The organism is Streptomyces sp. NPDC002793, from assembly GCF_040295485.1.
Taxonomy (GTDB): domain Bacteria; phylum Actinomycetota; class Actinomycetes; order Streptomycetales; family Streptomycetaceae; genus Streptomyces.
The window spans coordinates 55105-112775 of the sequence record NZ_JBEOVL010000015.1 but is presented as its reverse complement, the minus strand read 5'-3'; the positions used below and the strand labels follow the sequence as shown (position 1 = coordinate 112775).

At 71.0% G+C, this 57671-nt stretch carries 52 protein-coding genes (2 of these 52 only partly in view); 10 read left to right on the top strand and 42 right to left on the bottom strand.

What is annotated here, in order from left to right; translation table 11 throughout:
• Nucleotides 1-162, bottom strand: the 5' end (the start) of a protein-coding gene (locus ABT001_RS17355) for a sugar-binding transcriptional regulator (protein ID WP_351277999.1). It extends 825 nt beyond the left edge of the window; the window shows 162 of its 987 coding nt (coding positions 1-162); it begins with the start codon at nt 160-162; the stop codon falls past the left edge of the window.
• Nucleotides 163-301: 139 nt separating this feature from the next.
• Nucleotides 302-985: a ribulose-phosphate 3-epimerase gene (gene rpe / locus ABT001_RS17350; protein WP_351277838.1), complete on the bottom strand. Its 684-nt coding sequence runs from the start codon at nt 983-985 to the stop codon at nt 302-304.
• A gap of 588 nt (nt 986-1573) precedes the next feature.
• Here rpe and ABT001_RS17345 point away from each other — a divergent pair.
• The 4 genes from ABT001_RS17345 to ABT001_RS17330 all read left to right on the top strand — a co-directional run bounded on the left by ABT001_RS17345 (nt 1574) and on the right by ABT001_RS17330 (nt 5427).
• Nucleotides 1574-2461 (top strand): ABC transporter permease, encoded by an 888-nt coding sequence (locus tag ABT001_RS17345; protein WP_351277835.1) that lies wholly within the window; start codon nt 1574-1576, stop codon nt 2459-2461.
• Between the two features lie 91 nt (nt 2462-2552).
• Complete coding sequence (locus ABT001_RS17340) at nt 2553-3608, top strand: taurine ABC transporter substrate-binding protein (protein WP_351277832.1); 1056 nt, start codon at nt 2553-2555, stop codon at nt 3606-3608.
• Entirely contained in the window at nt 3592-4428 is an 837-nt protein-coding gene (locus ABT001_RS17335) for an ABC transporter ATP-binding protein (protein ID WP_351277830.1), read from the top strand. The genes ABT001_RS17340 and ABT001_RS17335 overlap by 17 nt, the downstream gene beginning before the upstream one ends.
• Before the next feature lie 63 nt (nt 4429-4491).
• The gene (locus ABT001_RS17330; RefSeq protein WP_351277827.1) at nt 4492-5427 is read left to right on the top strand and encodes a TauD/TfdA dioxygenase family protein; all 936 of its coding nucleotides are present in this window, start codon (nt 4492-4494) and stop codon (nt 5425-5427) included.
• 36 nt (nt 5428-5463) lie between these two features.
• On the opposite strand, the gene ABT001_RS17325 is transcribed toward ABT001_RS17330, so the two are convergent.
• Nucleotides 5464-6897, bottom strand: a complete 1434-nt coding sequence (locus ABT001_RS17325) for an RsmB/NOP family class I SAM-dependent RNA methyltransferase (RefSeq protein ID WP_351277824.1) — start codon at nt 6895-6897, stop codon at nt 5464-5466.
• 79 nt (nt 6898-6976) lie between these two features.
• Complete coding sequence (fmt, locus tag ABT001_RS17320) at nt 6977-7909, bottom strand: methionyl-tRNA formyltransferase (protein WP_351277822.1); 933 nt, start codon at nt 7907-7909, stop codon at nt 6977-6979.
• Between the two features lie 249 nt (nt 7910-8158).
• Between fmt and ABT001_RS17315 the strand changes: the two genes are divergently transcribed.
• Entirely contained in the window at nt 8159-8671 is a 513-nt protein-coding gene (locus tag ABT001_RS17315) for a hypothetical protein (RefSeq protein ID WP_351277820.1), read from the top strand.
• Nucleotides 8672-8722: 51 nt separating this feature from the next.
• Here ABT001_RS17315 and ABT001_RS17310 read toward each other — a convergent pair whose 3' ends face one another.
• From ABT001_RS17310 to pyrR, 14 genes are all read right to left on the bottom strand, one after another.
• Complete coding sequence (locus tag ABT001_RS17310; RefSeq protein WP_351277817.1) at nt 8723-10867, bottom strand: primosomal protein N'; 2145 nt, start codon at nt 10865-10867, stop codon at nt 8723-8725.
• A 112-nt stretch (nt 10868-10979) separates the two neighbouring features.
• Nucleotides 10980-12188 carry a methionine adenosyltransferase gene (metK, locus tag ABT001_RS17305; RefSeq protein ID WP_351277814.1) on the bottom strand — a complete coding sequence of 403 codons (1209 nt, stop codon included), beginning with the start codon at nt 12186-12188 and terminating at the stop codon, nt 10980-10982.
• A 229-nt stretch (nt 12189-12417) separates the two neighbouring features.
• Complete coding sequence (gene coaBC, locus ABT001_RS17300) at nt 12418-13629, bottom strand: bifunctional phosphopantothenoylcysteine decarboxylase/phosphopantothenate--cysteine ligase CoaBC (RefSeq protein ID WP_351277811.1); 1212 nt, start codon at nt 13627-13629, stop codon at nt 12418-12420.
• A 181-nt stretch (nt 13630-13810) separates the two neighbouring features.
• Complete coding sequence (rpoZ, locus tag ABT001_RS17295) at nt 13811-14083, bottom strand: DNA-directed RNA polymerase subunit omega (protein ID WP_003970369.1); 273 nt, start codon at nt 14081-14083, stop codon at nt 13811-13813.
• Between the two features lie 102 nt (nt 14084-14185).
• On the bottom strand, nt 14186-14803 hold the full coding sequence (gmk, locus tag ABT001_RS17290; RefSeq protein ID WP_351277809.1) for a guanylate kinase: 618 nt from the start codon (nt 14801-14803) through the stop codon (nt 14186-14188).
• 38 nt (nt 14804-14841) lie between these two features.
• Nucleotides 14842-15165 carry an integration host factor gene (locus ABT001_RS17285; protein WP_266702292.1) on the bottom strand — a complete coding sequence of 108 codons (324 nt, stop codon included), beginning with the start codon at nt 15163-15165 and terminating at the stop codon, nt 14842-14844.
• Between the two features lie 244 nt (nt 15166-15409).
• Nucleotides 15410-16249 carry an orotidine-5'-phosphate decarboxylase gene (pyrF, locus tag ABT001_RS17280; RefSeq protein WP_351277807.1) on the bottom strand — a complete coding sequence of 280 codons (840 nt, stop codon included), beginning with the start codon at nt 16247-16249 and terminating at the stop codon, nt 15410-15412.
• Nucleotides 16246-17355 (bottom strand): quinone-dependent dihydroorotate dehydrogenase, encoded by a 1110-nt coding sequence (locus tag ABT001_RS17275; RefSeq protein WP_351277804.1) that lies wholly within the window; start codon nt 17353-17355, stop codon nt 16246-16248. The genes pyrF and ABT001_RS17275 overlap by 4 nt, the downstream gene beginning before the upstream one ends.
• 54 nt (nt 17356-17409) lie before the next feature.
• Nucleotides 17410-20718, bottom strand: coding sequence for a carbamoyl-phosphate synthase large subunit (gene carB / locus ABT001_RS17270; RefSeq protein ID WP_351277802.1), 3309 nt, complete (start codon nt 20716-20718; stop codon nt 17410-17412).
• Complete coding sequence (gene carA / locus ABT001_RS17265) at nt 20711-21868, bottom strand: glutamine-hydrolyzing carbamoyl-phosphate synthase small subunit (protein WP_351277799.1); 1158 nt, start codon at nt 21866-21868, stop codon at nt 20711-20713. Before carA ends, carB begins: the two co-directional genes overlap by 8 nt.
• Nucleotides 21865-22443, bottom strand: a complete 579-nt coding sequence (locus ABT001_RS17260) for a PH-like domain-containing protein (RefSeq protein ID WP_351277796.1) — start codon at nt 22441-22443, stop codon at nt 21865-21867. Before ABT001_RS17260 ends, carA begins: the two co-directional genes overlap by 4 nt.
• Nucleotides 22440-23726, bottom strand: a complete 1287-nt coding sequence (locus tag ABT001_RS17255) for a dihydroorotase (protein ID WP_351277794.1) — start codon at nt 23724-23726, stop codon at nt 22440-22442. The genes ABT001_RS17260 and ABT001_RS17255 overlap by 4 nt, the downstream gene beginning before the upstream one ends.
• Nucleotides 23727-23728: 2 nt before the next feature.
• Entirely contained in the window at nt 23729-24745 is a 1017-nt protein-coding gene (locus ABT001_RS17250) for an aspartate carbamoyltransferase catalytic subunit (RefSeq protein ID WP_351277791.1), read from the bottom strand.
• A gap of 89 nt (nt 24746-24834) precedes the next feature.
• The gene (gene pyrR / locus ABT001_RS17245) at nt 24835-25419 is read right to left on the bottom strand and encodes a bifunctional pyr operon transcriptional regulator/uracil phosphoribosyltransferase PyrR (RefSeq protein WP_351277789.1); all 585 of its coding nucleotides are present in this window, start codon (nt 25417-25419) and stop codon (nt 24835-24837) included.
• A gap of 221 nt (nt 25420-25640) precedes the next feature.
• On the opposite strand from pyrR, the gene bldD reads away from it, so the two are divergent.
• Nucleotides 25641-26141 carry a transcriptional regulator BldD gene (gene bldD, locus ABT001_RS17240; RefSeq protein WP_014157378.1) on the top strand — a complete coding sequence of 167 codons (501 nt, stop codon included), beginning with the start codon at nt 25641-25643 and terminating at the stop codon, nt 26139-26141.
• A 152-nt stretch (nt 26142-26293) separates the two neighbouring features.
• Here bldD and nusB read toward each other — a convergent pair whose 3' ends face one another.
• The 13 genes from nusB to ABT001_RS17175 form a co-directional block, all read right to left on the bottom strand.
• The gene (nusB, locus tag ABT001_RS17235; RefSeq protein WP_031097763.1) at nt 26294-26725 is read right to left on the bottom strand and encodes a transcription antitermination factor NusB; all 432 of its coding nucleotides are present in this window, start codon (nt 26723-26725) and stop codon (nt 26294-26296) included.
• Between the two features lie 2 nt (nt 26726-26727).
• A complete protein-coding gene (efp, locus tag ABT001_RS17230) occupies nt 26728-27294 on the bottom strand; it encodes an elongation factor P (protein ID WP_014044814.1) in 567 nt (188 codons plus the stop codon).
• A gap of 72 nt (nt 27295-27366) precedes the next feature.
• Nucleotides 27367-28473, bottom strand: coding sequence for a M24 family metallopeptidase (locus tag ABT001_RS17225; RefSeq protein ID WP_351277785.1), 1107 nt, complete (start codon nt 28471-28473; stop codon nt 27367-27369).
• A gap of 70 nt (nt 28474-28543) precedes the next feature.
• Entirely contained in the window at nt 28544-29371 is an 828-nt protein-coding gene (locus ABT001_RS17220) for a Pro-rich N-terminal domain-containing protein (RefSeq protein ID WP_351277782.1), read from the bottom strand.
• 105 nt (nt 29372-29476) lie between these two features.
• Nucleotides 29477-29920, bottom strand: coding sequence for a type II 3-dehydroquinate dehydratase (aroQ, locus tag ABT001_RS17215; RefSeq protein WP_351277780.1), 444 nt, complete (start codon nt 29918-29920; stop codon nt 29477-29479).
• Nucleotides 29917-31563: a 3-dehydroquinate synthase gene (aroB, locus tag ABT001_RS17210; RefSeq protein WP_351277778.1), complete on the bottom strand. Its 1647-nt coding sequence runs from the start codon at nt 31561-31563 to the stop codon at nt 29917-29919. Before aroB ends, aroQ begins: the two co-directional genes overlap by 4 nt.
• Complete coding sequence (aroC, locus tag ABT001_RS17205) at nt 31560-32744, bottom strand: chorismate synthase (RefSeq protein WP_351277775.1); 1185 nt, start codon at nt 32742-32744, stop codon at nt 31560-31562. The genes aroB and aroC overlap by 4 nt, the downstream gene beginning before the upstream one ends.
• 149 nt (nt 32745-32893) lie before the next feature.
• Nucleotides 32894-33730, bottom strand: coding sequence for a shikimate dehydrogenase (locus ABT001_RS17200; protein WP_351277773.1), 837 nt, complete (start codon nt 33728-33730; stop codon nt 32894-32896).
• Nucleotides 33727-35469 (bottom strand): endolytic transglycosylase MltG, encoded by a 1743-nt coding sequence (gene mltG / locus ABT001_RS17195; protein WP_351277770.1) that lies wholly within the window; start codon nt 35467-35469, stop codon nt 33727-33729. Before mltG ends, ABT001_RS17200 begins: the two co-directional genes overlap by 4 nt.
• Nucleotides 35470-35569: 100 nt before the next feature.
• Entirely contained in the window at nt 35570-36043 is a 474-nt protein-coding gene (ruvX, locus tag ABT001_RS17190; RefSeq protein WP_351277768.1) for a Holliday junction resolvase RuvX, read from the bottom strand.
• A gap of 8 nt (nt 36044-36051) precedes the next feature.
• Nucleotides 36052-38721, bottom strand: coding sequence for an alanine--tRNA ligase (gene alaS, locus ABT001_RS17185; RefSeq protein ID WP_351277764.1), 2670 nt, complete (start codon nt 38719-38721; stop codon nt 36052-36054).
• The gene (locus ABT001_RS17180) at nt 38721-39017 is read right to left on the bottom strand and encodes a DUF6167 family protein (RefSeq protein ID WP_351277762.1); all 297 of its coding nucleotides are present in this window, start codon (nt 39015-39017) and stop codon (nt 38721-38723) included. The genes alaS and ABT001_RS17180 overlap by 1 nt, the downstream gene beginning before the upstream one ends.
• A 7-nt stretch (nt 39018-39024) precedes the next feature.
• Nucleotides 39025-39474: a DUF948 domain-containing protein gene (locus ABT001_RS17175; RefSeq protein WP_351277996.1), complete on the bottom strand. Its 450-nt coding sequence runs from the start codon at nt 39472-39474 to the stop codon at nt 39025-39027.
• A gap of 238 nt (nt 39475-39712) precedes the next feature.
• Here ABT001_RS17175 and ABT001_RS17170 point away from each other — a divergent pair, with 238 nt between their 5' ends.
• Nucleotides 39713-41896, top strand: a complete 2184-nt coding sequence (locus ABT001_RS17170) for an ATP-binding protein (RefSeq protein ID WP_351277760.1) — start codon at nt 39713-39715, stop codon at nt 41894-41896.
• Between the two features lie 14 nt (nt 41897-41910).
• Here ABT001_RS17170 and rpsD read toward each other — a convergent pair whose 3' ends face one another.
• Nucleotides 41911-42525, bottom strand: a complete 615-nt coding sequence (rpsD, locus tag ABT001_RS17165; protein WP_185301908.1) for a 30S ribosomal protein S4 — start codon at nt 42523-42525, stop codon at nt 41911-41913.
• Between the two features lie 188 nt (nt 42526-42713).
• Between rpsD and ABT001_RS17160 the strand changes: the two genes are divergently transcribed.
• Complete coding sequence (locus ABT001_RS17160; RefSeq protein ID WP_351277758.1) at nt 42714-43415, top strand: DUF2470 domain-containing protein; 702 nt, start codon at nt 42714-42716, stop codon at nt 43413-43415.
• A 9-nt stretch (nt 43416-43424) separates the two neighbouring features.
• On the opposite strand, the gene ABT001_RS17155 is transcribed toward ABT001_RS17160, so the two are convergent.
• The 4 genes from ABT001_RS17155 to ABT001_RS17140 all read right to left on the bottom strand — a co-directional run bounded on the left by ABT001_RS17155 (nt 43425) and on the right by ABT001_RS17140 (nt 47804).
• Nucleotides 43425-44798 carry a replication-associated recombination protein A gene (locus ABT001_RS17155; protein WP_351277756.1) on the bottom strand — a complete coding sequence of 458 codons (1374 nt, stop codon included), beginning with the start codon at nt 44796-44798 and terminating at the stop codon, nt 43425-43427.
• A 44-nt stretch (nt 44799-44842) separates the two neighbouring features.
• Nucleotides 44843-45478, bottom strand: coding sequence for a vitamin K epoxide reductase family protein (locus ABT001_RS17150; RefSeq protein ID WP_351277754.1), 636 nt, complete (start codon nt 45476-45478; stop codon nt 44843-44845).
• 361 nt (nt 45479-45839) lie between these two features.
• A complete protein-coding gene (gene hisS, locus ABT001_RS17145) occupies nt 45840-47102 on the bottom strand; it encodes a histidine--tRNA ligase (RefSeq protein ID WP_351277752.1) in 1263 nt (420 codons plus the stop codon).
• Between the two features lie 15 nt (nt 47103-47117).
• Nucleotides 47118-47804 carry an MBL fold metallo-hydrolase gene (locus tag ABT001_RS17140; protein ID WP_351277750.1) on the bottom strand — a complete coding sequence of 229 codons (687 nt, stop codon included), beginning with the start codon at nt 47802-47804 and terminating at the stop codon, nt 47118-47120.
• Nucleotides 47805-47951: 147 nt separating this feature from the next.
• Here ABT001_RS17140 and ABT001_RS17135 point away from each other — a divergent pair, with 147 nt between their 5' ends.
• A complete protein-coding gene (locus ABT001_RS17135) occupies nt 47952-48746 on the top strand; it encodes a peptidylprolyl isomerase (protein WP_351277748.1) in 795 nt (264 codons plus the stop codon).
• A 188-nt stretch (nt 48747-48934) separates the two neighbouring features.
• Nucleotides 48935-50164, top strand: coding sequence for a DUF349 domain-containing protein (locus tag ABT001_RS17130; protein ID WP_351277746.1), 1230 nt, complete (start codon nt 48935-48937; stop codon nt 50162-50164).
• A 109-nt stretch (nt 50165-50273) separates the two neighbouring features.
• Here the strand turns inward: ABT001_RS17130 and ABT001_RS17125 are convergent, their stop codons facing one another.
• The 6 genes from ABT001_RS17125 to ruvB all read right to left on the bottom strand — a co-directional run.
• Nucleotides 50274-52922 (bottom strand): RelA/SpoT family protein, encoded by a 2649-nt coding sequence (locus ABT001_RS17125; protein WP_351277744.1) that lies wholly within the window; start codon nt 52920-52922, stop codon nt 50274-50276.
• 170 nt (nt 52923-53092) lie between these two features.
• Entirely contained in the window at nt 53093-53650 is a 558-nt protein-coding gene (locus ABT001_RS17120) for an adenine phosphoribosyltransferase (RefSeq protein WP_351277741.1), read from the bottom strand.
• Complete coding sequence (gene secF, locus ABT001_RS17115; RefSeq protein ID WP_351277739.1) at nt 53647-54768, bottom strand: protein translocase subunit SecF; 1122 nt, start codon at nt 54766-54768, stop codon at nt 53647-53649. The genes ABT001_RS17120 and secF overlap by 4 nt, the downstream gene beginning before the upstream one ends.
• 1 nt (nt 54769) lies before the next feature.
• Nucleotides 54770-56524 carry a protein translocase subunit SecD gene (secD, locus tag ABT001_RS17110; protein WP_351277736.1) on the bottom strand — a complete coding sequence of 585 codons (1755 nt, stop codon included), beginning with the start codon at nt 56522-56524 and terminating at the stop codon, nt 54770-54772.
• A gap of 147 nt (nt 56525-56671) precedes the next feature.
• On the bottom strand, nt 56672-57151 hold the full coding sequence (yajC, locus tag ABT001_RS17105) for a preprotein translocase subunit YajC (RefSeq protein ID WP_351277733.1): 480 nt from the start codon (nt 57149-57151) through the stop codon (nt 56672-56674).
• Nucleotides 57152-57319: 168 nt separating this feature from the next.
• Nucleotides 57320-57671: the end of a Holliday junction branch migration DNA helicase RuvB gene (gene ruvB, locus ABT001_RS17100; RefSeq protein WP_351277730.1), read on the bottom strand. 734 nt of this gene lie beyond the right edge of the window; only the last 352 of its 1086 coding nucleotides appear in the window; its start codon lies off the right edge, out of view; its stop codon occupies nt 57320-57322.

The following is a 57671-nucleotide window of genomic DNA, read 5'->3' as shown; positions in this document are numbered from 1 at the left end:
GATCTCGATCCGTACGAGATCACGCTCGAGGGCCGTCTCCAGGACCCGGGCCACCTTGAAGCGGCTGACGCCGAACTCCTCGGCGATCTGGATCTTGGATTTCCCCTCGAGGTAGAACCGGCGGGCCATGGCCGCCGCCTGCACCAGCTCCGCGGGTCCCATCCGCATGGCTGACCGACCCGCCGAGATGCCAGACACCGCGATCTCCTCACTGCTGTTCACACGCTCGATACGCCGCTCATCCTGTCAGATCCGGCGATCCTTGATCAGACCCGTCGGGCCTCGTTCATCTGAGGTTGGTTCAGTGGCCGCATGCCCAGGGCGCGGAAGCCGTGGCCGTGTCCGCCCGGGCGCGCAGCGCCCGTACCGCCTCGGCCGGGTCGTCGGCCCCGTAGACCGCCGAGCCCGCCACGAACACGTCCGCGCCCGCCTCGGCACACCGCTCGATGGTGGCGGCGGAGACCCCTCCGTCGACCTGCAGCCACAGTTCGAGGCCGTGCTTCGAGATCAGCTCACGGGTGCGGCGGATCTTCGGCAGCATGATGTCCAGGAAGGCCTGGCCACCGAACCCCGGCTCCACCGTCATGATCAGCAGCATGTCGAGCTCGGGGAGCAGGTCCTCGTACGGCTCGACGGGCGTCGCGGGCTTGAGCGCCATCGAGGCGCGCGCGCCCTTGGCCCTGATCTCCCGGGCCAGCCGGACGGGCGCCGCCGCGGCCTCCGCGTGGAAGGTGACCGAGCCCGCACCGGCCTCGACGTACTGCGGCGCCCAGCGGTCCGCGTCCTCGATCATGAGGTGGCAGTCCAGCGGAGTGTCCGTGGCCTTGCTCAGCGCCTCCACGATGGGCACGCCGAGCGTCAGGTTGGGCACGAAATGGTTGTCCATGACATCGACATGGAGCCAGTCGGCGCCTTCCACCGCCTTCGCCTCCTCGGCGAGACGTGCGAAGTCGGCGGACAGGATGCTGGGGTTGATCTGGGCCATGCACCCAGCCTGCCATGCTCGGCGCCGCTTCCCCGCCTCGGTGCGCCTCAAAGCCTCACGGGATCATTACGGTTCGTACAATCCCGCTCTTTTCACCCGCGATTCCAGCGCGCGGTGACGGCCGGCCGGCAGGTGCCCGGTCGACGGCGCGGACCTGTCCGGCCGTTCCGGTCCGTACCAGGGCGCGGACAGCCCCTGGTGCCCGCCATGCGGCTGTGTTAGAAAATCCCCCGTGATCAGCGACCAGTTCCTGACGGCGCGCCTCAGCATCGATCTCTGCCGTGTGACCAGCTGCTCCTGTTGAGCCTGGACCGGCAGCGCTGAGCGCTTCCAGAACTGTGCGGCATCGTCCGCCCGCTGTCCGGCCGCCCCTCGGGTGAGCCGGCGGCCCCTCCCCGCAGAGCCCGGCCCGCGCGACGGACCGGACACTTCCCGTCCGAGTGCGGCGCACGGCCGCACTCGTTCCGCGGGGGCCCCTCCCCCTTGTTCCCCGCGGGCGCCGTCGTCCGCCGGGTGACGCCCCTCTGCCCGGCCCTGTCCGCCCACCCGGCGGACCGGTGTCCTCGGCACGTCTCGACGGAGTCCGTCATGACCACGTCCACCACCACGGAGAAGCAGCCGCCCCGCCCGGCGTCCTCCGGTGCGCCGGCTCCCCCCTTCCCCTCTCCCCGCCGCCGCTCACCGGAGAGGACCGCGCGACTGCGCCGGGTGGGGCTGCGGCTGCTCGCGCTGGTCGTGCTGCTCGCCCTCTGGCAGCTCGTCACGGCCCTGCGGCTGTGGCCGCCGTTGCTGGTCCCCCCGCCGTCTGCCGTCTGGGATGCGCTCGTCGAGACGTCCGGCACCCATGGCGGGGTGCGCGGCTACCAGGGCCACACCCTGATCGAGCATCTGGGCATCAGCCTGCGCCGGATCGTGATCGGTGCGGGTGCCGGTGTCCTGGCCGGGCTGGTGGCCGGGGTGCTGATGGGCACGCTGCCGTGGGTGCGGGTGGTGTTCGAACCGGCGGTGGCCTTCCTCCGCACCCTGCCGCCGCTCGCCTACTTCAGTCTGCTGATCATCTGGTTCGGCATCGACGAGGCGCCCAAGCTGTGGCTGCTGGCGATCGCCGCCATGCCGCCCGTGGCCGTGGCCACCGCGTCCGCCGTCGCCTCCGCGCCCGCCTCGCTGGTGGAAGCCGCCCAGGCCATCGGGGCACGTCGCTCGCAGGTGGTGACCTCCGTCGTCCTGCCGTCCGCACTGCCGGAGATCCTGGTCGGCGTACGGCTGGCCTTCGGGATCGCCTACTCCTCGGTGGTGGCCGCCGAAACCGTCAACGGGCTGCCCGGTATCGGCGGCATGATCCGCGACGCCCAGCGCTACAACCAGTCCGACGTGGTCGTCCTCGGCCTCCTCGCGATCGGCGTCTCCGGCCTGCTGATCGACGCCCTGCTGCGAGGCGCCGAGAACCGGCTCGCGCCCTGGCGCCGGCTGTCGTGACCCTCCCGGGGTCCCGTACACACCGTCCGGCCTCCTTCCCGCACCGCTCCCTCCCCTCTGATTCGACGAACGACGAACGAAGGACCAACTCATGCCCGGAACACGCGGTCTGCGCCGCACCTCCCTGCTCGTCGCGGCTCTGGGGGCACTCGTCGTCGTCACCGCCTGCGGTGCCGGCGGTGGCGGGGCCGGTGACGACCACGGCGGTGGCAGGACGATCCGCATCGGCTACCAGGCCTTCCCCAGCGGCGACTTGATCGTGAAGGAGAAGGGTCTGCTGGAGAAGGCGCTGCCCGACCACACGATCAAGTGGATCAAATTCGACTCCGGCGCGACCATCAACACCGCCTTCGTCGCGGGTTCGGTCGATCTGGCCGCGATCGGCTCCAGCCCGGTGGCGCGCGGCCTGTCGGACCCCCTGAACATCCCCTACAAGGTCACCTGGGTGCTGGACGTCGCCGGTGACAACGAGGCGCTGGTGGCCCGTGACGGCTCCGGGGTCAAGGACGTCAAGGACCTCGTGGGCCGCAAGGTCGCCACACCCTTCAGTTCCACCTCGCACTACAGCCTGCTCGCAGCGCTCGACCGGGCCGGCGTGGACGCGTCGGAGGTCGATCTGCTCGACCTCGAACCGCAGGACATCGTCGCGGCCTGGTCGCGCGGGGACATCGACGCGGCCTACGTCTGGCTGCCCACGCTCGACGAACTCGGGAAGACCGGCACGACCCTGGTCTCCAGCCGCGAACTGGCCGCGTCCGGGAATCCCACACTCGACCTGGGGGTGGCGTCCACGGCCTTCATCGAGGAGCAGCCCGAGGTCATCACCGCCTGGCGCAAGGCCCAGGCACAGGCCCTGGACCTGATCCATGACGACCCCTCGGCCGCCGCCGAGGCCGTCGGCAAGCAGCTCGGGACCAGCCCCCAGGACGCCGCCGCCCAGCTGAAGCAGGGCATCTTCCTCACGCCGGCCGAACAGGCCGACGACACATGGCTCGGCCGCCCCGGCCGGGTCGGCGGCCTGGCGAAGAACCTGCGGAGCGCCGCTGAGTTCCTGGCCGGACAGAAGCAGATCCCGGCCGCTCCGGAACTCTCGGAGCTGGAGAAGGCCGTGTACGTGGAAGGACTGAGCGATGCCGTCTCCGGATGACCTCCGAACCACTGCCGGGGACGGCGCCCGGGGAGCCGCCACGGCGGCGGACACGCCCGCCGTGTCCGTACGCGAGGTGACGCACCGCTACGGTCGCGGAGCGGACGCCGTGACGGCCCTCGGTCCGTTGTCGCTCGACATCCCCGCCGGCGAGTTCCTGGTGCTCGTGGGCCCGTCCGGGAGCGGGAAGAGCACCCTGCTGCGGCTGATCGCCGGCTTCGAGCACGCCACCTCCGGCGAGGTCGCCGTGCACGGCGGGACGCCGGTACCGGGGCGCCAGGCGGGGGTCGTCTTCCAGCAGCCACGGCTCTTCCCCTGGCACACGGTCGGGGAGAACATCGCTCTGGCACTGCGCTACGCGGGAGTCCCCCGGACCGAACGCCCCGCGCGCGTCGAGGAATTGCTGGAGCGGGTCGGGCTGGCCGGAACCGCACGGCGCAGGACCTGGCAGATCTCGGGGGGCCAGCAGCAGCGCGTGGCCATCGCCCGGGCCTTGGCCGGCGGCAAGGATCTGCTGCTGCTCGACGAGCCGTTCGCCGCCCTGGACGCTCTCACCCGTGAACGGCTCCAGGAGGATCTGCGCACGGTCAGCTCCCTGACGGGGATCACCTCGGTCTTCGTCACACACAGCGTGGACGAGGCCGTCTTCCTCGGCACCCGCGCGGTCGTTCTCGGCGCGGGGCCGGGCACGGTCGCTCTGGATGTCCCGATCCCCCTGCCCCGTAACGGACATGACGACCCGGACGGGCTCAGGGGGCTGCCCGAGTACGCCGCGCTGCGCGCCGAGATCGGCTCGGCCGTACGCGACGCGGCCCGCTGAACCGACGGAGGCCGCCCCACCCCTACGAGCGGCCTCCGCACGCCCCACGCAGACAGGAGTCCCATGTCCCTCACCGCGTCCATCGGTTCCGGCCCCGCGCTGCGAGCCTTCCGGCTGCCCCCGGACGGGCTGTACGAAGGCCCCCGCGAGCTGCGCAGGCTGGCACCGGGGCAGCCCGACCGCCCTTACGCACTGTTCGACGTCATGCCGCTCGGTGCGGTCATCGGGGCCGAGATCAGCGGCGTCGACCTGACCCGTCCGATCACACCCGCCGTGCGCGCGGAGCTCGACCGGGCGCTGCTGGAGTGGAAGGTGCTCTTCTTCCGGGCACAGCACCCGAGCTCGGCCGAGCAGCGTGCCTTCGCCCGCAACTGGGGCGAGCTGGAGACCAATCCCCTGCTGGCCACCGGGGACGATCCGCGGGTGGCACGCTTCGACCGCTCGACCGCACCCGGCTTCGAGAACGTCTGGCACACCGATGTGACGTTCCGCGAGCGGCCCGCCCTCGGTGCGGTCCTCCACCTGCGCGAGGTGCCGCCGTACGGCGGCGACACGATGTGGGCCGACATGGCCGCCGCGTACGACAACCTTCCGCCGGAGGTGAAGGCGCGTCTGGAGGGAGCGCGCGCGGAGCACGACTTCGTGCCGGGTTTCGCGCGGTTCACCCCCGAGGAACGCCTGCTCCCCTTCCAGGACCGCTTCCCGCCGGTCGAGCACCCGGTGGTGCGGACGCATCCCGCCACCGGACGCCGGATGCTCTTCGTCAACACCTCGTTCACCACCCGGATCGTGGGCTGGGACCGGGAGGAGAGCGACCGCATGCTGCGCCTGCTGTTCCAGCAGGCCCACGTGCCCGAGTACCAGGTGCGGTTCAGCTGGCGTGCGGGTGACGTCGCCTTCTGGGACAACAGGGCGACGCAGCACTACGCGGTGAACGACTACGCCCCGCACCGCAGGGTGGCCGAGCGTGTCGCCGTCGCGGGCGACCGCCCGCGCTGACGGTCCGTGCCCGCCCGGGAGCCGCTGCGCCGCGGGTCAGCCCGTGCGGCGCAGCAGGGCGAGGTACATGGCGTCCGTGCCGTGCAGGTGCGGCCACAGCTGGACGTCGGGCCCGTCTCCCAGCGCGGGCACACCGGGCAGCAGCGGACGGGCATCGACCCACTCCGCCTCGAACGGTTCACCGCCACGCCCCTTGAGTACGTCCTCGACGACGACCCTGGTCTCCGCGAGGTGCGGCGAGCAGGTCGCGTATCCGACGACCCCGCCGACGCGTACGGCCGTCAACGCCTCGCGCAGCAGACCGCGCTGCAGGGGGGCGAAGCTCTCCAGGTCGTCCGCGCGGCGCCGCCAGCGGGACTCCGGGCGCCGGCGGAGCGCGCCGAGCCCGGAGCAGGGGACGTCCATGAGGACCCGGTCGAACGAGCCGGGCCGCCATGGCGGCCGTGTCCCGTCGGCGGTGATCACCTGGTACGGCCCGGGGTTGCCGGCCAGCGCACGCTCGACGAGCCGGGCGCGGTGCGGCTGCTTCTCGGCGGCGAGCAGGGTGGCGCCGCGGCGGGCGGCGAGTGCGGCCAGCAGTGCGGCCTTGCCGCCCGGACCCGCGCAGCCGTCCAGCCACCGGGTGTCACCGCCCTCCACCGGCGCGTCGGCCAGGGCCGCGGCGACCAGCTGGCTGCCCTCGTCCTGCACACCGGCGCTGCCGTCCCGCACGGCGGCCAGCGCGCCGGGCTCGCCGCCCTCGGCCATCCGCACGGCGTACGGCGACCAGCGGCCCGGGAGGCCGCTCTCCTCGCCGAGGGCGTCCAGCAGCTCGTCGGTGGTGGAGCGGCCGGGGCGCGCGACCAGTGTCACCTCGGGCCGTTCGTTGTCCGCCTCCAGCAGGTCCTCGATCCCGGCACGGCCGCCGCCGAGGGCGTCCCAGAGGGCGGAGACGATCCAGCGGGGGTGCGAGTGGACGACGGAGAGGTGCTCCTCGGCGTCCTCCTCGTACGAGGGCGCGACGCGCTCCAGCCAGCCGTCGAGGTCGTGCGCGGTGACCTTGCGCAGCACCGCGTTGACGAATTTGGCGCGTCCCTCGCCGAGCACCACCCGCGCCAACTCCACGCTGGCGGAGACGGCGGCGTGGGTGGGGATGCGGGTGCCGAGCAGTTGGTGGACGCCCATGTTGAGCACGTCGAGCACCGGCGGGTCGACCTCGCGCAGCGGCCGGTCGATGCAGGCCGCGACGATCGCGTCGTACGTGCCCTGCCGGCGCAGGGTCCCGTAGACCAGCTCGGTGGCCAGCGCCGCGTCCCTGCCCTCGAAGTCCCCCTTGGCCCGAGCCTTCTTCAGCAGCGGCGGGAGGACGAGGTTGGCGTAGGCGTCGCGCTCGTCGACGGCCCGGAGCGCCTCGAAGGCGAGGAAGCGGACCGGGTCCTTCCGGGGACGGCGATGCGGCTTGGCGGGACGGCGACGCTGCTGGTCGTTCACGTGAAAGGTGCTCCGCTGATGGTGAGGGGGCGAACCCGTCCAGCGTACGTCGCCGGAGCCGGACGTCCCCTCCCCGGTCTCAGAGCCCCAGCAGCTCCCCGTGGGCGATGCGCACGCCCCGTGCCCAGTCGGCGGCCCTCATGGGCTTCTTGCCCTGCGGCTGGACCCAGAGGAGCTCGACGGCGTGCGAGCCGGTGCCGACGTACACGTTGTTCTTGCCCGCGGACAGCTCGCCCGGGGCCAGGTCCGTCCGGTCCAGGACGGGCACGGCCTGGACCAGCTTGAGGCGCTCGCCGCGGAAGAGGGTCCACGCCCCCGGCGCGGGGGTGCAGCCGCGCACCACCCGGTCGACCCGGAGCGCGGGCTCCGACCAGCGCACCTGGGCGTCCTCGACGCCGAGCTTGGGTGCGAGGGTGACTCCCTCGGCCGGCTGCGGGACGGCGTGCAGGGTGCCGTCCTCGATGCCGTCCATGGTCGCCGCGAGCAGCCCGGCGCCCGCGAAGGCGAGCCGTGTGAGCAGATCGCCGCTGGTGTCGGTGGGCCGCACCTCCTCGGTGAGGACGCCGTACACCGGTCCCGAGTCCAGCCCCTCCTCGATCAGGAACGTCGACGCGCCGGTGACCTCGTCCCCGGCCATCACCGCGTGCTGCACGGGTGCGGCGCCGCGCCAGGCGGGGAGCAGCGAGAAGTGCAGGTTGACCCAGCCCCGGGCGGGTACGGCGAGCGCGGTCCTGGGCAGCAGGGCGCCGTACGCGACGACGGGGCAGCAGTCCGGGGCGATCTCCCGCAGCCGGGCCAGGAAGTCCTCGTCACGCGGCCTGGCGGGCTTGAGCACCTCGATGCCCGCCTCCTCGGCGCGCTCGGCCACGGGGCTGGCGATCAGCCGCCGTCCTCGGCCGGCGGGTGCGTCGGGGCGGGTCACCACTGCGGCCACCTCGTGGCGGTCGGAGGCGATCAGGGCGTCCAGGGCGGGAACGGCTACCTCGGGGGTGCCTGCGAAGACGAGCTTCATGGGTGGCGGACTGCCTCTCGGGCGGAACGTACGTGGCGAGCAGCACACCAGTCTAGGCGGTGCCTCCCGGTCCCGCCGTGGCCCGGTGCCCGGGGGGCGTACGCGAGCCCGTGCGCCCCACGAGGTTTCCCATACGCCCCTGTTGCGTGACCACATGGGCGGGTGACGCGTTGGTCAAGGGAGATTGACCGAAGTGGACCGCCGACGCGCGGTCCGATCCCTTTCAACGCCGGTTCGAGAGGCTTGTTCATGGCCGACCACGCAACCCACGACGCCCAAGCGCGTGCCAGTCTGCACCTGTTGGTGCGGGACATCGAGCGGGTCCGGCGGCAGGTGGACGCGCTGCGCACCCTCACTGCGCAGCTGGGCAACGTCTACCGTCCGCGCCGCTCCGGCCCGTCCGCGGGCTTCGTCGTCTACGGCAGGGCACCGGCCCCGACCGTCCGGCTCGCGCAGGAACTGCGGGACAGTGTCGAGACGCTGGTCACCGCGGCGGTGGACTTCGACCGATCGCTGGGCTTCTCGTGGGACGCGGTGGGCTCCGCACTCGGGGTCACCAAGCAGGCGGTGCACCGCCGTTACGGCGCGCGCCGCACCGCCCCGCAGCCCGGGCCGGTGGAGCCCGCTCCCGAGAGCGCGAACCGTGCGGTGCCCGTGGCGCCGGGCCCCTCCCCCGCGCTGCCGGTCGTACCGGCGGCCCGCTCCATGCCGCCCCAGCCGTCGGACCGCCCCGGTGCGTTCCCGGGCCCGCGCAACGGCTGACACCGGGTCCAGGGGCCGGGGCGGTCCGTCGGGCCGCCCCGGCCCGCCGCGTCAGCCGATGTCCGGCGGATCGATCCTGATCCGTACGGGATCCCCGGTGCCCCTCGCCGTGCGTGCCGCCTGCGCCGCCTTCAGGGCGGCGGCCAGGGCCGCTCCCCGCCCCGGCGGGACCCTGACCAGGGCCCGCTCCCAGGTCTCGCCTGCCGGGGCGTCCCCCTGTCTGCGGGGCCTGCCGGGTGTCGCCCCGGGCACCGGGACCGGGCCGAGCACCTCCGCCTCGGGCGGCAGGTCGGCGCCGGCGAGGTAGGCCGCCACCGCTTCCGGCGGTCCGGTCACCGACGCCATCCGGGACACCGGCGGGAAGCCGAGTTCGGCGCGTTCCGCGAGCTCGCGGCGTGCATGGCCGACGGGGTCCCAGCGGACCAGGGCCTGCACCGGCCGCAGGGTCGGCTCGGCCACGATCACCACCGTGCCGCCCTCGGGCTGCCCGCGCACCAGCGCGGCGGCGGCCGTCCAGCGCCGCAGCGCCTCCTCGCCCGCCCTCAGGTCGGGCCGGCCCACCATCGCCCAGCCGTCCAGCAGCAGGGCCGCCGCGTACCCGCCTTCGGCCACCGGCTCCGCGCCGGGGGTGCTGACCACGAGGGCGGGCTGGTCGGGCACGGAGTCCAGCACGTGGTCCCGTCCGGACGTCCGCACGGGGACGGCGGGGAACGCGCGACCCAGCTCCTCGGCGGTCCGGCGGGCACCCACGATCTGCGCCCGCAGCCGGATGCCACCGCAGGCGGCGCAGCTCCAGGCCGTCTCGGCCCGCCCGCACCAGGCGCAGTCGAGCCCCCGCTGGTCGGGGGCCTGCAGCGGCCCCGCGCAGTGCCGGCACCGCGCGGGTTCCCGGCAGCGCTCGCAGGCCAGCCTGGGTGCGTAACCCCGGCGCGGCACCTGGACGAGGACGGGGCCGCTGCGCAGACCGTCCCGTACGGTCTGCCAGGCCAGGCTGGGCAGCCGGGCCGAGCGGGCCGCGCCGTCCCGCGCGAGCTCCCCGTCACCGACGGTGCGCACGAGGGGGGCCGCGATCCGCAGCTGGTCCCGGTCCGCGCGCAGGGGCAGGGCCCAGCCGCTCTCGACCAGCTGGGCCGCCTCCACCGTGCAGTTCGTCCCGCCCAGCAGGAAGGCGCAGCGACCGTGCGCCGCCCGTAGCTCCAGCACCTCCCTGACGTGCGGGAAGGGGGCGTTGTCGTCGCTGTGGCTGGAGTCCCCGTCGTCCCAGAGGGCCACCAGGCCCAGGTCGGCGACCGGGGCGAACATCGCGGCCCTGGTCCCGACCACCGCGCGCACGGAGCCGCGCCGGACCGCGAGCCACTGCCGGTAGCGCTTCTCCGGCCCGGAGTCGGCGGTCAGCAGGGCGTGGCGCCCCTCCCCCAGCACCGCGGTGAGGGCCGCGTCGACGCGGCCGGCGCTCCGTCCGTCCGGTACGACGACGAGCGCGCCCCGGCCCGAGGCCAGGGTCGCGGCCATGGCCCGGGCGATCTCCTCCGGCCAGTGCGGTCCGGGCAGCGCGGTCCACACCGCCCGGGGCGCCCCGCCCTCGGCCAGTGCCCGCAGGAAGCCGGGGCCCTGGGGATACCGCTCCCAGGTCCCGGGTGCCGGGACGGCGGGCGGCGGCAGGGGGGCGGGCGACGGCTTGGACTCGGCGCGGCCGTTCCTGGGCGGCACGGCGAGCTGCAGCACGTCCGCGAGGCTGCCGGCGTAACGGTCGGCGACAGCCCGCGAGAGCTCCAGCAGCTCCGGCCCGAGCACCGGCTCCGGTGAGACGACGTAGGCGAGGGCCGCCAGGGCTCCCTGGTAGTCCGACGAGGCCCGCCGCTCGATCAGGAAGCCGTCGATCAGCCCTCCGCCCTCGCGCCTCCCGCCACGCACCTGGCGCCCTCCGGCCCCGAACCGCACCCGGACGCGGACGCCCGGACGCGCGTCCGCGTCGAGCTCCTCGGGGACGGCGTAGTCGAAGTACTGATCGAGGTGGAGCGCGCCCTTGTTCACCAGGACGCGGGCGACGGGGAGATCCTCGGCGAGCGCGGCGCCCCGCCAGGTCCGCGGCTTGGCACGCGGCACCTCGGCCCTGCGCACCGTCTCACGGATGAGCGCAAGCTGCTCCGGTGCCCCGGAACCGGGCTCGTCGGATGGCTCGTCGTCGCTGCTCACAGCCACATTCCTACCAGACCCCACTGACATGCCCCGAGCGGTCGGGAGCACCGCACGCGGAGGGGCCCGGACACCTCGTGCGGTGTCCGGGCCCCTGCGTGGAGAACGATCCCTAGAGACCCGCCGCCTCGCGCAGCGCGTCCACGCGGTCGGTGCGCTCCCAGGTGAAGTCGGGGAGCTCACGGCCGAAGTGGCCGTAGGCCGCGGTCTGGGCGTAGATCGGGCGGAGCAGGTCGAGGTCACGGATGATCGCGGCCGGGCGGAGGTCGAAGACCTCACCGATGGCGTGCTCGATCTTCTCCGTGTCCACCGCGGCGGTGCCGAAGGTCTCGACGAACAGGCCCACCGGCTCGGCCTTGCCGATCGCGTAGGCGACCTGGACCTCGCAGCGGGCCGCGAGGCCGGCCGCGACGACGTTCTTGGCGACCCAGCGCATGGCGTAGGCGGCCGAGCGGTCGACCTTGGACGGGTCCTTGCCGGAGAAGGCGCCGCCGCCGTGGCGGGCCATGCCGCCGTACGTGTCGATGATGATCTTGCGGCCGGTCAGACCGGCGTCGCCCATCGGGCCGCCGATCTCGAAACGGCCGGTCGGGTTCACCAGCAGGCGGTAGCCCTCGGTGTCCAGCTTGATGCCGTCCTCGATGAGCTGGGACAGGACGTGCTCGACGACGAACTCACGGATGTCGGGCGCGAGCAGCGAGTCCAGGTCGATGTCGGAGGCGTGCTGCGAGGAGACGACGACCGTGTCGAGGCGGACGGCCTTGTCGCCGTCGTACTCGATGGTGACCTGGGTCTTGCCGTCCGGGCGCAGGTACGGGATGGTCCCGTTCTTGCGGACCTCGGACAGTCGGCGCGAGAGCCGGTGCGCCAGGTGGATCGGCAGCGGCATCAGCTCGGGCGTCTCGTCGCAGGCGTAGCCGAACATCAGCCCCTGGTCGCCCGCGCCCTGCTTGTCGAGCTCGTCCTCGTCGCCTTCGACACGCTTCTCGTACGCGGTGTCGACACCCTGGGCGATGTCCGGGGACTGCGCCCCGATGGACACCGAAACGCCGCAGGAGGCTCCGTCGAAGCCCTTCTTGGAGGAGTCGTAGCCGATCTCCAGAACCTTGTTGCGCACAAGGTTGGGGATGTCGGCGTAGGCCTTGGTCGTGACCTCACCCGCGACATGCACCAGACCAGTGGTGATCAAGGTCTCGACGGCTACGCGTGAGGAGGGGTCCTCCCGCAGGAGCGCGTCGAGAATCGTGTCGCTGATCTGGTCAGCGATCTTGTCGGGGTGGCCCTCGGTAACGGACTCCGAGGTGAAGAGACGGCGGGACACATCGCTCCCTGGGGTTGCAGCGGCTGCTGGCTGATCATTGATGGAACTCCGGGAGCTGCGCCCGGCACATTCCGTCGACAGTTTATCGGTCGCTTCCGGTTAATGGGTCACGCGTCTCGCCCCTTGGGAGGTCTGTGACCTGCGGCACGGTTGACGGCAGTATGACAATCCTCCTCCGAGGCGCGAGACACGACCTGTGGCGGTGGATTTCTTCCCGCCCGGACGGCGCCTACGCAATTTGACGGAAACGCGCCACCACCAGGTCCCACACCGTGTCGGCGAGTGCCTCCTTCGGCCCGTGGGGCACGGCGGTCTCGCCGCCGTCGGCCGCGAGCACGACCGCCTCGTTCTCCTCGGACCCGAAGGTCTTGCGCTCCCCCACCTCGTTCACGACGAGAAGATCACAGCCCTTGCGACGGAGCTTCTCGCGGCCGTTGACCAGGACGTCGTCGGTCTCGGCGGCGAATCCGACGACGATCTGCCCGGGCAGGGCCCGGTTCCCGGCGACCTCGGCCAGGATGTCGGGATTACGGACGAGCGCGACGGGGGCGGGCTCCTGGCCGTCCCTCTTCTTGATCTTCCCCGTCGCGTAGGCGGCAGGCCGGAAATCGGCCACCGCCGCGGCCATCACGACGACATCGGCGTCGGCCGCCGCCTCCAGCACGGCCTCGCGCAGCTGCACGGCGGTCCCGGCACGTACGACATCGGCGCCCGCCGGGTCGGGGAGCCCCGTGTTCGCCTCGATCAGCGTCACCCGGGCGCCGCGCGCGACGGCGGTGCGGGCCAGGGCGTAGCCCTGCTTGCCCGAGGACCGGTTGCCCAGGTAGCGCACCGGGTCGAGCGGTTCACGGGTGCCGCCCGCGCTGATCACCACATGCCGGCCCGTGAGGTCGGGGGCGCCCGGACCGCGGGTCAGGACGCGTCGGCAGACCTCGAAGATCTCCCCCGGGTCGGGCAGCCGGCCCTTGCCCGTGTCGACACCGGTGAGCCTGCCGACGGCGGGCTCGACGACGACGGCGCCGCGACGGCGCAGGGTGGCCACGTTCTCCTGGGTGGCGGGGTGCTCCCACATCTCGGTGTGCATCGCGGGCGCGAAGACGACCGGGCAGCGCGCGGTGAGCAAGGTGTTGGTGAGGAGGTCGTCGGCCAGCCCGTGGGCGGCCTTGGCGAGCATGTCGGCGGTGGCGGGGGCGACCACGACGAGATCGGCCCCCTGGCCGATCCGGACGTGCGGCACCTCGTGCACGCTCTCCCAGACCTCGGTCGACACGGGATTGCCGGAGAGGGCGGACCAGGTGGCCGCACCGACGAAGTTCAGCGACGCGTCGGTCGGGACGACCCGTACGTCGTGGCCGGACTCGGTCAGCCGGCGCAGCAGTTCGCACGCCTTGTACGCGGCGATGCCGCCGCTGACCCCCAGGACGACCTTCGGCTTGTCCACTGCGTCTCCCCGCACTCGTGTCACTGCGCACGCGGCCCGTGCGGCCTCATGACATACGCACTCCATGCTGCCTCACCGTCGCGGACGCGCTCCGCCGGGTCCGGGGCCGGACACACCACAGGCCCGGCGGATACCGTCCGCCGGGCCTGTGGTGAAGGTGCGTTTCCCGCGTACCGCCTGCTTACTGCGCGGGGCCCTCGATGGCCTCGGAGGTCAGCAGACCCGCGTTGATCTCGCGGAGCGCGATCGAGAGCGGCTTCTCGTGCACGTGCGTGTCGACGAGGGGACCGACGTACTCGAGGAGGCCTTCACCGAGCTGCGAGTAGTACGCGTTGATCTGGCGCGCGCGCTTGGCGGCGTAGATCACAAGGCTGTACTTCGAGTCGGTGGCCTCGAGGAGCTCATCAATCGGGGGGTTGATGATGCCCTCGGGCGTGGTGATGGAAGAGGACACTCTCTGCCTTCCGAAGGGGATAGAGATCAAAGAGATCTTTGATCATGCTGGTTCCGCAGTGGTGATGCTCTGCGTCCGCGGTGATGGTGTGGACCGGTGAGGTCAGTCGCCGGTCCCGCGGAGGCCGGAAGCCTGCAGCATCAACGTTAGCAGCTCGCGTGCCACGTCCTCGACGGAGGTGTTGACGAGGGTCGTGTCGAACTCGGCCTCGGCGGCCAGCTCGGCCTTCGCCGCCGCGAGACGGCGCTCGATCACGTCGGGCGTCTCCGTCCCCCGGCCGGTGAGCCGGCGGACCAGTTCGTCCCAGCTGGGCGGCGCGAGGAAGACGAGCTGCGCCTCCGGCATCGACTGGCGGACGAGCCGGGCGCCCTGCAGGTCGATCTCCAGCAGGACCGGCTCCCCCGCCTCCAGGCGGTCGAGCACGGCCCGGCGGGGCGTGCCGTAGCGGTTGCCCGCGAATTCGGCCCACTCCAGCAGCTCGCCGTTGGCGACCAGCTTGTCGAACTCCTCGTCCTCGACGAAGAAGTAGTGGACACCGTCACGCTCGCCGGGGCGGGGCTTACGGGTCGTGGCGGACACCGAGAGCCATACCTCGGGGTGAACTGTGCGCATATGAGCGACGACCGTGCTCTTGCCGACCCCTGAGGGGCCGGAGAGCACGGTCAGCCGCGGACGTGCGTCCGGGGGTACGGGGGACGTCCCCCGGGATGTTGCAGCCATGGGGCGATTATCCAGGTTCTCAGGAGTGCCTGAGAACGTCAGGCGGCGCTGCCGCCGAACTCACGCTCCAGGGATGCGATCTGGTTGGAGCCAAGACCCCGGACCCGGCGGCTCTCGGAAATGCCGAGCCTCTCCATGATCTGCTTGGCGCGGACCTTGCCCACGCCCGGCAGGGACTCAAGGAGGGCGGAGACCTTCATCTTACCGATGACGTCGTTCTCCCGGCCCTGCTTGATGACCTCATGGAGCGAGGCGCCGGAGTGCTTGAGTCGATTCTTGACCTCGGCCCGCTCCCGGCGAGCCGCGGCGGCCTTTTCGAGCGCGGCTGCGCGCTGTTCAGGGGTAAGGGGCGGAAGAGCCACGCCTACGTCACCTCGGATGTCGATCTGTCGGATACGGACCGGTGCGGAACCTGGTGGCTCCACACCTGGTGAGCAACGAACAACCTGTGCTCGTTGGCCCTCGACGGAGACTAGCGGCCAAGGCCGCCTGAGTCAGCGAGAACAGACGAAAAGTCCTGGTCAGCCTCCACCGACCCGGACATTTCTGCCATAATCGCCAAGAATTTTGCTCAGGATTCCGTCAACAGGCTGCCACGTGGCATCGTCAGCTCTCCGAGACGGCCGTACGGACCTCGTCCGCGAACCGTCCGGCGGCTTCGCGCAGCCCTGACGCGTCCGGACCGTGACGCAGCACGCCCCGGCTCACACTCGGCACCACGTTGCCCACCGCGGCGCCGAAGACGCGGGGCAGATCTGCGGGGGTGGCGCCCTGGGCGCCGATGCCGGGAGCGAGCAGCGGGCCGTTGATCGACAGATCGGCGCCGGCGTCCCCGAGCGTGGCACCGACCACCGCGCCGACGGACCCGAGGGGCGTCGCACCCGCGTTCTCGGCCGCCATGTGGTCCAGCATCAGCTGGGCCAGCGAGCGCCCGTCCGCCGCGGTGGCGCGCTGGACCTCGGCGCCCTCCGGGTTGGAGGTGAGGGCGAGCACGAAGACACCCGAGCCGGAGGCCTCGGCCGCGTCGAGCGCCGGGCGCAGCGAGCCGAAGCCGAGGTAGGGCGAGACGGTGACCGCGTCGGAGAAGAGCGGCGAGTCCTTGTCGAGGTAGGTCGCCGCGTAGGCGCCCATCGTGGAGCCGATGTCGCCGCGCTTGGCGTCCATGAGCACGAGGGCTCCCGCCGCCCGGGCCTCTTCGACGGCCTTCTCCAGCACGGCGACGCCGCGCGACCCGAAGCGCTCGAAGAACGCGGACTGCGGTTTGAGGACTGCGACCCGGTCGGCCAGCGCCTCGACCACCGTGCGCGTGAAGCGCTCCAGGCCCGCGATGTCGTCGTTCAGGCCCCAGGAGGTGAGCAGGGAGGCGTGCGGGTCGATGCCGACACAGAGCGGCCCGCGGGTGTCCATGGCGTGGCGCAGGCGCGCGCCGAAGGGTTCAGGGATCACCGCGTGACCTTCCGGGTCTCGGCGCCGACGGCTTCGGCGAGGGTGGCGTACGGAGATGCGGCCAGACGGGCGGCCAGGCCCTTGTGGATCGCGCGGGAGTAGAAAGGGCCCTCGTAGATGAAGGCGCTGTACCCCTGGACGAGCGTGGCGCCGGCCAGGATGCGCCGCCAGGCGTCCTCGGCGTTCTCGATGCCCCCGACGCCCACCAGGGTGATCCGGGTCCCCACGCGGGCGTACAGGCGGCTCAGGACCTCCAGGGAGCGCTCCTTGAGGGGTGCTCCGGAGAGTCCGCCGGTCTCCGCGGTCAGCGACCCCGCGGACTTCAGGCCGAGGCTGTCGCGGGCGATCGTGGTGTTGGTGGCGATGATGCCGTCCAGGCCGAGCTCGACGGCCAGGTCGGCGACCGCGTCGACGTCCTCGTCCGCGAGGTCCGGGGCGATCTTGACGAGCAGCGGGACGCGCCGGCCGGTGACGGTGCGGTCGGCCGCCTCGCGCACCGCGGTGAGCAGCGGGCGGAGCGCCTCGGTGGCCTGGAGGTTGCGCAGTCCGGGCGTGTTGGGCGAGGAGACGTTCACGACGAGGTAGTCGGCGTGGCCGGCGAGCCGCTCGGTGGACTTCACGTAGTCGCCCACGGCTTCGTCCTCGGGGACGGCCTTGGTCTTGCCGATGTTGACGCCGACGGCCGTGCGGAAGACGGGGGTGCGGGCGGCGAGGCGCTCGGCCACGGCCGCGGACCCCTCGTTGTTGAAGCCCATGCGGTTGATCAGTGCCCGGTCGGCGACGAGGCGGAACAGCCGCTTCTTCGGGTTGCCGGGCTGCGGCTCACCGGTGACCGTGCCGATCTCGATGTGGTCGAAGCCGAGCATCGACATGCCGTCGATCGCGACGGCGTTCTTGTCGAAGCCGGCCGCGAGCCCGAAGGGGCCGTGCATCCGCAGGCCGAGCGCCTCGGTGCGCAGTTCCTCGTGACGGGGCGCGAGCACGGCGGCCACGAAGGTGCGCAGCACGGGTGTGCGGGCGGCGAGGCGGATCCAGCGGAAGGCCAGGTGATGGGCCTGCTCGGGGTCCATCCGCTTGAAGACCAGCTGGAAGAAGAGTTTGTACATCACGGTGTCCTCATGAAGAGGGGGACACCGTTTCCGGTGTCCCCCTGCTGGCTTCTAGTCGCGGGCCGCGGTCAGATGTTCCGCGTGTTCCTGGAGGGAACGTACGCCGACGCCACCGTGGTTGAGCGCGTCGATGCCCTGGACGGCTGCGGCGAGCGCCTGGACCGTGGTGAGGCACGGCACGGACCGGGCGACGGCCGCGGTGCGGATCTCGTAACCGTCGAGCCGGCCGCCCGTTCCGTACGGGGTGTTGACGATGAGGTCGACCTCGCCGTCGTGGATCAGCTGGACGATGGTCTTCTCGCCGTTCGGGCCCTCGCCCTCCGACTGCTTGCGCACGACGGTGGCGTTGATGCCGTTGCGCTTGAGGACCTCGGCGGTGCCCGAGGTGGCCATCAGCTCGAACCCGTGCGCGACGAGCTCACGCGCCGGGAAGATCATCGAGCGCTTGTCGCGGTTGGCGACGGAGATGAAGGCGCGGCCCTTGGTGGGCAGCGGGCCGTAGGCACCCGCCTGGGACTTCGCGTACGCCGTGCCGAAGGCCGAGTCGATGCCCATGACTTCGCCGGTGGAGCGCATCTCCGGGCCGAGGACCGTGTCGACGCCGCGGCCGTGGATGTCGCGGAAGCGCGACCACGGCATGACCGCCTCCTTGACGGAGATCGGCGCGTCCAGCGGCAGGGTGCCGCCGTCACCGTGCTTCGGCAGCAGCCCCTCGGCTCGCAGTTCCGCGACGGTCGCACCCAGCGAGATACGGGCGGCGGCCTTCGCGAGCGGGACCGCGGTCGCCTTGGAGGTGAAGGGGACGGTCCGCGAGGCGCGCGGATTGGCTTCGAGGACGTAGAGGATGTCGCCGGAGAGGGCGAACTGGATGTTGATCAGTCCGCGTACGCCGACGCCCTTGGCGATGCCCTCGGTGGAGGCCCGCAGCCGCTTGATGTCGTAGCCGCCGAGGGTGATCGGGGGCAGCGCGCAGGCGGAGTCGCCGGAGTGGATGCCGGCCTCCTCGATGTGTTCCATGACGCCGCCGAGGTAGAGCTCGGTGCCGTCGTAGAGCGCGTCGACGTCGATCTCGATCGCGTCGTCGAGGAAGCGGTCGACCAGGACCGGCCGGGTGGGGCTGATCTCGGTGGACTCGGAGATGTACGAGGAGAGACGGGTCTCGTCGTAGACGATCTCCATGCCGCGGCCGCCGAGCACGTACGACGGGCGTACGAGGACGGGGTAGCCGATCTCGTCGGCGATGGCCTTGGCCTCCGCGAAGGTGGTGGCGGTGCCGTGCTTCGGGGCCGGCAGGCCGGCCTCGGCGAGGACCCGGCCGAAGGCGCCGCGGTCCTCGGCGGCGTGGATGGCCTCCGGGGAGGTCCCCACGATCGGCACGCCGTTGTCCTTGAGCGCCTGCGCGAGGCCGAGGGGGGTCTGGCCGCCGAGCTGGACGATGACTCCGGCGATCGGTCCGGCGAGCGACTCGGCGTGCACGATCTCCAGGACGTCCTCCAGCGTGAGCGGCTCGAAGTACAGCCGGTCGGAGGTGTCGTAGTCCGTGGAGACGGTCTCCGGGTTGCAGTTGACCATCACGGTCTCGTAGCCGGCGTCGCTCAGGGCGAAGGAGGCGTGGACGCAGGAGTAGTCGAACTCGATGCCCTGGCCGATGCGGTTCGGGCCGGAGCCGAGGATGATCACCGCGGGCTTGGTGCGGGACGCGACCTCGTTCTCCTCGTCGTAGCTGGAGTAGAAGTACGGCGTCTTCGCGGCGAACTCGGCGGCGCACGTGTCGACCGTCTTGTAGACCGGGCGGATGCCCAGGGCGTGCCGGACCTCGCGCACGACGTCCTCGCGCAGGCCCCGGATCTCGCCGATCTGGGCGTCGGAGAAGCCGTGCCGCTTGGCCTCGGCCAGCAGCTCGGGGACGAGCTTGTCGGCGCCGGCGAGCTCGTCGGCGATCTCCTTGATCAGGAAGAGCTGGTCGACGAACCAGGGGTCGATCTTCGTGGCGTCGAAGACCTCTTCCTGGGTGGCGCCGGCACGGATCGCCTGCATCACGGTGTTGATGCGGCCGTCGGTGGGGCGGACCGCCTCGGCGAGCAGCTCGGCCTTGTCGCCGGTCTCGCCGGTGAAGGCGAACTGCGAGCCCTTCTTCTCCAGGGACCGCAGTGCCTTCTGCAGGGCCTCGGTGAAGTTGCGGCCGATCGCCATGGCCTCGCCCACCGACTTCATCGTGGTGGTGAGGGTGGAGTCGGCGGACGGGAACTTCTCGAAGGCGAAGCGCGGGGCCTTGACCACGACGTAGTCGAGGGTCGGCTCAAAGGAGGCCGGCGTCTTCTCGGTGATGTCGTTGGGGATCTCGTCGAGCGTGTAGCCGACGGCCAGTTTGGCGGCGATCTTGGCGATCGGGAAGCCGGTGGCCTTCGAGGCGAGCGCCGAGGAGCGCGAGACGCGCGGGTTCATCTCGATCACGATGATCCGGCCGTCGGCCGGGTCGATCGCGAACTGGATGTTGCAGCCGCCGGTGTCCACCCCGACCTCGCGGATGATCGCGATGCCGATGTCGCGCAGCCGCTGGTACTCGCGGTCGGTGAGCGTCATCGCGGGGGCGACCGTGATGGAGTCGCCGGTGTGGACGCCCATCGGGTCGAAGTTCTCGATGGAGCAGACGACCACGACGTTGTCGTTCTTGTCGCGCATCAGCTCCAGCTCGTACTCCTTCCAGCCGAGGATGGACTCCTCCAGGAGCACCTCGGTGGTCGGCGAGAGGGTGAGGCCCTGTCCGGCGATCCGGCGCAGCTCCTCCTCGTCGTGGGCGAAGCCGGAGCCGGCGCCGCCCATGGTGAAGGAGGGGCGGACGACGACGGGGTACCCGCCGAGCGTGTCGACGCCGGCGATGACGTCGTCCATGGTGTGGCAGATGACGGAGCGGGCGGACTCGCCGTACCCGATCTTCGCCTTGACGGCTTCGACGACTCCCTTGAAGAGGTCGCGGTCCTCGCCCTTGTTGATGGCCTCGACGTTGGCGCCGATGAGTTCGACGCCGTACTTCTCCAGCACACCGTTGTCGTGCATGGAGATCGCGGTGTTGAGCGCGGTCTGGCCGCCCAGCGTCGGGAGCAGCGCGTCGGGGCGCTCCTTGGCGATGATCTTCTCGACGAACTCGGGGGTGATCGGCTCGACGTACGTGGCGTCGGCGATCTCCGGGTCGGTCATGATCGTCGCCGGGTTGGAGTTCACCAGGATGACGCGCAGGCCCTCGGCCTTGAGCACGCGGCAGGCCTGGGTGCCGGAGTAGTCGAATTCGGCGGCCTGCCCGATGACGATCGGACCGGAGCCGATGACCAGGACGGACTGGATATCGGAGCGCTTAGGCACGCTGGCCCTCCATCAGGGATACGAAGCGGTCGAAGAGGTACGCGGCGTCGTGCGGGCCCGCGGCTGCTTCGGGGTGGTACTGGACGCTGAAGGCCGGCTGGTCGAGCAGCTGCAGTCCTTCGACGACCTGGTCGTTCAGGCATACGTGGGAGACCTCGGCGCGGCCGAACTCCGTGTCGGAGACCTTGTCGAGCGGAGCGTCGACGGCGAATCCGTGGTTGTGCGCGGTGACCTCGACCTTGCCGGTCGTGCGGTCCTGCACGGGCTGGTTGATGCCCCGGTGTCCGTACTTCAGCTTGTAGGTGCCGAAGCCGAGCGAACGGCCGAGGATCTGGTTGCCGAAGCAGATGCCGAAGAGCGGGGTCTTCCGCTCCAGGACGCCCCGCATGAGGGCGACGGGGTGTTCGGCGGTGGACGGGTCGCCGGGGCCGTTGGAGAAGAAGACTCCGTCGGGCTCCACCGCGTACACCTCGTCGAGGGTGGCAGTGGCGGGCAGGACGTGCACCTCGATGCCGCGCTCGGCCATGCGGCGCGGGGTCATGCCCTTGATGCCGAGGTCGATGGCGGCGACGGTGAACTTCCTGGTGCCGACCGCGGGGACGACGTACGCCTCCTTGGTGGCGACCTCGGCTGCGAGGTCGGCGCCTGCCATCTCGGGGGCCTGGCGCACCTTGGCGAGCATGACGCCCTCGTCCTCGAGGGCGTTCCCCGAGAAGATCCCGACGCGCATCGCGCCGCGCTCGCGCAGGTGGCGGGTGAGCGCCCGGGTGTCGATGCCGCTGATGCCGACGACTCCCTGACTGGTGAGCTCCTCGTCCAGCGAGCGGCGCGAACGCCAGTTGGAGGGCATCCGGGCGGGGTCGCGCACGACGTAGCCGGAGACCCAGATCCGCTTCGACTCGGGGTCGTCGTCGTTCACGCCGGTGTTGCCGATGTGCGGGGCGGTCATGACGACGACCTGGCGGTGGTACGAGGGGTCGGTCAGCGTCTCCTGGTAACCGGTCATGCCGGTGGAGAACACCGCTTCGCCGAAGGTCTCCCCCACGGCCCCGTAGGCGCGGCCGCGGAAGGAGCGGCCGTCCTCCAGGACGAGTACGGCGGGAGACACCTTTTTCCTCTTCGAGGCATGCCCCGGATTGGAGATCGTCATCGTGCGGTGCCTTCCGTAGTGCTGGTGAGGTGGTTGAGGGTGTCGACCCAGGCCTGGTGCTCGGCCGCGTGGTCGGAGCGGAAGCCCGAGTCGATCAGCCGGTCGCCGTGCGCCCACGTGATGACGAGGAGGCCGCCCTCGGGCAGCACCTTGCCGGCGAGCGCCTTGTCGAGCCGGGCCTCGCGCAGCGCGGCGGCCGGTACGAAGAAGTCGGCGGCCCCGGGGCGTACGACGTCGAGTCCCTGCTCCGTGAGGGTCAGCTCGACCCTGCTGCGGGTGCCGAGGCCGTGCGCCACGATCCGGTCGAGCCACTGCCCGGCGGTCGTCGAGGCGTGGTAGCGGCCGGTCAGTGTGAGCAGCGTCTCGCCGTCAGCAAACCCTTCGGGGGTGGTCGCGAGCTCGGGCAGTCCGGACTGCAGGCTGCCCCGCCACTTCCATCCCTGGCGCATCAGCCAGTAGACGAAGGCGATGAGGACGAGCAGTCCGATGACCCAGCTGATGCGGGCGGACCAGTCCGTCACTTCGGCCGACTTCTGCTCGGCGGCCAGCTGGTAGAGGGGGTTGAGTGTTGTCACGCGAGCTTCCCGTCGACGACCGTGGCACGGCCCCGCAGGAAGGTGTGGGTCACTCGGCCGGGCAGCTCGCGACCCTCGTACGGAGTGTTGCGGCTGCGGGAGGCGAAGCCCGCGGGGTCCACTGCTCCACGGTATGCCGGATCGACCAGGGTGAGGTTGGCGGGCTCACCGGCCGAGACGGGCCGGCCGTGTCCTTCGAGCCGGCCGATGGCCGCGGGGCGGACCGACATGCGGTCGGCGACGCCCGCCCAGTCGAGGAGACCGGTGTCGACCATCGTCTGCTGGACCACGGAGAGCGCGGTCTCCAGGCCCACCATGCCCATGGCGGCGGCGGCCCACTCGCAGTCCTTGTCCTCGTGCGGGTGCGGGGCGTGGTCGGTGGCCACGCAGTCGATGGTGCCGTCGGCGAGCGCCTCGCGCAGGGCCATGACGTCTGCCTCGGTGCGCAGCGGCGGGTTCACCTTGTAGACGGGGTTGTAGGTCCGCACGAGCTCGTCGGTGAGCAGCAGGTGGTGCGGGGTGACCTCGGCGGTGACGTTCCAGCCCTTGGACTTGGCCCAGCGGATGATCTCCACGGAGCCGGCGGTCGAGAGGTGGCAGATGTGCACGCGGGAGCCGACGTGGGCGGCGAGGAGGACGTCGCGGGCGATGATCGACTCCTCGGCGACGGCGGGCCAGCCGCCGAGTCCGAGCTCGGCCGAGACGACGCCCTCGTTCATCTGGGCGCCTTCGGTGAGGCGGGGCTCCTGGGCGTGCTGGGCGACGACACCGTCGAAGGCCTTCACGTACTCCAGCGCGCGGCGCATGATCACGGCGTCGTCGACGCACTTGCCGTCGTCGGAGAAGACCTTCACTCCGGCGGCGGAGTCGTGCATGGCGCCGAGTTCGGCGAGCTGCTTGCCCTCCAGGCCGACGGTGACGGCGCCTACGGGCTGCACGTCGCAGTAGCCGGACTCCTTGCCGAGCCGCCAGACCTGCTCGACGACACCGGCGGTGTCGGCGACGGGGAAGGTGTTGGCCATGGCGTGGACGGCGGTGAAGCCGCCGACCGCCGCCGCCTTGGTGCCGGTGAGGACGGTCTCGGAGTCCTCGCGGCCGGGCTCGCGCAGATGGGTGTGCAGGTCGACGAGGCCGGGCAGCAGGATCTGGCCGGCCGCCTCGATCACGGTGGCGTCGCCGGCCTCGATGCCGGTGCCGGTCCTGACGACGGTCTCGCCGTCGATGAGGACGTCCTGCGGCTCGCCGCCGAGGACCTTCGCACCGCGGATCAGGATCTTGCTCATGGTTACTTGTTCTCCTCGGTACGGGCGGAGGCGGAGGGCAGAGCGGTCTCGGAACCGCCGAGCAGCAGGTACAGGACAGCCATGCGGGTGGAGACGCCGTTGGCGACCTGTTCGACGGCGGTGCAGCGGTCTGAGTCGGCGACCTCGGCCGTGATCTCCATGCCGCGGACCATCGGGCCGGGGTGCATCACGATGGCGTGCTCCGGCATCCTGGCCATGCGCTCGCCGTCCAGTCCGTAGCGGCGGGAGTACTCCCGCTCGGTCGGGAAGTAGGCGGCGTTCATGCGTTCGCGCTGTACACGCAGCATCATGACGGCGTCCGAGGTCGGCAGGACGTCGTCGAGGCGGTAGCTGACGTCGCAGGGCCACCGCTCGACGCCGACGGGCACGAGGGTGGGCGGGGCCACCAGGGTGACGTGCGCACCGAGCGTGTGCAGCAGGTGGACGTTGGAGCGGGCCACCCGGCTGTGCAGGATGTCGCCGACGATCGTGATCCGGCGGCCTTCGAGGTCCCGGCCGATGCCCGCGTCGGGTCCGACCAGCCTGCGGCGCATCGTGAAGGCGTCCAGCAGGGCCTGGGTGGGGTGCTCGTGCGTTCCGTCACCGGCGTTGACGACCGCGCTGTCGATCCAGCCGGACGTCGCGAGGCGGTAGGGGGCGCCGGAGGCGCCGTGCCGGATGACGACCGCGTCGGCTCCCATGGCTTCCAGGGTCAGGGCGGTGTCCTTGAGCGACTCGCCCTTGGAGACGGACGAACCCTTCGCGGAGAAGTTGATGACGTCGGCGGAGAGGCGCTTGGCGGCGGCCTCGAACGAGATCCGGGTCCGGGTCGAGTCCTCGAAGAAAAGGTTCACGACCGTTCGTCCACGGAGAGTGGGCAGCTTCTTGATCGGCCGGTCCGCGACCCTGGCCATCTCCTCGGAGGTGTCGAGGATCAGGACGGCGTCGTCGCGGGTGAGGTCTGCGGCCGAGATGAGGTGGCGGTGAGTCCGGGGGGTGTCCCCGGGAGGGCGCAGCATCTGGGAGTCTCCGGAAGGGTGGAGGGATCAGGCAGGCGGGCGTGCGGAAGCAGCCGTGCGACCGGTGGGGCGCACGGAAGGTGACTCGGCTACTGCTCGCCTGCCGGGGCGGTCCGCTCGACGCCGAGCAGCACCGCGTCGCGGCCGTCCTCCTCGGCGAGCTGGACCTTGACCGTCTCCCGCAGCGACGTGGGGAGGTTCTTGCCGACGTAGTCGGCACGGATCGGGAGTTCTCGGTGGCCGCGGTCGACGAGGACCGCGAGCTGTACGGCCCGGGGCCTGCCGATGTCGCCGAGCGCGTCGAGTGCGGCGCGGATCGTGCGGCCGGAGAAGAGCACGTCGTCGACCAGCACGACGAGACGGCCTTCGATGCCCTCTCCGGGGATCTCGGTCCGCGCGAGAGCACGCGCGGGGCGCATCCGCAGATCGTCGCGGTACATGGTGATGTCGAGTGACCCGACCGGCGTCTTCCGGCCGGTGATCTCTTCGAGCTTTCCGGCGAGCCGGTCGGCGAGGAAGACACCTCGCGTCGGGATGCCGAGCAGCACCACGTCGTCGGCGCCCTTGGCGCGTTCGACGATCTCGTGGGCGATGCGGGTCAGTACCCGGGCGATGTCGGGAGCCTCGAGAACGGGGCGTGCCGCATTGCCGGTGTGGTCATGCTGTGCGTCCATAAGAAACGGACCTCCTTCTCCGCCTCACTGGACGGACGTTAAAGGACGTCGAAATTGCGTCATCCACGTTACCAGGGCTTGCGCAGGGCCCTGGCCCCACCCCCGGGAGGAGGCAGTCCGGACCTTTCGGCTTGACGCAGCCAAGTAACGCTGCGTAACCTCACAGTGAGTTACCAGCCACGCGGCCCAGCCGCAGAATGTTCCAGCGTCCGGGGAGCCTTATGTCCAGCGAATACGCAAAGCAGCTCGGGGCCAAGCTCCGCGCCATCCGCACCCAGCAGGGCCTCTCACTCCACGGCGTGGAGGAGAAGTCCCAGGGCCGCTGGAAGGCCGTCGTGGTCGGTTCCTACGAGCGCGGCGACCGCGCCGTGACCGTGCAGCGCCTTGCCGAGCTGGCCGACTTCTACGGCGTTCCGGTGCAGGAGCTCCTGCCCGGCACGACCCCCGGCGGTGCCGCCGAGCCGCCGCCGAAGCTGGTCCTCGACCTGGAGCGCCTCGCCCACGTGCCGCCGGAGAAGGCCGGGCCGCTCCAGCGGTACGCCGCGACGATCCAGAGCCAGCGCGGCGACTACAACGGCAAGGTCCTCTCGATCCGCCAGGACGACCTGCGGACCCTGGCCGTGATCTACGACCAGTCGCCGTCCGTGCTCACGGAGCAGCTGATCAGCTGGGGCGTGCTGGACGCCGACGCGCGTCGCGCGGTGGCCCACGACGAGGGCTGACCACACTCGGGAAAGCCGGGCCGGCGGGGTCCTCAGGACTCCGCCGGCCCGGCTTTTCCATGTCACGTCCACGGGTCACCGGGCCGGCACGCCGAAGAGCCCACGGTCGCACGCGGCCGTGGGCTCTTCGTTCGGCTCGACGCCGCCGGGGACTACTGCTCCCGGCGGAGATTCGGCTTGAGGTCCTTGAACCGGGCCAGCAGGCCGTTCACGAAGGCCGGTGAATCGTCCGTGGAGAACTCCTTGGCGAGCTGGACCGCCTCGTCGATCACCACGGCATCCGGGGTGGAGTCCATCCAGATCAGTTCGTACGCACCGAGCCGCAGGATGCTCCGGTCGACGACCGGCATGCGGTCGATCTCCCAGTCCACGGCGTAGGTGACGATGAGGTCGTCGATCCGGTCCGCGTACTGCGCGTACCCCTCGACCAGCTCCATCGTGAACTCACCGACCGGCGGCTGACGGTCGTCGGTCCGCGAGAGCCGTACCCAGTCCGCGAGGACCGTCTGCACGGACTCACCGCGCTGGTCGGCCTCGAAGAGGATCTGGAAGGCGCGCTTGCGGGCCTTGTTCCGGGCAGCCACGGTTAGCTGTTCACCCGGCCGAGGTAGTCGCCCGTACGGGTGTCGACCTTGATCTTCTCGCCGGTCGTGATGAAGAGCGGCACACCGATCTCGTAACCGGTCTCCAGGGTGGCGGGCTTGGACCCACCGGTGGAGCGGTCTCCCTGGACACCCGGGTCGGTGTGCTGGATGGTCAGCTCGACCGCGGCGGGCAGCTCGACGTAGAGCACCTCGCCCTCGTGCTGCGCGACGGAGGCCGTGAAGCCCTCGATCAGGAAGTTGGCGGCGTCGCCGACGGCCTTGCGGTCGACCATGAGCTGGTCGTACGTGTCCATGTCCATGAAGACGAAGTACTCGCCGTCCATGTACGAGAACTGCATGTCACGGCGGTCAATGGTGGCCGTTTCGACCTTCACGCCGGCGTTGAACGTCTTGTCGACGACCTTGCCGGAGAGCACGTTCTTGAGCTTGGTGCGCACGAAGGCGGGGCCCTTGCCGGGCTTGACGTGCTGGAACTCGACGACGGACCAGAGCTGGCCTCCGTCGAGCTTGAGCACCAGGCCGTTCTTGAGGTCGTTCGTGGAAGCCACGGTTGCGGAATCTCCTGGACTGAAGCTGGTGGACGGCCAAGGATGCGCGCCGGAGTCTCCGCGAGGAGTTCCCTAGAGCGCGAGCAGCTCCTTGGTCGTAATGGTGAGTAGCTCGGGTCCGCCGTCCGCCTCGGGGCGCACGACGAGCGTGTCATCGATCCGGACACCGCCCCGGCCCGGGAGGTGGACCCCCGGTTCGACGGTGACCGGCACGCAAGCGTCCAGTTTACCCATGGCTGCCGGTGCCAACTGCGGGTCCTCGTCGATTTCGAGTCCGACCCCGTGCCCGGTGCTGGGCTGGAGGCCTTCCGAGTACCCCGCCGAGTCCAGGAGATGGCGGGCGGCGCGGTCCACGTCACGGCAGGCGGCGCCGGGGAGCAGGGCCTCCCGTCCGGCCCGCTGAGCGGCGAAAACGAGGTCGTAGAGCTCGATCTGCCAGTCCGCGGGGCTGGTTCCGATGACGAAGGTCCGGCCGATCTCGCAGCGGTAACCCCGGTAGTTCGCGCCCAGGCAGACGGAGAGGAAATCGCCTTCCTCGACCCTGCGGTCGGTGGGCCGGTGGCGGCCCAGACCCGAGTGGGGGCCCGTTCCCACGGAGGTGGCGAAGGCCGGGCCGTCGGCGCCGTGGTCCACCAGCCGGCGCTCGAGCTCCAGGGCCAGATGGCGTTCGGTGCGTCCCACCAGGATGGATTCGAGGAGTTCGCCGAGCGCCTGGTCGGTGATCTCCGCGGCGATCCGCAGGCAGGCGATCTCCTCCTCGTCCTTCACCAGGCGCAGCTGCTCCACCGTGCTGCCGAGGTCGCTCAGGCGCAGGCGGGGAGCCGCGGCGCTCATGGCCCGGTGGCGGGAGACGGTCAGATCGTGTTCCTCGACCGCGAGGGAGTCGGCGCGCAGGCCGCCGGCGAGACCGGCCGCCGCGACCACCGGGTCGCCGTCGGTCTCGGGAAGGACGGTCAGCCGCAGTTGCTCGTCGGGACGCCCGTGGGCGGGGTCCCCGCTCGGCGCGCGGGGGCAGAGCAGGACGTCCTCGCCAGGGCCGAGCAGCAGCACGGCGCCGGGCGGGGCTCCGCCCGCGAGATAGCGGACGTTGGCGGGGCGGGAGACCAGGGCTGCCGCGGATCCGGCGGCGGCGTACCGGTCACGCAGCAGTCCGCGTCGGACGGCGTACACCTCTGACATGTTTCCGAGCCTACGAGCGCCGGTGGGGCCCCGCCCGGTCAGCGCACCCGACCGTGGGCCCGCCCGGCCGTCACCAGGCCGGTGGGCTGGCTATGGAGCGGGCCAGGACGTCGTCGAGGACCCGTGCGGTCGTCTCCACGTCGTAGGTGGAGTTGTCGATGATCGGCAGACCGGAGCCGTACCAGCCGGCCATACGGCCGTGGATGCGGGCAACTTCCTCGTCGGAGAGCCTGCGGTTCCCGCTGCGGGCCGCGTTGCGCTCCAGGACGACCTCCAGGCCGGGCAGGAGGACCACGGGGAGCAGCCCGGGGCCCACGTGGCGCTTCCAGCCGCCGAGTCCGACGACGGGGCGGTCGGGGAAGACCGCGTCGTCGAGGATGCAGGAGATGCCGTTGGCCAGGAAATTACGGGCGGCGAAGCCGCAGGTGCGCCGGGCCAGGCGGTACTGCGTCTCGGAGTGGTCGTTCCATCCGGCCTGCGGATCGGCGAAGCCGGAGCAGACCCATTCGCGGACGTCGTCCAGGGAGACGTGTGCGGTGGGGACCCGGCGGCGGGCCGCCCAGAGCTTGGCGACCGTGGTCTTGCCGGCCCCGGCGGGGCCGATCAGGAGCACGGCCAGGGTCGCGGCGCCCGTGCCCGCCTCGGCGGGCGGCGCCGGCAGCGGCACGGGGCCGCCGGGCGGCAGCTGGATGTGCCCGGTGGTCTCCCGGGAGTGCGGGACCGGGGGGTGCTGCGGCGTGGGCGGCCGCGGTGGGGCCACGTGCGGCTGGGCCCCGGGCACCGCGGGAGGAGGCGGCCCGGCCGGGCCGGGGTGGCCCGGGTGCTGGGCCTGGTGCGTCCACGGTCCGTTCCCGGGACCCTGGGGCGGCGGCAGCGGGGCCCCCACTGCGTGCTGCATCCGGCCACTCCGTCTCGTACAGGCAACTGGCGCTGGTCGACGGCAACCGTACCTCCCCCGGCCGTCGGTCTGTGAACGGGCGGGGAAGGCACGAAGTGCCCGGTGTCAGTCCGTCAGTTCGTCGGCCAGGGCGCGCAGAGCGAGCCGGTAGGAGCCGATCCCGAACCCTGCCACGGTGCCGGTGGCCACGGGTGCGACCACCGAGGTGTGGCGGAATTCCTCCCGTGCGTACGGATTCGAGATGTGCACCTCGATCAGCGGGGCGGTGCGCTGGGCTGCGGCGTCACGCATTCCGTACGAATAGTGGGTGAAGGCGCCGGGGTTGAGAACGACCGGAATCGAACCGTCCGCCGCCTCGTGGAGCCAGCGGATCAGCTCGCCCTCGTCGTTGGTCTCCCGGACGTCGACCTCGAAGCCGAGTTCCTTGCCGAGTGTCCGGCAGGTGTCGACGAGACCGGCGTAGGAGGTCGCCCCGTAGACGTCGGGTTCGCGGGAGCCGAGGCGTCCGAGGTTCGGGCCGTTGAGCACGAGGACCCTGCGGGTCGTCATGCGGAGACCTCCCCGTAGGCGGCGAGCAGGACGGCCGGGTCGGGGCCCTCCAGCACGGTGGGCTTGCCGATGCCGTCCAGGACGATGAAGCGCAGCAGGTCGCCGCGGGACTTCTTGTCGACCTTCATGTTCTCCAGGAGCTTGGGCCACTGGTCACCGCGGTAGGTGAGCGGCAGCCCCACGGACTCCAGGACGGCGCGGTGCCGGTCGGCGGTGGCGTCGTCGAGGCGTCCGGCGAGCCGGCCCAGCTCGGCGGCGAACACCATGCCGACCGAGACGGCGGCGCCGTGGCGCCACTTGTAGCGCTCGTTCTTCTCGATGGCGTGCGCCAGGGTGTGGCCGTAGTTGAGGATCTCCCGCAGGCCGGACTCCTTGAGGTCGCTGGAGACGACCTCGGCCTTGACCCGGATGGAGCGCTCGATCAGCTCGGCCGTGTGCGGCCCGGCGGGTGTACGGGCGCCCTGCGGGTCGGCCTCGACGAGGTCGAGGATGACGGGGTCGGCGATGAAACCGGCCTTGATGATCTCGGCCATGCCGGAGACGTAGTCGTGGACCGGCAGCGAGTCCAGGGCGGCGAGGTCGCAGAGCACCCCGGCCGGCGGGTGGAAGGCGCCCACGAGGTTCTTGCCCTCGGCGGTGTTGATGCCGGTCTTGCCCCCGACCGCCGCGTCGACCATGGCGAGCACGGTCGTCGGTACGGCGATCCAGCGCACCCCGCGCAGCCAGGACGCGGCGACGAAGCCCGCGACATCGGTGGTGGCTCCGCCGCCGACGCCGACGATGACGTCGGTACGGGTGAAGCCGGTCTGGCCGAGCGCCTTCCAGCAGTAGGCGGCGACCTCGACGGTCTTCGCCTCCTCGGCGTTCGGCAGCTGGATCGCGATGGCCTCGTAGCCCTGGGAGGCGAGGTCCTCGCGGACCGCCTCACCGGTCTCGGCGAGCGCCTCCGGGTGCAGCACGGCGACCCTCTTGGCACGGTCGCCGATGAGCTTCGACAGCTCGCCGAGGAGCTGACGGCCGACGAGCACCTCGTAGGGGTCGGTGCCCGCCGTGCCGGCGATCTGGATGCGCGTGGTGCCCTGCTCGGTCATACGTGTCTTCTCCTGGCCGGACGGTACGGGCTCTCCCGCGCGTTCCGGCAGTTCCAGTGCCTCGATGATCGCCTGGGCGACCTCTTCGGGTGTGCGTGCGTCGGTGGCGACGGTGGCCACGGCCACCTCTTCGTACAGCGGGCGCCGGGCGTCCATGAGCTCGCGCCACTGCCGCCGCGGGTTGACCGCGAGGAGGGGGCGGGCCGTGTTCAGCCCGACCCGCCGGACGGCCTCGTCGACGTCCATGGAGAGATAGACGACCGGGCGGCCGGCGAGCAGCGCGCGGGTCTCCGCGTCGAGCACCGCGCCGCCGCCGAGGGCGAGCACTCCCGTGTGCCCGTCGACCGCGTCCAGGACCGCCTGCCGCTCCAGGGCGCGGAAGCGCTCCTCCCCCTCGTCGAAGAAGATGTCGGGGATCGATTTCCCGGCCGTGGCCACGACGTCCGCGTCGGTGTCGCGGTAGGTCGTGCCCAGGCGTTCGGCGAGCAGTTCGCCCACCGTGGACTTGCCGACCCCCATCGGGCCGACCAGGACGATCAGCGGGCCGCTCACCGGATCTGGAGGTGGGAGAGGTACGACTGGACGTTGCGGCGGGTCTCGGCGACGCTGTCGCCGCCGAACTTCTCCGCCACCGCGTCGGCCAGGACCAGCGCGACCATCGCCTCGGCGACGATCCCGGCGGCCGGAACGGCGCACACGTCGGAACGCTGGTGGTGTGCCTTGGCCGCCTCACCGGTGACCACGTCGACCGTGGCGAGCGCACGGGGCACCGTGGCGATCGGCTTCATCGCGGCGCGGACCCGCAGCAGCTCGCCCGTGGTCAGCCCGCCCTCGGTTCCGCCGGAGCGGCCGGAGGTGCGCCTGATCCCGTCCGCCGTGGCGACGATCTCGTCGTGCGCCTGGGAGCCGGGCACCCGGGCGAGGTCGAAGCCGTCGCCGACCTCGACGCCCTTGATGGCCTGGATGCCCATGAGCGCGGCGGCGAGCCTGGCGTCGAGCCTGCGGTCCCAGTGCACGTGCGAACCGAGCCCGACGGGCACGCCGTACGCGAGCACCTCGACGACCCCGCCGAGGGTGTCGCCGTCCTTGTGGGCCTGGTCGATCTCCGCGACCATCGCCTTCGACGCGTCGGCGTCCAGGCAGCGCACCGGGTCGGCGTCGAGCCGCTCCACGTCGGAGGGCTTCGGGTGGACGCCGTAGGGCGCCTTCGCCGCAGCCAGCTCGACGACGTGGGAGACGATCTCGATACCCGCGGTCTCCTTGAGGTAGGAGCGGGCGACGGCGCCGAGGGCGACACGGGCCGCGGTCTCACGGGCGCTGGCACGCTCCAGGACCGGCCGGGCCTCGTCGAAGCCGTACTTCTGCATACCGGCCAGGTCGGCGTGGCCGGGCCGGGGGCGGGTCAGGGGGGCGTTACGGGCCTGGGCGGCCAGCACCTCGGCGTCGACCGGGTCGGCCGACATGACCTGCTCCCACTTGGGCCACTCGGTGTTGCCCACCATGACGGCGACGGGCGAGCCCATGGTCAGGCCGTGCCGGACACCTCCGAGGAAGGTGACCTCGTCCCGCTCGAACTTCATCCGGGCGCCGCGCCCGTAACCGAGCCGTCGCCTGGCGAGCGCGTCCGCCACCATCTCCGTGGTGACGGGGATACCGGCGGGAAGACCCTCCAGCGTCGCCACCAGTGCGGGGCCGTGCGACTCTCCGGCGGTCAGCCAGCGCAACCTGCTCAACGGTGCTCCTCATGCTCGCGCCTGTAACTGCAACGGCGCGACCGGGTGCGCGGCCCTGGCCCGCCACCCCCGATCCTCCCACGACAAGGGGAGCCGGCCTGCCGCCGGTCCAGCAGACGGACGGCCGCACCGCCCCTCCGCGACCGGGCCTACCGGCGTTCCCGCGCTGCCAGAGCCTGCTCGCCGGCCATCCTCATGGCTCCGACCGGGGCCGGGCTCCGTCCGGTCATCTGCTCGACCTGGAGGACCGCTTGGTGGACGAGGAGGTCGAGGCCCCCGACGACGGTCCCCCCTGCCGACGACCAGCGCGAGGCCAGTTCGGTCGGCCACGGCTCGTACAGCACGTCGAACAGGGTGCCGGGAGCCGCAGGAACGGCATCCGCCAGTGCGTCCGTGGTACCGGCGGGCGTGGTGGCGATCACCAGGGGGGCGTGCAGCGCCTCGGCCGCCGCCGCCCAGTCCGTGATCCTGACGTCGACGCCCAGACGCTCGCCCCAGCCGCGCATCTCGTCGGCCCGTGCAGCGCTGCGCACATAGGCCGTGACCGGCCCGGTGCAGATCTCGGCGAGGGCCGCCAGCGCGGAGGACGCCGTGGCTCCGGCGCCCAGGACGGCGGCGGACTCGACCTTCTCGACGCCGCGTTCGCGCAGGGCCGCGACCATGCCGGGGATGTCGGTGTTGTCACCGATCCGCCGGCCGTCCTCGGTGAGGACGACCGTGTTGACGGCCTCCACCGACGCCGCAGTGTCGCTGATGCCGTCCAGCAGCGGGATGACCGCCCGCTTGAGCGGCATCGTCAGGGAGAGCCCCGCCCAGGAGGGGTCCAGCCCCTCGACGAAACCGGGGAGCGCCGCCTCGTCCACCTCGAAGCGCTCGTACGACCAGGTGTCGAGGCCGAGCTCCGCGTACGCGGCCCGGTGCAGGACCGGGGAGAGGGAGTGGGCGATGGGTGAGCCGAGGACTGCGGCCCTGCGGGTGGTGCTCACTGACCTGCCTTGTTCTCTTCGTACTCCTGACGGTTGCGCTCGTGCTCCGCGTTCGTCACCGCGAACAGCGTCTTGTCCTCGGTCACCGACACGAAGTAGTACCAGGGGCCCGACGCCGGGCTGATCGCCGAGTGCAGCGCGTCAGCGCCCGGGTTGGAGATCGGGCCGGCCGGGAGACCCTTCACCCGGTACGTGTTGTACGGATCGTCGATCTGCCGCAGGGCGTCCACGGCTCCCACGTCCAGCGTGCTCTCGTCCCGGATGTAGTTGATCGTCGAGTCGAATTCGAGCCTTCCGACGGTCTCCATGTTGTCCGGCTTGAGCCGGTTGTAGACCACCGTCGCGACCTTGTCGAAGTCGTGCTTGTACTTACCCTCCTTCTGGACGAGGCTCGCCACGGTGACGAGGTCCAGAGGGGATTCCAGCTTCAGCTTCCTCGCGTTCTCCTCGAGGTCGAGCTTGGCGTATTCCTTTTTGGCCCGCGTGACCATTTTCTTGAGCGCGTCCTCGGGCTTCGACCCTGCGGACACCGCGTAAGCCGCCGGAAAGAGGAAGCCTTCCAGCGGGTCCTTGATAGCGGGATCGTCATCCGCCCATTCGGGCAGCCCGAGGCTCTCGGCCTTCGTCTTCGCGACGTCGGCCGTGGTGCCGGACTTGAGCTTGAGCCTTTCGTCGATCTTCGCGTAGATACCGGTGGTACTCGTGCCCTCAGGAATGACCAGTGCGTTCTGGCTCTTCGGGTCCAGCATCAATTCGATGGCGCTGTCCGCCGACATCTCCTGCTTCAGGAGATAGACCCCGGCCTGGAGGGAGCCCCCCTTGGGATTCCCGTTCTGCGCGGAGACGAAGGCGTCGACGGACTTCACGACGCCGGCCTTCTTCAGGATGTTCGCGATCTCGTTCCCCAAGGCGCCCTCGGGGATCTCCACCTCGACCGAGCCCGTGCCGTCGCCCGCGTAGTCGGGCGCCTCGCCGAACTGGCTCTGGTAATAGGAGTAAGCGAAGTAGCCCACCCCGCCGAGGCCGCCGACGAGGACGGCCGCGACGCCCAGGCAGGCGCAGCCGTTGCGGCTCTTCTTCTTGCCCTTGCCGCGGCGCTCGCCGCCCCTGCGGGACTCACGCGGGTTGTCGTCGTGGTCGTCGTCCTCACCGGAGCCGGAGCGGGAGGCCGAACGGGAACGGGAACCACGGTCGTCGGCCGGCTCGTCCGCACCCGTGAAGAAGGGATGCGTCTCCTCCTGCGGCGCGTCCGGGTCCCAGTCCTGGCCCTGCTGGTCGGGTGCCTGCTGGTCGGGTGCCTGCTGCTGGGGCGCCTGCTCGCGACGGCCCGGGGGCTGCGGCGGAGGGTAGGCCTCGGGGGTGCCGTAGTAGTCACCCTGTTCGCCGTAGCCGCCGGGCTCGTTGCCGTACTGGGGCTGCTGGGCCCCGTACGGCATCGCCGCCTGCTGGCCGGTGTCCCAGCCGCCGTCGTACTGCGGCTGCTGCTGGGCGTACGGGTCCTGCGGCGCGCCGTAGGGCTGCTGGTGCTGGTGCTGTTGTTGTTGCTGTTGTTGCTGCTGCGCGTACGGGTCCTGCTGGTAGCCCTGCTGGGCATAAGGGTCCTGCGCGTAGGGCTGCTGCTGGCCTTCGTACTGGCCCTGGCCGTGGGCGGCCTGCTGGCCTCCCCATCCCTGGTCCCCGTACAAGGGGTCCTCGGGATGCCACGGTTCGGAGCCGGGGCCCCGGCCATACTCAGTCATCGATCCCCTTGAGCCGCGAGACGACGCTCCGTCTCTTCGCTTTGCTGTGCGGTGTCTGTTCGAACACCGGCGCATCGCGCGGAACGTTACCGTATCGCGATCAGACAACCACTTCGACGCCCTCGCCGGGTGCGGTGCCTGACGCCCGTTCGGACTCCAGAGCGTTCTGAAGGATCACCACAGCGGCAGCTTGGTCGATGACAGACCGGCCCTTCTTGGACTTCACGCCCGAAGCGCGTAGCCCCTGAGTGGCCGTCACTGTGGTCATCCTCTCGTCCACAAGACGTACGGGAATCGGTGCGATCGCGCGGGCGAACACCTGCGCGAAGGCGCGGACCTTGGCCGCCGCCGGGCCCTCGCCCCCGCCCAGGGAGCGGGGCAGCCCGACGATGACCTCGATCGGCTCGTACTCCTCGACGATCGCGCCGAGCCGCCGGTGGGCGGCCGGGACGTCGCGTCCCGGCACGGTCTCCACCGGCGTGGCGAGGATCCCGTCGGGGTCGCACGAGGCGACCCCGATGCGGGCGTCACCGACGTCGACGGCGAGTCGGCGTCCACGGCGCATCTGTGACATGCCCGGCGTCACGCCGTCTCGGTGACGAGGCGTTCGACAGCGGCGACGGCGTCGCCGATGGCGCCCGGGTTCTGGCCACCGCCCTGGGCGACGTCCGGCTTGCCGCCGCCACCGCCACCGAGGGTCTTGGCGGCGGTGCGCACCAGGTCACCGGCCTTGAGGCCGCGCTCGCGGGCCGCCTCGTTGGTGGCGATGACCGTCAGCGGGCGGCCGTTGGCCGTGGTGAACAGGGCCACGACGGCAGGGCGGCCGCCCTGGATGCGTCCACGCACGTCGAGGACGAGCCTGCGCAGGTCGTCGGCCGAGGTGCCGTCCGGCACCTGTCCGGTGACCAGGGCGACGCCCCGTACGTCCTTGGCCGACTCCACGAGACCGGCGGCGGCCTGGAGGACCTTCTCCGCGCGGAACTTCTCGATCTCCTTCTCGGCGTCCTTCAGCTTGCCGAGCATGCCGGAGATCTTCTCGGGGAGCTCCTCGGGACGGCCCTTGAGCAGTTCCTGGAGCTGGGCGACGACCGTGTGCTCCTTGGCGAGGAAGTTGTACGCGTCGACGCCGACCAGGGCCTCGATGCGGCGTACGCCCGAGCCGATGGAGGACTCGCCGAGCAGCTTGACCAGGCCCAGCTGGGAGGTGTTGCGGACGTGCGTACCGCCGCACAGCTCCTTGGAGAAGTCGCCGATGGTGACGACGCGGACCCGCTCGCCGTACTTCTCGCCGAACTCCGCGATGGCGCCCTGCTTCTTGGCGTCGTCGATGGACATGACCTCGGCCTGGACGTCGAGCTCCCGCGAGAGGACCTCGTTGATCTTCTGCTCGACGTCGGTGAGGACCGTGCCGGGTACGGCGGCGGGCGAGCCGAAGTCGAAGCGGAAGCGGCCGGGCGAGTTCTCCGAGCCGGCCTGGGCGGCCGTCGGGCCGAGGGCGTCGCGCAGCGCCTGGTGGGTGAGGTGCGTGGCGCTGTGCGCGCGGGCGATGGCACGGCGGCGGGTGTTGTCGATGGTGGCGAGGGCCGAGGCACCGACGGTCACCTCGCCGACCTGGACCGAGCCCTTGTGGACCGAGACGCCCGGGACGGGCTGCTGCACGTCGCGGATCTGGATGACGGCGCCGGTGTCGAGCCTGATGCGGCCCTGGTCGGCGAGCTGGCCGCCGCCCTCGGCGTAGAAGGGGGTGCGGTCGAGGACGACCTCGACCTCGTCGCCCTCGGTGGCGGCGGGCGAGGGCACGCCGTCGACGAGCAGGCCGACGATCTTCGACTCGCCCTCGACGGAGGTGTACCCGGTGAACTCGGTGACGCCGGAGTTGTCGGCGACCTCGCGGTAGGCGGACAGGTCGGCGTGACCGGTCTTCTTGGCCTTGGCGTCGGCCTTGGCGCGCTCCCGCTGCTCCTTCATCAGACGGCGGAAGCCGTCCTCGTCGACCGAGAGGCCCTGTTCGGCGGCCATCTCCAGCGTGAGGTCGATCGGGAAGCCCCAGGTGTCGTGGAGCAGGAACGCCTTGTCGCCGGCCAGGACCTTGCCACCGGCGGCCTTGGTCTCGGTGACGGCGGTGTCGAGGATGTTGGTGCCGCCCTTGAGGGCCTTGAGGAAGGCGGCCTCCTCGGCGAGGGCGACGGTCTCGATGCGCTTGCGGTCGGTGATCAGCTCCGGGTACTGCTGCCCCATGGTGTCGACGACGACGTCGACGAGCTCACGGACGACGGGCCCCGTGGCCCCCATGAGCCGCATGTTGCGGATGGCGCGGCGCATGATGCGGCGCAGGACGTAGCCGCGGCCCTCGTTGCCCGGGGTGACGCCGTCGCCGATGAGCATCACCGACGTGCGGATGTGGTCGGCGACGACGCGGAGGGAGACGTCGGAGCCCTGTTCGGCGCCGTAGCGCACACCGGTGAGCTCGGTGGCCTTGTCCATGACGACGCGCAGGGTGTCGGTCTCGTACATGTTCTGCACGCCCTGCAGGATCATGGCGAGGCGTTCGAGGCCGAGGCCCGTGTCGATGTTCTGCGACGGCAGGTCGCCGAGGATCGGGAAGTCCTCCTTGCCGTCGCCGGCGCCGCGCTCGTACTGCATGAAGACCAGGTTCCAGATCTCCACGTAACGCTCGTCGTTGACGGCGGGTCCGCCCTCGACGCCGAACTCGGGGCCGCGGTCGTAGTTGATCTCGGAGCAAGGACCGCAGGGACCGGGGACGCCCATGGACCAGAAGTTGTCCTTCTTGCCCAGGCGCTGGATGCGCTCGGCCGGTACGCCGATCTTCTCGCGCCAGATCTGTTCGGCCTCGTCGTCGTCGAGGTAGACCGTGATCCACAGACGCTCGGGGTCGAGGCCGAAGCCGCCGTCCGCCACGGAGTTCGTGAGCGCGGCCCAGGCGAACTCGATCGCGCCTTCCTTGAAGTAGTCGCCGAACGAGAAGTTGCCGCACATCTGGAAGAACGTGCCGTGCCGGGTGGTCTTGCCGACCTCTTCGATGTCCGGCGTGCGCACGCACTTCTGCACGCTGGTGACGCGCGGGGCGGGCGGCTTGACCTCGCCGAGGAAGTAGGGCTTGAAGGGAACCATGCCCGCGGGGACCAGCAGCAGAGTCGGGTCGTCCGCGATGAGCGACGCCGAAGGGACGACGGTGTGACCGCGCTCCTCGAAGAAGCTCAGCCAGCGGCGGCGAATTTCAGCCGACTCCATCAGTAGTCCTCATTCCGGTTGTTCGAGTTGTAGGGAAGTGTCCGATGAGGGACGAGTTCGGGGTCGGCCGGCGCCTCGATGCCGAGCGCACCGCCCAGTTCGGCCTCGCGCCTGACCATGCCCTCACGCACGTCGAGGGCGAAGTCCTTCAGCTTGTGCCCCGCCTCGATCGCCTTGTCGGCGGCCTGCGCCGCGAGGCTCTCGGGGGTCAGCTGACGGATCTTGCGGTTGACCTTGGTGGTGGCCCAGACGCCGGCGGCTGCGCCGGCGGTGAACCAGAAGGTACGGCGGAACATCGCTGGCTCAGTCCTTCTGTCCGCGGGAGCTTCGGCCGTTCCGCTTCCTGCCACGGGCGGACGGCACGGTACGGCCTACGATCACGGTCCGGCGGGAGCTCCGGCGGTCCGGCTCCGGCTCCGCGGCGGTACGACGGCCGAGCGCCTGCCGTACGCCGTAGCCGAACGCCGCCACCTTCACGAGCGGACCGCCGAACGTCGACGCGACGGTGGTGGAGAGCGCAGAGGCGTTGGAGGTGACCTCCTGGACGTCGCTGGCGATGGCGTCGACCTTGTCGAGCTGGGTCTGCGCGGTGCGCAACGTGGCGGAGGCGTCGGCGAGCAGTGGAACCGCCTGCTCCGTCACGTCCGCCACCAGGGCGGTGGTCGCCTTGAGCGTCTGGGCCAGCCTCACCAGTACCACGGCGAGGAAGGACACCAGAATCGCCCAGAAGACAGCCACCAGGATGCCGGCCACCTCTCCACCGGACACAGCGCACCGCTCTCTGCTCGTCAACCGCGTCGGCCGGGACCTGTCCCGGCCGGTGTCTTCCTGTCACTGCTCGGCCGGCGCGTCCCGCCACCACTGCCGATCGTCGTTCCCCGAGCCTATCGCGCCGGGCGTCTCGCACCGCACCGCATTACGGGCGGCGGCGCGGGTCCTGGATCCGCGGAGATTGTACGGAGAGCTAACATGCCAGTACTCTGCGTGTTTCATGCGACGCCCTCAGCGCCCCTCCCCCTCGCCCGACGACGCGGAGCCCGCCCCCGTACGCGGGAATCTCCCGGCCGAGCTGAACACCTTCGTGGGACGCCAGGGCGAACTGACCGAACTGGAGCCGCTCCTGCGGGACTCCAGGCTCGTCACCGTCGCCGGGGTCGCCGGGGTCGGGAAGACCCGCTTCGTGACCCGGGCCGCCGCCCTGGTGGAGAAACGGTACTGCGACGGTGTGTGGCTCGCCGAGCTCTCGGCCGTCCGTGACTCCGAGCTGCTCGAACACGCGCTGGTCGACGCGCTGGGGCTCACGGACCACACCAGCAGGCCGCCTCGTGACACGCTGATCGCGCACTGCGCGGAGCGTCGGCTCCTGCTCGTGCTGGACGGCTTCGAGCACCTCACCGACGCGTGCGCCGGACTCGTACGGGAACTGCTCCGCCGGGCGCCCAACCTTCAGGTGCTGGCGGCCGGGCGCCGTCCGCTGCGGGTGGACGGCGAACTCACCTTCCCCCTGCTGCCGATGTCGGACGCCGACGCCCTGGAACTGTTCACCCGGCGCGCCACCGCGGTGCACCCGGGGTTCCGGCTGACCGACGGGAACCGGGACACCGCACGGGAGCTCTGCCGTCGGCTCGACGGCATCCCGCTCGCCCTGGAGCTCGCCGCCGGACGGCTGCGGGCCCTGACGACGGCGCAGGTGCTGCACCGTCTCGACGACCGTTTCCTGCTGCTGACCGGGGGCAGCCCGAGCGCGCTGCCCCGTCACCAGACGCTGCGCACGGCCATCGGCTGGAGCCATGAACTGTGCGCTCCCGAGCAGCGGCTGCTGTGGGCGCGGCTCTCGGTGTTCGCCGGACCCTTCGATCTGGAGGCGGTGGAGTACATCTGCAGCGGGCCCGGCCTCCCGGCCGATTCGGTGCTGGACGTGCTCGACGAACTGCTGGCGCAGTCCGTGGTGCTGCGTGAGGACTCGGCCACGGGCAGCCGCTACCGGCTGCTGGACACCGTCCGGGAGTACGGCGCCGAGTGGCTTCACGCGACCGGGGACGCCGAGCGGCTGCGCCGCAGGCACCGGGACTGGTACCTGGGGCTCGCGACCTGGTGCGAGCTCGACTGGTTCAGCCCCCGGCAGGCGGAGGCCGCCGCCCGCGTCGACGGCGAACTGCCCAATCTCCGTCACGCGATGGAGTACTCGATGGGAAGCCCGGAGGAGGTCCATCTCGCCCAGTACCTGGCGGGCACGCTCTGGTTCTACTGGGTGGGCTGCGGACGTCTCGCCGAAGGCCGCCACTGGCTGGACCACGTCCTGGAGGTGGAGACTCCGTACGGCCACGCACGGCTGAAGGCCCTGTGGGTGCTCGGATACGTCGCGGTGCTGCAGGGTGATCCGGCCGGCGCGGTGTCGGCCCTGCAGGAGTGCCGCGAGGAGGGCGAGCGTTTCGGGGACGCCACCGCCGTGGCGTACGCCGTGCACCGCACGGGCTGCCTCGCGATCGTCACGGACGCCCCGGTCCGCGCCGAGGAGCTGCTCCGCGAGGCGCTCGCGCGCTACCGGGAGATCGGCGAGCTGAACAGCAACGTGCTGATGGCCCAGGTCGAACTGGGCATGGCGGTGGCCTTCCGCGGGGACCTGGAGGGAGCGGCGGCCATCTGTGACGACGTCCGGGAGATCTGCGAGGACCACGGGGAGCGGTGGGCCCTGGCCTACGCGCTGTACGTCCTGGGCTACGCGGATCTGCGGTCCGGGCTGAACCGGCGGGCGCGCCGGAAGCTGTCGGAAGCCCTGTCCATCGCGCACACCTTCCACGACCTGCTCGGCACGGCCCTGTCGCTGGAGCTGCTGGCACTCGCCACCGTGGACGAGGGCGACGCGGTGGAGGCGGCCGTGCTGCAGGGCGCGGCGGACCGGATCTGGCCCTCCGTGGGCCTGTCGCTGTTCGGCTCGTCCCACTACGGCAGACCACGGGCCGAGTGCGAGGAGCGGGCCAGGAGGGAGCTCGGTGACGCGCGGTACGACGCGGAGAGGCGCGCGGGCCGACGGCTGGAAGCGCGGGCCGCGGTGGCGCGGGCACTCGGTGCCGGTGCGGACGACGGCACGCCGGAGGAACCCTCCGCGGTGGAGGAAGCGCGAAGGCCCGCCGCCTCCCGTACGACAGGGAGGGGCGGGCCCGAGCTCGGCTGAGAGCTACGCCTGGATCAGCGGGCGTAGTACTCGACGACGAGCTGCTCGTCGCAGATGACCGGGATTTCCTTGCGGTTCGGGTCCCGGTCCAGGCGGAAGGCCAGGGCCTTCAGGTTCACCTGGAGGTAGCGCGGGGTCTCGCCGTCGGTGTCGTAGCCACCCTCGCGGGCCACCTGGAAGGGCACCTTGGAGCGGCTGCGCTCGCGGACCATCACGACGTCGTCGGGACGGACGCGGAACGACGGCTTGTCGACCTTGCCACCGTTGACCTCGATGTGGCCGTGGACGACCATCTGGCGGGCCTGGTAGATGGTGCGGGCGATGCCCGAACGCAGGACCAGGGCGTCGAGACGACGCTCGAGCTCGACGACCAGCGCCTCGCCCGTCTTGCCGCCGGCCTTCTTGGCGCGGTCGTAGGCACGCGCCATCTGGCGCTCGCTGATGTCGTACTGCGCACGCAGACGCTGCTTCTCGAGCAGACGGACCTTGTAGTCCGAGTTCTGCTTGCGGCCACGGCCGTGCTCGCCCGGCGGGTAGGGGCGGGCTTCGAAGTACTTGACAGCCTTCGGCGTCAGGGCGATGCCGAGGGCACGCGACTTCTTGACCTTGGGACGCGACTGGTTAGGCACGTTCTCCAGACCTCCGTTGTAGGTTAGGTTAGGCTTACCTTACTCAAGGAGATCGCATGTCTCGCCCTGGGAACACCACACACGTCACGGACAGCACAGACAGCGGCAGCACACCAGAAGGTGCTGCTACGACGGAAGGCCGATCTGATCGTGGTCAGCCGCGTCCCAGCGGGCTTGAAAACACTCGGATGCCGTCAGCAGCCGAGCGCACACGAACTCTCGTACAGAGTACCTGCTCCGCGGTGCTGCTCGTACCGGGGCTGTCGGTGGTCCACCCGGACGAGCTGATGCCCGACAGCAGGAGCCTGGGGCCCGAGGGGGAACTGTTCCTCGGGTTCCCCCTCGGATCTCCGGTCGCCAGGGCCGCGGCAGCCGCCCAGGGGGACGGACTGACCGCCGTGCTGGAGATCACCGATGTCGCACCGGTCTCCGTCCCGCACCGGATCCGCGGCCGTGCCCGGATCGCCGGCCGGCTCACGGCCGTGCCCGGGCTCGCGGGGCCCGGTCGGACGACGCTCCGGCTGGAGACGGCTGAGGCCTCGGTCGACGACCTGTGGGGATTCGAGGAGGTGGAGCCCGAGGCCCTCCGGGACGCCGTCGCCGACCCGCTGGTCGCCCACGAGGCCGAGCTGCTCCAGCATCTGCACAGCGCCCACAGCGAGCAGATGACGACCCTGTCCGCCCTGCTCGGTGACCGGGAGAAGTGCGGCTGTGCGGAACACCGCCTCGGCGCCGTCCCGGTCGCGCTCGACCGGTTCGGCCTCCGGGTGCGGTTCGTCGAGGACGGCAGCGCCTGCTTCGACGCCCGGTTCGAATTCCCCGAGCCCGTACGCGACATCAGCGAGCTGCGCCGCGCGATGCACACCCTCTTCGAAGCGGCGTCCTGCTGAGCGACGCGGTCACGAGGGCGCCGGGCCGCCCTGCTCACCGCGGCCGAGCCGCTCACGGACCCGGTCCGCTACGTCGGCGTAGCGTGCCTCCGCGCCGTACCGCGTGGGTTCGTAGTAGCGCCTGCCCCGAACGGCCTCCGGGGCGTACTCCTGGGCGGCGATACCGCCGGGGACGTCGTGCGGGTAGACGTATCCCTGGGCGTGGCCCAGCTTGGCGGCGCCCTTGTAGTGGCCGTCGCGCAGATGGGCCGGGACCGGGCCGGCGAGGCCCCGACGCACGTCCTCCTGCGCGGCGGAGATGGCCAGCGTCGCCGCGTTCGACTTGGGTGCGAGCGCCAGGGCGATCGTGGCGTGGCTGAGGGTGAGCGCCGCCTCGGGGAAGCCGATCATGGCGACCGCCTGGGCCGCCGCCACGGCTGTGGGCAGCGCCGTCGGATCGGCGAGCCCGATGTCCTCGCTGGCGGAGATCATCAGCCGCCGGGCGATGAAGCGCGGGTCCTCCCCCGCCTCGATCATCCGGGCCAGGTAGTGCAGGGCCGCGTCCACGTCGGACCCGCGGATCGACTTGATCAGGGCGCTCGCCACGTCGTAGTGCTGGTCGCCGTCGCGGTCGTACTTCACGGCGGCGCGGTCGACGGTCTCCTCGAGCGTCTCCAGCGTGATCTCGGGATCGTGCTTGGCGAGGGCCGCTCCGGCCGCTGCCTCCAGGGCCGTCAGCGCACGCCGGGCGTCACCGCCCGCGATCCGCATCAGATGCGCCTCGGCGGCCTCGGGCAGCGTGACCGCGCCGCCCAAGCCCCGCTCGTCGGTCATGGCCCGGCGCAGGAGTGCCCTCAGGTCCTCGTCCGTCAGCGGCTCCAGGGTGAGGAGCAGGGAGCGCGACAGCAGCGGAGAGATGATCGAGAAGTACGGATTCTCCGTCGTGGCCGCGATCAGCGTGACCCAGCGGTTCTCCACGGCGGGGAGCAGCGAGTCCTGCTGGGCCTTGGAGAAGCGGTGGATCTCGTCGAGGAAGAGGACGGTCTCCTTGCCGTATCCGCCGGTGGCGCGGCGCGCGCCCTCGATGACGGCCCGGACCTCCTTGACGCCCGCGGTGATCGCGGAGAGCTCGACGAAGCGCTTGTTGGTGGCCTTGCTGACCACGTACGCCAGGGTCGTCTTCCCTGTGCCCGGCGGGCCCCACAGGATGACCGACGAGGGGCCGGCGGGCCCGCCACCGCCCTCGCCGACGAGGCGGCGCAGCGGGGATCCCTGCTTGAGCAGATGCTGCTGGCCGACCACCTCGTCCAGCGTGCGAGGACGCATCCGGACAGCGAGGGGGCTGCTGGACGGGTCCTTCTCCTGGCGGTCTTCGGCTGCTGCGGTAAAGAGGTCGGGCTCCACGTCATGAAGCCTATGTCACCCCACTGACAGGGCCCTCCGGCGCGTCAGCTGGTCCAGAAGTCCCACCAGCGGGTCAGGATCAGCATGCCGATGATCCCGATCCAGAGCACCGGCGGCACCCAGTGGAATTCGGTGAGGGTGTTCCGCAGCCAGGCGGGGGCGGGCAGGATGCCGTGCTTGATGTTGTGCGTGGTGACGTAGCAGAACATGAAGATCGTGGCGACCCAGGCCAGGCAGCACCACAGGCAGAGCGAGTTGATGTTGTACAGCGACTGGTACTGCAGCCAGGTGCAGAATCCGACGCCGAACAGCGTGCCCGCGTTGAGGCCGAGCCAGTACCAGGCGCGGAAGCGGGCACCGGCGAGGAGTGCCATGCCGATGCCGATGACCACCGAGTAGGTGGCGATGCCGAGCATCGGGTTGGGGAAGCCGAAGGCGGAGGCCTGCTCGCTCTTCATGATGTTGCCGCAGGCGACCACGGGGTTCAGGCTGCAGCCCGGCGTGAAGCTCGGGTCCTCGAGCAGCTTGAACTTGTCGATCGTGATCACCCAGGCGGCGAGCAGCCCGGCCGCTCCGGTGATCACCAGCAGGAGCGCGAGCGCGCGACTGCCGCCGAAGGTCGTCGCGCCGTTGTCCTCGTCCTGCCGGGAGGAGGGGTGGTCTACCGCTGCCATCGTCATATCGCCGTTCCATCACTGAGTAGCCGGCCGGGCACGGGTCATTGTGCCGCACCACCGGCACGGTCAACCGTTCGATCGACATAAAGGTGTGCCCGGACGGAGCGCGGAGCGGAGGGTCCCGAGCCCCTCCCCTGCGGGGCGGAACCGGCGTCCGACGTGCGGGGGCGCGCACGCGACGCCGGAGCGGCATCCCGTGCCCGGCGCGGACCCCGCCGTCCCCGCCGCCTTCGGCGGTCCGGTAACGGGAAGATCCGGCGGTGTGAATCCGCACTCGCCGAGTTGACGCGATGTCCGTGCGGCCCGCCCGACGCACGGTGCCCGCCCGGAGGAACCGGGCGGGCACCGTGCGTCGGGTCCGCGTTCAGGCCAGCTTCGCCCGCACCGTCGTCACCAGGGCGTCGAGCGCGACGGCCTCCTGGTCGCCCGACTCCATGTCCTTGAGCTGGACCGCGCCCTCGGCGAGATCACGCTCGCCGGCCACGATCGTGTAGCGGGCGCCGGAGCGGTTCGCGTTCTTCATCGCGCCCTTCAGACCACGGCCGCCGTAGGCGAAGTCCGCGGCGACCCCGGCCTTCCGCAATTCCGTGACCAGGCCGAAGAGCACCCGCCGCGCCTCGTCACCGAGCGCCACGGCATACACGCTGGTGGCGGCGGGGATGTCGAGTTCGACGCCCTCGGCCTCGAGGGCCAGCACCGTGCGGTCCACGCCGAGCGCCCAGCCGACGGACGGGAGGGCCGGGCCGCCGATCATCTCGGACAATCCGTCGTACCGGCCGCCGCCGCCCACCGCGGACTGGGACCCCAGGCCGTCGTGGACGAACTCGAAGGTGGTGCGGGTGTAGTAGTCGAGACCCCGGACCAGCTTCTCGTCGTCCTCGTACACCACGCCGGCCGCCGTCAGCAGGTCACGGACCTCCTCGTGGTACGCCTTGCAGGCGTCGCACAGGAAGTCGCGCAGCTTCGGGGCGTCCGTCAGCTGCTTCCGGACGTCGGGGCGCTTGTCGTCGAGGACCCGCAGCGGGTTGATCTCGATGCGGCGGCGGGTCTCCTCGTCGAGATCGAGGTCGCGCAGGAACGTCTGGAGCGCCTCCCGGTAGACGGGGCGGCACTCCTTGTCGCCCAGCGAGTTGAGCAGGATCCGGAACCCGCTGAGGCCGAGCGAGCGGTACGCCTGGTCGGCGAGGATGATCAGCTCGGCGTCGAGCGCCGGGTCCTCGGTGCCGATGGCCTCGGCGCCCACCTGCGAGAAGTGACGGTAACGGCCGGCCTGCGGCTTCTCGTAGCGGTAGTACGAGCCGGAGTACCAGAGCTTGACGGGAAGGTTGCCCGCCTTGTGCAGGTTGGCCTCCAGCGCCGCGCGCAGCACGGACGCGGTGCCCTCGGGACGCAGCGCGAGCTGGTCGCCGCCCTTGGTCTCGAAGGCGTACATCTCCTTGGACACGATGTCGGTGGACTCACCGACGCCGCGTGAGAACAGGGCGACGTCCTCGAAGCCGGGCGTCTCGATGTACCCGTAGCCGGAGTTCTTCAGGGGTGCGGAGATCGCCTCGCGCACCGCGAGGAACGTCGCGGAGCGCGGCGGGATCAGGTCGTACGTGCCCTTGGGGGCCTGGAAGGTGCTCACGGTGGTTCTCTCTCGTCACATTCCTCGGCGGGGCGCGGCCAGACCGTTCATGTACGGGTTGGAGGCGCGCTCGCGGCCGATGGTCGTCTGGGGGCCGTGGCCGGACAGCACCACGGTCGAGTCGTCGAGCGGCAGGCACACGCGGGCCAGCGACTCGATCAGCTCGGCGTGGTCGCCGCCGGGGAGGTCGGTGCGTCCGACGGAGCCGGCGAAGAGCAGGTCGCCCGAGAAGAGGACCTGCGGTACATCCGCGGCCTCGGGCGTCCTGAACGTCACCGACCCCTTGGTATGGCCGGGCGCGTGCGCGACGCCGAACTCCAGGCCCGCCAGCTCCAGGCGCGCGCCGTCGGCCAGCTCCTTGACGTCGTCCGGCTCGCCGACGGTCAGCTCGCCCATCAGCGGCATCCCGATGGACCGGCCCAGCGCCTTCTCGGGGTCGCTCATCATGTAGCGGTCCTGAGGGTGGATCCAGGCGGGGACGTCATGGGCGCCGCACACGGGCACCACCGAGGCGACGTGGTCGATGTGGCCGTGGGTGAGGACGACGGCGACGGGCTTGAGCCGATGCTTCTTCAGCGTCTCCTCGACACCCTGGGCGGCCTGGTGGCCCGGGTCGATGATCACGCACTCCTCACCGGCGGCGGGGGCGACCAGGTAGCAATTGGTCCCCCAGGCCCCGGCGGGGAACCCGGCAATGAGCACGATCGTCCTTAGTGTTCGTCCGACGAGGAGGTCCGCGGAGGGGAATGCGGCAGATCAGAGACTACCGGCGCTCCGCATTCCACAGCTAACCCATATACCGTACGGGCATTCCAGGACCGATCACACGACGTACAAGGAGACCATCCGGTGGTCAGCAGCGATCAGCGGCGGCGGCAGCTCGCCCGGGAGAAGTTCGAGCGGCAGCAGCAGCGCCGGGAGGAAGCGCGCCGGAGGACCAGGCGCCTCACGGTGATCATCGCCTCGTCGGTGGCCGTGGTGGCGGTCATCGGTGCGGGCGCCTATCTCTCGCTCGGCGGGGACGACTCGAAGGACACCGCGGACGCGGCGGCGACCGCGGACCCGTCGGCGACTCCCTCGCCCTCGGAGAGCGAGAGCAGCGCTCCGGAGCCGGCGATGAAGATCGACAAGAAGGCGAAGTACTCGATGTCGCTCACGACGAGCCAGGGCGACATCGGCATCACGATGGACGCGGCGAAGACCCCGCACACCACCAACTCGTTCAAGGCCCTCGCGGACAAGAAGTACTTCGACAACACGAAGTGCCACCGGCTGACCACCGAGGGCATCTTCGTCCTGCAGTGCGGTGACCCGAAGGGCGACGGGACGGGCGGCCCCGGGTACACCATCCCGGACGAGAATCTGACCGCGCTGGGCAAGGCGGGCGCCGACGGCGCGGTGACGTACCCGGCGGGCACCGTCGCGATGGCGAACACCGGCCAGCCGGGCACCGGCGGCAGCCAGTTCTTCCTGGTCTACAAGGACACCAAACTGCCGCCCAGCTACACGCCGTTCGGCACCATGGACGACGCCGGTCTGAAGGCCGTCAAGAAGGTCGCCGAGGGGGGCGTCACCGGTGGGGCGGGTGACGGTGCCCCGAAGAAGACCGTCACGGTCGAGAAGGCCGCGGTCGACAAGGTCTGACCGTGCGGGGGCCGCCCGGCACCAGGTCCCTGGAGCGCACCGGAGAATTTCAGCCGCGCTGAGTGCGGACAGCCGGGCGGCCGGTCGCCTAGATTGGCGTTGTGCAGGGCGGGCGCTGCCCGCCCCAGGAAACTGTGGACGATGCACGGGGGGTGAACCCCTTCGATGCATCAGGTGGAGGAGGCGCTGTGAGCAGCGACCCGTGGGGCCGTGTCGACGAGACGGGCACCGTGTACGTGCGTACGGCCGAGGGCGAGCAGGTCGTCGGATCGTGGCAGGCCGGTTCCCCAGAGGAGGCTCTGGCCTATTTCGAGCGCAAGTACGAGGGCCTGGTGGTCGAGATCGGCCTCCTCGAGCGGCGGGTGAAGACCACCGACCTGTCGTCGAAGGACGCCACGGCGGCGATCGGGCACCTGCGTCAGCAGGTGGACGAGCACCACGCCGTAGGCGACCTCGCCGCGCTCGGCGAGCGGCTGGACGCGCTCGTCGCGACGGTCGACTCGCGCCGTGAGGAGCGCAAGGCCCAGAAGGCGAAGCAGGCCGACGAGGCCCGGCTGGCCAAGGAGGCGCTCGTCGTCGAGGCCGAGGAACTGGCGCAGAGCGAGCAGTGGCGGTCGGCGGGTGAGCGTCTGCGGGCACTCGTCGACACGTGGAAGGGGCTGCCCCGTCTGGACCGCAAGTCCGACGACGAGTTGTGGCACCGCTTCTCGCATGCCCGTTCCGCCTTCTCCAAGCGCCGCAAGGCGCACTTCGCCGCGCTGGACGCCCAGCGCGAGGAGGCCCGCAAGGTCAAGGAGAAGCTGGTCGCCGAGGCCGAGTCGCTCTCGAACTCCACCGACTGGGGTACGACGGCCGCGCGTTACCGCGACCTGATGACGGAGTGGAAGGCCGCGGGCCGCGCCCAGCGCGAGGCCGAGGACGAACTGTGGAACCGCTTCCGCGGCGCCCAGGACGTGTTCTTCGCGGCCCGCAGCGGCGTCTTCGCCGAACGGGACGCGGAGCAGGGCGAGAACCTCAAGCTCAAGGAGGAACTCGCCGCCGAGGCCGAGAAGCTGGTCCCGGTGACCGACCTGAAGGCCGCCAGGGCCGCGTTCCGCTCGGTCAACGAGCGCTGGGAGGCCATCGGCCATGTCCCGCGTGACGCCAGGCCGAAGGTCGAGGGCAGGGTGCAGGCGGTGGAGCGGGCTCTCCAGGAGGCCGAGGAGTCCGAGTGGCGCCGGACGAACCCGGAGGCGCGGGCGCGCGCCGAGGGGCTGACCGGTCAGCTCCAGGCGGCCGTCGACAAGCTGCGCACGCAGATCGACACGGCACGCGCCTCGGGCAACAACGCCAGGGCCGACAAGCTCTCCCGCGAACTGGAGGGCCGTCAGGCGCTGCTGGACCAGGCGCTGAAGGGCCTGGAGGAGTTCGGCGGCTGAGCCGGAGCTCCTGACCCACGTGAGGGGCTTCCGTACGCGGCGCGTACGGAAGCCCCTCACGCTTGGGCCGCGCGGCCCGCTGCGCCGACGGGGCCGTGCCGGGGTGGGCCTACGGCCGGCGGGCCGAGGTGACCCGGTAGACGTCGTAGACGCCCTCGACGCCGCGTACGGCCTTCAGGACGTGTCCCAGGTGCTTGGGGTCGCCCATCTCGAAGGTGAAGCGCGAGGTGGCCACCCGGTCCCGCGAGGTCTGCACGGCCGCCGACAGGATGTTCACGTGCTGGTCCGACAGGACGCGGGTGACGTCGGAGAGCAGTCGCGACCGGTCCAGCGCCTCGACCTGGATGGCGACCAGGAAGACGGAGGACTGGGTGGGCGCCCACTCCACGTCGAGGATCCGCTCCGGCTGCTGCGAGAGCGAGTCGACGTTGACGCAGTCCGCGCGGTGCACGGAGACGCCGCTGCCCCGGGTGACGAACCCGATGATCGGGTCGCCGGGCACGGGTGTGCAGCAGCGGGCCAGCTTGACCCAGACGTCCTCGACGCCCTTGACGACCACGCCGGGATCCGCCTTGGCCCGGCGCTTGTTACGGCCGTGCGAGGGCGGTGAGCTCTCCGCCAGGTCCTCGTTGGCCGCGTCCTCGCCGCCGAGTGCCTGGACGAGCTTCTGGACGACACCGGCCGCCGCGACATGGCCCTCCCCGATCGCCGCGTAGAGCGACGAGATGTCGGGGTAGCGCATCTCGTGCGCCAGCGTGACGAGGGAGTCACCGGTGAGGATCCGCTGGATCGGCAGGTTCTGCTTGCGCATGGCGCGCGCGATGGCGTCCTTGCCCTGCTCGATCGCCTCGTCACGCCGCTCCTTGGAGAACCAGGCGCGGATCTTGTTGCGTGCCCGGGGCGACTTGACGAACTGGAGCCAGTCGCGGGAGGGCCCCGCCCCCGCCGCCTTGGAGGTGAAGACCTCCACCAGATCACCGTTGTCGAGCGTCGACTCCAGCGGTACGAGCCGCCCGTTGACCCGTGCCCCTATGGTCCGGTGGCCGACCTCCGTGTGGACGGCGTACGCGAAGTCGACCGGCGTGGCACCGGCGGGCAGCGCTATCACGTCGCCCTTCGGCGTGAAGACGAAGACCTCGTTGCGCGACAGGTCGAAGCGCAGGGACTCCAGGAACTCGCTGGGGTCCTCGGTCTCCTTCTGCCAGTCCAGGAGCTGACGCAGCCACGCCATGTCGTTGACGGTGTCCTGGCCGCGGCCCGTGTTCCTGGGGACGTCGGTGCGGACCTTGGAGGCGCCCGCGACGGCCTCCTGCTTGTACTTCCAGTGGGCGGCGATGCCGTACTCGGCGCGGCGGTGCATGTCGAACGTGCGGATCTGGAGCTCGACGGGCTTGCCGCTGGGACCGATCACCGTGGTGTGCAGCGACTGGTACATGTTGAACTTGGGCATAGCGATGTAGTCCTTGAACCGCCCCGGCACCGGATTCCACCGGGCGTGCACGGTGCCGAGCGCCGCGTAGCAGTCGCGGACGGTGTCGACGAGGACCCGGATGCCCACCAGGTCGTAGATCTCCGCGAAGTCGCGGCCCCGCACGATCATCTTCTGGTAGACGCTGTAGTAGTGCTTCGGCCGTCCGGTGACGGTGGCCTTGATCCGGGCGGCACGCAGGTCCGCCTGGACCTCGTCGGTCACTATCGCGAGGTACTCGTCGCGCTTGGGCGCGCGCTCGGCGACGAGACGGACGATCTCGTCGTACATCTTGGGGTAGAGGATCGCGAAGGCGAGGTCCTCCAGCTCCCACTTGATGGTGTTCATGCCCAGGCGGTGAGCCAGCGGCGCGTAGATCTCCAGCGTCTCGCGGGCCTTCTTCTCCTGCTTCTCCCGCTTGAGATAGCGCATGGTGCGCATGTTGTGCAGCCGGTCGGCGAGCTTGATGACGAGGACCCGGGGGTCCTTCGCCATGGCGACGACCATCTTGCGCACGGTCTCGGCCTGGGCGGCCTCGCCGAACTTGACCTTGTCCAGCTTGGTCACGCCGTCGACGAGGAGCGCGACCTGGTCGCCGAAGTCCTTGCGCAGGGTGTCCAGGCCGTACTCGGTGTCCTCGACCGTGTCGTGCAGCAGCCCGGCCATCAGCGTCGCGGGGTCCATGCCGAGCTCGGCGAGGATCGTGGTGACGGCGAGCGGGTGGGTGATGTACGGGTCGCCGCTCTTGCGCTTCTGGCCCCGGTGCCAGCGCTCGGCGACCTGGTAGGCCTTCTCGATCTGGCGCAGTGTGGCGGACTCGATCTTGGGGTCGTTGCCGCGGACCGTGCGCAGGAGGGGTTCGAGGACCGGGTTGTACGGGCTGGAGCGCTGTACGCCCAGTCGGGCGAGGCGGGCCCTTACCCGGTTGGAGGAGCCGCCGGAGCGCGCGGGCGGGGCCGGCGGGGTCACCGCGGGCCGGGCCGGGGGCTTCGCCACGGGCGCCGGTGCCGTGGCCCCCGCGGCGGGCTGTGCCGGAGACGCCGGCTTCGGCTCGGGGGGCGGTGCGGCGTTCGCCCCGGGCGGGGGCGCCGGCTTGGCCCCCGGGGGCGGTGTCGGCTTCGCCGGTGCGGCGGGTGTCTGCGGGGCCGGAGCCTGGGCGGGACCCTGCGTGGGCTCGCCCGCGGGCCCGGGCCGCCCCGCCGCTTCGGGCTGCGCCTTCCCGCCCGTGGCGGAGGCCGCCGCGGGCCTTTCGGGCTGCGGGGCGGCGACTGGCTGGGCCTCGTCTGGCAAGAGCGCTCCTCGTGCGGATCCGGGGGCTACCGGACAACCCATGGTATCGACCTCGGGGCAGGTCCTCGCCCGGGGAGTGTGGAACCCCTCACGACACGGGACGGGCACCCGGATGTTCCCGGGTGCCCGTCCTGTACGTCCTTGAGCGCGCTACGAGGGCGCGGTGCAGGTCAGAGCGTGATCAGAGCGTCCAGCGGAGCGTCCCGCAGGCCCGCCTCCAGCCGTGCGCGGCCGTCGAGGAAACCGAGCTCCATGAGGACCGAGACCCCGGCCACCTGTGCGCCGGCCCGCCGGATCAGCTCCAGCGAGGCCTCCGCGGTGCCGCCGGTGGCCAGGACGTCGTCGATGACCATGACACGGTCGTCGGCGGACAGGTCCTCGGCGTGGATCTCGATCTCCGCGGTGCCGTACTCCAGCTCGTACGCCTGCCCGAGCGTGGCGCCGGGCAGCTTCCCGGCCTTGCGGACGGGTACGAAGCCGAGCCCGGCCCGGACCGCGACCGGCGCGGCCAGGATGAAGCCGCGCGCCTCGAGGCCGACGATCTTGGTGGCCCCGTGCCGCACGCACAGCTCCGCGAAGAAGTCGGTGAGCGCGGCGAAGGCGGCCGGGTCCGCGAGCAGCGGGGTGATGTCCTTGAACATCACTCCGGGCTTCGGGTAGTCCGGGACGTCACGGATCCGGCTGAGCAGGAGCTCCCTGGTGGCGTCGGTGACGCCGGTGCCGGTCATCGCCGGTTCCTCGGGGTCCGGCCGTGGCCCCCGGTCTGCCGGCGCTGGCCGACGACGGCCCCGGCGGGCGCTGTGCCCCCGTCGGACTCGTCGGACTCGTCGTACGCCCGGTCGTCGCGCTCGTCCTCGACGGACTCGCCCTTGGCCGCGGCAGCTGCCCGCTTGGCGAGGATCCGCTTCTTCAGTGCCTTTATCTGCGGGTCGCGTTCGCTGAGGTCGGCGACCAGCGGGGTGGCGATGAAGATCGAGGAGTACGCACCGGCGGCGAGGCCGACGAAGAGCGACAGCGAGATGTCGTTCAGCATGCCCGCGCCGAGGACGCCGCCACCGATGAACAGCAGCCCGCCGACCGGCAGCAGGGCGACGACGGTGGTGTTGATGGAACGCACCAGCGTGCTGTTGATGGAACGGTTGGCGATCTCGCTGTACGTCCAGCGGGTCTGCTTGGTGATCCCCTTCGTGCCCTCCTTGAGGCTGTCGAAGACGACGACCGTGTCGTAGAGGGAGTAACCGAGGATGGTCAGCAGACCGATGACGGTGCCGGGGGTGACCTCGAAGCCGACGAGGGCGTACACGCCGACGGTGATGGTGATGTCGTGGATCAGCGCGATGAGCGCGGCGACGGCCATCCGCCACTCGAACGCGATGGCCAGGTAGATCACCACCAGGACCATGAAGATGCCGAGGCCGGTCCAGGCCTTGTTGGCGATCTGCGCGCCCCAGCTGGGGCCGACGAGGTCCGCGTTGATCTCGGCCTCGGGGAGGCCGAGCTCGTCGGAGAGCTCGGCCTTGATCCGGTCGGCCTTGGCCGTGTCGACCTCGGTGATCTGGATCCGGAGCCCGCCGTTGCCGAGCTCCTGGACGATCGCCACATGGCCGGAGGCCTCGGTCGCCACCTCTTGGGCCTGCGTGACCGAGATCTTGGCCTTGGTGTCGGTCGTGAAGACCGCGCCGCCCTTGAACTCGATGCCCATGTTGAGACCGCTGACCACCACGCCGAGGATGGCCGTGATGGTGATCAGGATCGAGACGCCGTACCAGATCTTGCGCTTGCCGATGAAGTCGTAACCGACCTCGCCACGGTAGAGCCGGGCGCCGAGATTGCCGAGTCGCGACATCTCACGCCTCCTTCGGGTGGTCGGTGCGGACGGGGGCGCGGCGCGAGCGGCGCAGCGGCGGCTTGGCTCCGAGTCGCGTCGGGTCCAGGCCGGACCACGGGTGACCGCTGCCGAAGAACTTCGTACGGGCCATCAGCGTCATGACCGGCTTGGTGAAGAGGAACACCACGACGACGTCGAGCAGGGTCGTGAGACCGAGCGTGAACGCGAAGCCCTGGACCTTGCCGACGGTGACGAGGAAGAGGACGGCCGCGGCCAGGAACGACACGAAGTCGGACACGAGGATGGTGCGCCGGGCCCTGGGCCAGGCACGCTCGACGGCCGGACGGAGCGTGCGGCCTTCCCGGATCTCGTCCCGGATGCGTTCGAAGTAGACGATGAACGAGTCCGCGGTGATTCCGATCGCCACGATGGCACCGCAGACGGCCGGGAGGTTCAGCGCGAAGCCGATGGCCGGGCCGAGCAGGGCCATGATCGTGTAGGTCAGGACGCCGGACGCCAGCAGGCTGAGGAGCGCGATGAGCGCGAGCCCGCGGTAGTAGGCGACCAGGTAGATGACGACCAGGGCGAGGCCGATGGCGCCGGCGATGAGACCGGCCTCCAGCTGCTCGCCGCCGAGAGCGGCGGTGACCGTGGTGACGGTGTCCTCGCTGAAGGAGAGCGGGAGCGCGCCGTAGGACAGGACGTTGGCCAGGTCCTCCGCGGACTGCTGGGTGAAGCTGCCGGAGATCTCGGCGCTCCCGGAGAGCGTCTCGTTCACCTGGGGCGCCGAGACGACCTCACCGTCGAGGGAGATCGCGAACTGGTTCATCGGGGACTGCTGCGCGGACAGCTTCTTGGTGATCGTCTGGAACTTCTTGGAACCCTTGTCGGTGAACTCCATGGAGACGAGCCAGATGCCGCGCTGCTGGTCGAACTGCGCCTTCGAGTCGTCGACGTCCGTACCGGAGACCTCGGCCGGGCCGAGGAGGTATTTCGCGTCACCCTCGGAGCTGCACGCGACCGCGGAGTCCTCGGGCTTGACGCCGTCCCCGGCCTTGGCACGGGCGGCCGGGTCGGTGCAGTCCAGGGCGGTGAACTTCTTCTCCAGCGCCGCGGTGGCGGCGTCGGGCGTCCCGGTCGCCGCGGGGGTTTCCGCACCGCCGGTGGCACTGGCGGAGGGCGTCGGCGTCGTGTCCTGCTTCAGGCCGTCGGTGACGGCACGGCCCTGGGTGGTGGCGCTCGCCGAGGGCGACGTCTTCGGGTCCGAGGCCGTGTCCGGGTCGGTCGCCTTCGCACTGGGCGTGGCGCTCGCCTCTCCGGAGCCGGTCGCGGACGGGCTGGCGGAGCCCTCAGGCGTCGGCGCACCGCCGGTGACCGTGAGTACGGGCCGGAAGTAGAGCTGGGCGGTCGTGCCGACCTGCTCCCGGGCCTGCTTCGAATTCGTCCCCTTGGGGATGTTGACGATGATGTTCGATGCGCCCTGGGTCTGGACCTCGGCCTCGGAGACACCCAGACCATTGACACGGCGTTCGATGATGCCGACCGCGGTGTTCATGTTGGTCTCGTTGATGGCCTCGGGCTTGCCCGGCTGGCTCTTCGCCTTGAGCGTGATCGAGGTACCGCCGGCCAGGTCGATCCCGAGCCGGGGCGTGGTGTGCCCGGAGAGGAACATCCCGCCGGTCAGGGCGACCATGGCGATGAGGATCAGAACCAGGGCACGCCCCGGCCTGCCCTGTCCACCGGTTGAGCCCCGGCCTTTCTTCGGTGCTGCCACCTTTTCGTTTCTCCCTGTCCAACCGCCCCGCGCCGGGTACGCGCCCGAGCGGCCACGAAGTGTTGTGGGGACCCACCCCCGCAGAAGACCGCACGGCCCGTGAGACGCCGGACACCTGTGGGTGTCCGGCGTCTCTGGGTCGTGGAACTACTTCGCGTCGCCCTCGCCGTCGGCCTTGGCGTCCTTGGTCTCGGCGCCCGTGACCTCGGTGTCCTTCGGTGCGGCGTCCTCGGCCTTCTTGCCGAGGTCGATCTTGGCGACGTCGTCGTCCGCGTCGGCCGGCTCATCGGCGATGAGCGAGGAGGCGTCGTCGGGCACGATCGTGCCGTCGCTCTCGTGCTCGTCGTCACCGTGGACGATGCGGTTGTACTCCGCGTCGTCGAGCACGGCGCCGATGGAGTTCTTGGCGTAGACGGCGTGGACGCCGGGCGCGACCTCGAGGAGAACCGTGTCTTCCTGAATCTCCTTGACGGTGGCGTACATGCCCCCGATCGTCCGGACGCCGGTGCCGGGCTGCATGTCGTTGCGCATCTGCGCAGCCGCCTGCTGCTTCTTCTTGGCGGACCGGGTCATCAGGAACATGGCCCCGATGAGCACGATGAAGGGGAGGAGGGTCACGAGACTCACGGGACGGAACTTCCTTCGCACGACCACGCTGAGATCGCGCGGCCTGGTCTACGGGGGTGGGTACACCGACCTGTACGGGCGGCATCGGCGGAGTCTAAGCGAGTCCGCATCATTGGAACAACGTCCAGCATGGCACCGTGGTTCCCCTGCTGGCCAACCCGTCCTGTGTCACGCCCCGAACAGGCCCTGTTGTCCCTTTGCGCCGTGCTGCGGGGGGACGAGGCCGAGGTGTGCCCATGCCGCGGGGGTGGCGACCCTGCCCCGCGGGGTCCTCGCGAGCAGTCCCTCCCTGACGAGGAAGGGCTCTGCGACCTCCTCGACCGTCTCGCGCTCCTCCCCCACGGCCACCGCGAGGGTGGAGAGCCCCACGGGGCCTCCGCCGAAAAGTTTCAGCAGGGCACCGAGCACCGCCCGGTCCAGGCGGTCCAGGCCCCTGGCGTCGACCTCGTAGACCCGCAGGGCCGCGGCGGCGATGTCCCGGTCGATCCGTCCGTCGGCCTTGACCTGGGCGTAGTCCCGG

Coding starts and splice junctions, on each gene's coding strand:
- pyrR (WP_351277789.1), bottom strand. CDS start 25,419: ATGGACGCACAGCATGACCACACCGGCAATGCGGCACGCCCCGTTCTC.
- mltG (WP_351277770.1), bottom strand. CDS start 35,469: ATGACTGAGTATGGCCGGGGCCCCGGCTCCGAACCGTGGCATCCCGAG.
- ABT001_RS17315 (WP_351277820.1), top strand. CDS start 8,159: ATGGCCGACCACGCAACCCACGACGCCCAAGCGCGTGCCAGTCTGCAC.
- ABT001_RS17120 (WP_351277741.1), bottom strand. CDS start 53,650: ATGACCGGCACCGGCGTCACCGACGCCACCAGGGAGCTCCTGCTCAGC.
- carA (WP_351277799.1), bottom strand. CDS start 21,868: ATGACGATCTCCAATCCGGGGCATGCCTCGAAGAGGAAAAAGGTGTCT.
- bldD (WP_014157378.1), top strand. CDS start 25,641: ATGTCCAGCGAATACGCAAAGCAGCTCGGGGCCAAGCTCCGCGCCATC.
- secF (WP_351277739.1), bottom strand. CDS start 54,768: ATGTCGCGACTCGGCAATCTCGGCGCCCGGCTCTACCGTGGCGAGGTC.
- ABT001_RS17335 (WP_351277830.1), top strand. CDS start 3,592: ATGCCGTCTCCGGATGACCTCCGAACCACTGCCGGGGACGGCGCCCGG.
- ABT001_RS17330 (WP_351277827.1), top strand. CDS start 4,492: ATGTCCCTCACCGCGTCCATCGGTTCCGGCCCCGCGCTGCGAGCCTTC.
- alaS (WP_351277764.1), bottom strand. CDS start 38,721: ATGGAGTCGGCTGAAATTCGCCGCCGCTGGCTGAGCTTCTTCGAGGAG.
- aroQ (WP_351277780.1), bottom strand. CDS start 29,920: ATGACGACCCGCAGGGTCCTCGTGCTCAACGGCCCGAACCTCGGACGC.
- ABT001_RS17170 (WP_351277760.1), top strand. CDS start 39,713: ATGCGACGCCCTCAGCGCCCCTCCCCCTCGCCCGACGACGCGGAGCCC.
- ABT001_RS17150 (WP_351277754.1), bottom strand. CDS start 45,478: ATGACGATGGCAGCGGTAGACCACCCCTCCTCCCGGCAGGACGAGGAC.
- fmt (WP_351277822.1), bottom strand. CDS start 7,909: ATGAAGCTCGTCTTCGCAGGCACCCCCGAGGTAGCCGTTCCCGCCCTG.
- ABT001_RS17345 (WP_351277835.1), top strand. CDS start 1,574: ATGACCACGTCCACCACCACGGAGAAGCAGCCGCCCCGCCCGGCGTCC.
- ruvX (WP_351277768.1), bottom strand. CDS start 36,043: ATGTCACAGATGCGCCGTGGACGCCGACTCGCCGTCGACGTCGGTGAC.
- rpe (WP_351277838.1), bottom strand. CDS start 985: ATGGCCCAGATCAACCCCAGCATCCTGTCCGCCGACTTCGCACGTCTC.
- gmk (WP_351277809.1), bottom strand. CDS start 14,803: ATGGCTGCAACATCCCGGGGGACGTCCCCCGTACCCCCGGACGCACGT.
- ABT001_RS17180 (WP_351277762.1), bottom strand. CDS start 39,017: ATGTTCCGCCGTACCTTCTGGTTCACCGCCGGCGCAGCCGCCGGCGTC.
- ABT001_RS17220 (WP_351277782.1), bottom strand. CDS start 29,371: ATGCAGCACGCAGTGGGGGCCCCGCTGCCGCCGCCCCAGGGTCCCGGG.
- ABT001_RS17275 (WP_351277804.1), bottom strand. CDS start 17,355: ATGTACAAACTCTTCTTCCAGCTGGTCTTCAAGCGGATGGACCCCGAG.
- ABT001_RS17225 (WP_351277785.1), bottom strand. CDS start 28,473: ATGTCAGAGGTGTACGCCGTCCGACGCGGACTGCTGCGTGACCGGTAC.
- ABT001_RS17250 (WP_351277791.1), bottom strand. CDS start 24,745: ATGCTGCGCCCTCCCGGGGACACCCCCCGGACTCACCGCCACCTCATC.
- ABT001_RS17160 (WP_351277758.1), top strand. CDS start 42,714: ATGCCGTCAGCAGCCGAGCGCACACGAACTCTCGTACAGAGTACCTGC.
- ABT001_RS17340 (WP_351277832.1), top strand. CDS start 2,553: ATGCCCGGAACACGCGGTCTGCGCCGCACCTCCCTGCTCGTCGCGGCT.
- ABT001_RS17255 (WP_351277794.1), bottom strand. CDS start 23,726: ATGAGCAAGATCCTGATCCGCGGTGCGAAGGTCCTCGGCGGCGAGCCG.